Here is a 56553-nt window from a genome sequence, read left to right as displayed (position 1 = left end):
GGCCACCAGGGAAGGAACGATGCTCAAGCGCGAACTGGCGGGACTGGTGCTCTTCGGCGGGCTGATGCTCTGGCGCTGGCGCCAACGATCCGCCCGAGTTCTGCCGCGAGATCAGCACTGCGCACGGCTATGCCTTGGCTGAGCCACCCGCGACAGGCATGTCCGCTCCGGATCTTTGCCCGACCAAAGTTGCGTCGCGTTCGACGCCCGCGTGATGGTGGATGGGCGCGAGGGAGATTTCGTCCTCTACGCTCCCAACAGCTTCATTGCCTCCTCGCGCCAGGCTTGCGGCTCACTACCGCGACGCCGGCGCGCGCCGAAGCTCGCCGGTCAGCCGCTCTGCGGCAGCGGCGGCGAATCGTCGTTAGAGGGATCGAGCCAGTCCTCGGGCGTCAGCGGCTCCAGTCCGTGGGCGATGCGCCCCTTGTCGCACTGCGGGCTGTGCCGGCCGAACTCCCAGGACGGTTCCACTTCGCGGCACACCGAGGGCTTGATCGGGTGGATGCCGCAGTAGGCCGCCTCGCCGATGGTGCCCTTGAGCGCGATGCAGCGCGGCTGCTTGGACTGCGTGCCGCGCATGACGACGCGGTGCGGGTCGAGCTTCTCGGTGAGCTCGGCCGGCACCGTGCCGCTCAGGGAGGGGTCGGTCTCGGACCAATGGAAGGCGATGCGGAAAAAGGCGCAGCAGGCGCCGCAACGCAGGCAGGGATGAACCATGGGGAGGCAAGACAGGGCGCACCCCGAGGCGCGCAGCTCGCGGATTCTAGGGCGCGCCGCAGGCAGGTGGAAGATGCGCAACGGCCGCAGCCACGGAGCGCTATCAGGCGTATCGGGCAGCCACGACAATGCGACAGGCCGAACGGGCCGTCACAGCGCCCCGGCGAACGTGTCGCAACTGGACACCTGCCCGCTCTGCAACCCGGCCTTGAACCACTTAACCCGCTGCGCCGAGGTGCCGTGGGTGAACGAATCGGGCACCACGGCGCCCTGCGTCTGGCGCTGCAGCGTGTCGTCGCCGATCTGGCTGGCGGCGTTCAGCGCCTCCTCCACGTCGCCCGGCTGCAGCCAGTGCAGGCGCTGCTCGCTGCGGTTGGCCCACACGCCGGCGAAGCAGTCGGCCTGCAGTTCCTGGCGGACCGACAGGCCATCGGCGCCCTCCATCGGCGCGCCCTGCTCGCGCGCCTGCCGGACCTGGTCGAACACACTCAGTTGCTTCTGCACGTGATGGCCCACCTCGTGCGCGATCACGTAGGCACGGGCAAAGTCGCCCGCCGCGCCGAAGCGGTCCTTCAGTTCCTGGAAGAAGGAAAGGTCCAGATAGATCTTTTCGTCGCCCGGGCAATAGAACGGCCCGACTGCGGTGGACGCGAGGCCGCATGCGGTCCGCACGCCGCCGCTGAACAGGTCCAGCTTGGGGTCCGCGTACTGGCGGCCGTTGGCGGCGAAGAGATCGCCCCAGGTCTTCTCGGTGGAACCCAGGATCGCGCTGACGAAGTCGCGCTGCTGCGGGTCGACCTGGGCCACCTGCCCGGTGGGCGCGCCCTGGCCGGCCTGCCCGCCCTGCTCCAGCAGCGCGGTCGGATCCTTGAAGAACACCCAGCCCAGGATCGCCAGCACGATCAGGCCGCCCAGGCCCAGTCCGCGCCCGCCGCCGAAGCCGCCGCCGCGGCCACTGTCGATTTCCACGTTCTGGCTGCGCTCGCCCTTCTGCCAATCCATGCCATACGCCTCGCCATGCGCCGCAGCGCGACGGCCCGAGCATACCCACCGGTCGTCTCCCGCACGTGCACAGCCGCTACAGTAGGCGTCCCATCCCTTGCGATCGATGCCATGACCCAGCACCTGCCCGCCCTGGTCACCCTGCTCGCCATGCTGCTGCTGTTCGGCACCGCCTTCGCGGTGGGCCGGGCGCGCGGACGCTATGGCATAGCGGCGCCCGCGACCAGCGGCCATCCGGCATTCGAGCGCGCCTTCCGCGTACAGATGAACACCCTGGAGGCGGCGATGCTGTTCCTGCCCACGCTGTGGCTGGCCGCAAGCTACGGTTTCGCGTTCTGGGCCGGCATCGCGGGGCTGGTCTGGCTGGCCGGGCGGATCTGGTACGCACTGGCCTACCTGCAGGAGGCCGGCAAGCGCGGTGGCGGGTTCGTCCTGGGCATGGCCGGGTGGGTGGCGACGCTGGTCATGGCCGCGTTAGGCCTGGGTCGGGTGTTGCTCGCCGGCTGACTGCTTGACCGCGCCGTGCCTCGCACGGCCAGAGCGGTCACCGGCCGCACGCCCGTCCTCTCCACGCAGGTTCGCCCGGCCGATGTCCTCCCGCCACCTCCATCCCTCGCTGCACGACGCGCGCCTGCCGCACCTGGGCAGCGCCGTCGGCATGATCGTCCTGTATTTCGCGCTGCAGTTCCTGGCCAGCGGGCTGGTGGGGCTGGGGCTGGGCTTCGCCCTGGGACTTTCCGGTACCGGTCCGGTCGGCGTCGCCTCGCGCATCAAGGCGGCATTGGCGCAACCGGACACCAATGCGCTGATGGTGATCCTGACCCTGCTGCTGGCCGCGAGCGTGACCGTGGTGCTGGTGCGACGGCTGTGGCCGGCCGCCTGGGCGCATGGCGCGCCGCCGGGCCTGGGCCTGACCCAGCCCGGCCGCCCGGCGTTCTACCTGGCGGCGGTGGCGCTCGGCCTGGCCTTGCCGATCGCCGGCGGCTGGCTGACCCGCTGGCTCGCGCACGGCCACGAGGTCACCCAGGACGTCAAGCAGATCGGCGGCGCCGCCTCGCTGGCGCTGCGCCTGCCGATGGCGCTGGTGGTGGTCAGCCTGGGGCCGCTGGTAGAGGAACTGCTGTTCCGCGGCGCCCTGCTCTCGGCGCTGCTGCGGCGCATGCACACCGGCTGGGCGGTGGCGATCAGCTCGCTGCTGTTCGCCTGCGTGCACCTGCCCGACCTGGGTTTTCTCTGGTATGCCGTGCCCAACCTCGCGCTGCTCGCCGCCGCGCTCGCCTGGCTGCGCCTGCGCTCGGGTTCGCTGTGGCCCGCCGTGGTGGCCCATGGCGTGAACAACCTGCTGGCGGTGACGGCGTGGTTCGTGGCCTCGTCCTCCGGTTGAACGAACCCTCAGCTCCCGGTACGGACTCAGCCTGACTGCATTCCGAAACCGCGAAGCAGGCGCGCGGTTTCGAACAGCGGCAAGCCCATCACGCCCGAATAGCTGCCCTCCAGGTGCTCCACCAGCGCGGCGCCACGGCCCTGGATCGCATAGGCGCCCGCCTTGCCGAAGGGTTCGCCGGTGGCGACGTAGGCGGCGATGGTGGCCTCGTCCAGCCGTGCGAAACGCACCTGCGAAGTGCACAGTTCGCCATGCGCCCGCGCAGCGTCCAGGCCCCACACGGCCGAGATCACCCGATGGGTGCGCCCCGAAAGTCGCCGCAGCATGTCGGCTGCCTGCGCCGCATCGGCCGGCTTGCCGAACACCTCCCCGTCCAGCACGACCTCGGTATCCGAGCCGAGCACCACCGCGCCCACGTCCAGATGCTTCGCCTGGCCGACCGCGACCAGCCCCGCCTGCGCCTTGTCGCGGGCGACGCGGCTGACGTAGTCCTGTGGCGACTCGGCCGCGCCGCGCAACTCGGGCACGTCCACATCGAGCACGACGGGGGCGAAACCGAGCTGCTGCAGCAACTCGCGACGGCGGGGAGACTTCGAGGCGAGGTAAAGCATTGCAAGGCCAGGCCGGACGGGCGCCCAGCATAGCGGCAGGCACGCACGCCCTCGCCGTGGCCGGGCAGGCAATACCGCCTTGCGGGCGTTGTGCCGGCCGGCGCCGGTCCGCACAATCGGAGAGGCCCGGTACCCGCCGGACAACACGCGGCGTTCGGTCCGCGCACAGACGTAGGGACCCTCGCTTGAAAGTACAGAGCTGGACGCCGAAGTTCTACGCGCCGCTCCTGCTCGGCCATCTGGGCGTGCTGCTGTTCGCCGGCGAGGGTTCGGTCCTGGCCTGGAGCTACGTCTGCGTGCTGGCCATGCTCGCCTTCACCGCGCTGCTGTGCTGGCGCCGGATGCGCCTGGGCGTCAGCCACAACCGGCCGCTGTGGGGCCTGCTGCTCGGCGCACTGCTGGCCCAGGGCGCCGCCTTCGCCCTGCTGCTCGTCGACGCCTTGCAAAACCCGCACGGCACGCTGGTCGCCTTCGATCCGACCTTCTACTTCTGCGTCGGCAGCTTCGCCCTCATCGCCGCGGCGGCCTACAACCCGCTGACGCCGATGCGCCGCTGGACCACCGCCATCGACGGCGTGCTGGCCTGCGCCATCGTCGGCCTGTTCTACCTGATGCTGCGCCGGCTGCTGGTGGCCGATGCGACATCGCCCGCCACCGCGCGCTACGTGATCTGGCTGTTCGACGCGATGGGCCTGTTCGTGGCCTTGTTCGCCACCTTGCGCTTTGTAGCCGCCCGGCGCGCGGACGAGCGGCGCTTCCATTTCGTGCTGGCTGCCTTCGCCTGCCTCGACGCGGTACTGCCGGCCATCCACAACCGCTTCAGCTTGCTGAGCGACTCGTGCCTTCCCGAATGGCTGCTGGGGCTGCCTTTCGTCGCGCTCGGGGTGATGCTGAGCCGCCGCAACACCGTGTGGCTGCGCGGCTACCAGCCCTCGCGACGCACCCGCCAGGTGGCCGCCAGCCTCGCCCCGCTGATGCTGAGCCTGGCGCTGTGCCTGCTCGGCTTCGCCCAGCTCGGTCGCGACCGTCCGCTGGCGATGGGCGCGCTGATCCTGGCGGTGGCCGCCTACGGCGTGCGCACGACCGTGCTGCTGGGCTACCACCAGGCGGTGGAAGAGGAACTGCGCAATCTGCGCCGCGACCTGCACCACAAGAGCGTGCGCGACGAGCTGACCGGCCTGCTGAACCGTGCCGGCCTGCGCCAGGTGCTGCGGCGCGCCTGGCAGGTCGCCGTGCGTGCGCGCCGGCCCTTCGCCATCGCGGTGGTCGACGTGGATCATTTCAAGACCTTCAACGACACCTACGGCCACCTGGCAGGCGACGATTGCCTGTCGCTGGTGGCGCATGCCCTGCGCGCGGAGGCCGGCATACAGCCGGGCGTGGTGGTCGCGCGCTATGGCGGCGAGGAATTCGTGGTGCTGCTCAGCGGGCTGGACAGGCCCGGGGCCGAAGCGGTGATGGAACGGCTGCGCGCGCACATCGAATCGCTGCAGATCCGGCACCTCAATACCGGCCAGGGCGTGGTGACCATCAGCGCAGGGCTCGCCGTCATGGCCGCAGGTGCTTCGCTGGCGAGCGAAAAGCTGCTGCGCGCGGCGGACGACGCGCTCTACGAGGCCAAGCGCGGTGGGCGCAACCAGGTGTATTGCGCCGGCGCGATGCCCGCCGCCGCGCCGGCGGTCAAAGCGTGAGGGTGTACTCGCAGAACTGCCGGTCGCGCTGCCAGCCCAGCGATTCGTAGAGTGCCTGCGCCGGCGCGTTGTCCAGCGCGGTGGAGAGCGACAGGCTGGCCGCGCCCAATGCGCGCGCCTGCGCCGCCGCCTCGTGCAGCAAGGCGGCAGCCACGCCCTGCCGGCGCGCCGATGCGGCCACGAACAGGTCGTTCAACAGCCAGGTGCGCACCATCCGCACCGAGGAAAACAGCGGATAGAGCTGGGTGAAGCCCAAGCCCGCGCGCTGAGCATCGCAGGCCAGCAGGATCAGCGACTGCTGGTGGGCGAAGCGCGCGCCGAGGAACGCCCGCGCGCCGTCCGGATCGGACGGCTTGCCGTAGAACTGCCGGTAGCCGTCGAACAAGGGCACCAGCACGTCGAGGTCGTGCACCGTGGCCTGGCGGACCTGGAAAGGCATGGGAGCTCCGAGATAGGGCGGAAGTGCGAACGTATCGGCCTGCAGGCCGGCGCACAAGTCGGGCTCAGGCATGCATGCATCGCCGCCACGAGCAATCCCCAATGGCCCGGCCGGCGGCCACGGTTTCAGCCCAGCTCCTCGAGCACGAACGCCGCGGCACGCTCGCCGATCATGGCCGACGGAGCCTGGGTGTTGCCGCTGACCAGCGCCGGCATGACCGAGGCATCGGCCACCCGCAAGCCTTCCACGCCGCGCACGCGCAGCCGCGGATCGACCACCGCCCGCGCGTCGGCGCCCATGCGGCAGGTGCCGACCGGGTGGTAGATGGTGTCGGCGTGCGCGCGGATCAGCGCGCGCAGCCCGTCGTCGTCTTCCGTGCCGGTGCCGTACAGTTGGCGGCCCCGGTAGGCGGCAAGCGCCGGCGCGGCGAGGATGCGGTGCACGATGCGCGCACCCTCCAGCAGCAGGGCCATGTCCTGCGGCGCCGAGAGGAAATTCGGATCGATCAGCGGCGCGCTGACGATGTCGGCACCGGCGAGCCGCACCCGGCCCCGGCTGGCCGGACGCAGCACGCAGACATGCACCGCCATGCCGCTGGAAAAGTGCATGCGGCGGTTGTGGTCGTCGACCATGCCGATGCAGAAATGCAGCTGCAGGTCCGGCCGCTCCAGTTCCGCGCGACTCTTGATGAAACCACCCGCTTCGGCGGCATTGCTGGTCAGCATGCCCTCGCCGCGGGAGCGGTAGGCACCGATGCTGCGGGCGATGCGAACGATCGTCGCCGGGTTGTTGCCGATCAGCCCGCGCGCACGCACGCGCAGGTTGACCGTGTAGTCGATATGGTCCTGCAGGTGCTCGCCCACGTCCGGCGCATCGTGCAGCACGGCGATGCCCAGCTCGCGCAGGTGCGCGGCCGGGCCAATGCCGGAAAGCATCAAGACCTGTGGCGAGCCGATCGCGCCGGCACAGACGATCACCTCGCGCCGCGCCCGCCACGCGCGATCACCGATCTGCACGCCGATCGCGCGTCGCCCTTCGAACAGGATCCGCCGCGCCGGCCGGCCCGCCAGCACGCGCAGGTTGGGCCGCGGCCGATCGAGGTAGGCACGGCCGGCATCGAGGCGACGGCCGTCGCGCTGGTACACCTGGTACAGGCCCACGCCCTCCTGGCGCGGTCCGTTGAAGTCGTCGTTGCGCGGGTAGCCGCACTGCACGGCGGCTTCGACGAACGCGCGGCTGAGCGGGCTGGGCGAACGCAAGTCGTCCACCGCCAGCGGTCCACCGGCGCCATGCCACTCGTCCGCACCGCGTGCGTTGTCCTCGATGCGGCGGAACACCGGCAGTACGTCGCGCCAGGCCCAGCCGGCGCAGCCCTGCGCGGCCCAGCCGTCGTAGTCCTGCGGCTGGCCGCGCGTGCAGATCATCGCGTTGATCAGGCTGCTGCCGCCGACACCGCGCCCACGCGGGACGTAGCCGCGGCGACCATCCAGTTGCGCCTGGGGCACGGTCTGGTAGGCGTAGTTGTGGCGGCCACGGAAAGGCACCAGCGCCGCGATGCCGATCGGCACGCGGCTCAGCCACGAAGGCGTGGCCGGGCCGGTCTCGACGACTACCACCGATGGCGCGCCGGGAGAATCGGCCAATCGTGCCGCCACCGCGCAACCGGCGGGGCCGGCGCCGACGACGATGAAATCGGCGGTGAGCTGGCTGGACATGCGGATCCTTCAGTGGCCGGCCGGCTGCTTCGGCTTGGGCTTGAGCACGTTTTGCAGCAGATCGTTCAGCATCCCTTGCTTGCCGGTTTCCGCCGGTTGCCCGGCGGCAGGCTGGGGCGCCGTACCACCCAGGCCGGCCTTGAGCAGGCCCGTCGCCGCGGCCGGATCGAGCTGGAAGCTGGGCGCGCTGGCGGTGCCGCCCACACGCACGCCGACGCCTTGCGCGCTGGCGCCGCCCAGCACGCCGCCGAGCACGCGGCCGGCCTTGGAGTGCCCGAGCAGCCCGGCCAGGCCCTGGCCGCCGGCGGCACTGCCGGCAATCGCCTGGTCCAGCTTGACCAGCATGCGGAAGTCGAGCCGGCCGTCGGCGGCCATGCCGCCCTTGCCGGTCATGCTGCCCAGCTGCGCGACCTGCGCGCTGGCCGGATCGGCCTGGATGCCGGAGGGCGAGATCGTGAGCGCAGCTTCCGCGTGGCGGATCACCGTGTCCCTCGGCGCGTTGATGCCGGCCAGCGCCAGCGCGCCGCCGAGCTTGGCACCCAGGCTGTAGCCGGCCAGCCGCGTGTCGTCCAGCGACACCGGGCCGCGGATCACCAGCGCATCCAGCGGGCCGCGCACGGTGAGGTCCATGCTCGCGGTGCCGCCGCTCAGGCGCGAATCCTTCGGCAGCACCACGCCGAACACCGGCAGCAGCGGCTCCAGGTCGTCGACCGGCTGCTGCTTGCCCGCCACCTGCAGGTCCAGGTGCATGACCGCCGGGCGGTTGTCGATGCCGCCGGTGATCGCCAGTTGCGCCTTGCCGGTGGCCAGCGTCGCGGACTCGATCTGGCCGGTGCCGGCGGTCAGCCGGTAGCGCGCCTGGTAGTCGATCCGCAGCGGCTGCGGCGAGGGCGAACCGGCCTTCACCAGCTGCAGCTTGCGCGCCTCGATGCGGCCCTTGGCGGTGAGCACGCCCTCGGCCGAGGCGAGCTGGCTGTCCAGGTCGAGCACCCCGCCGACACCGCCGCCGCGCGCCATCAGGCCGGTGCCAACCAGGTCGAGGTCGTGCATCGCCAGGTGTGCGTCGATCGGCGTCAGCAGCGCATTGCTTGCGTTCCACGGCCCGAGCGTGCCCTCCAGCGCCAGCGTGCCGCCGCCGGCCAGCGCGGCGTCGAGCTTGAACGGGAACGCCGCCTGCGTGCCGACGTGGGCGGCGCTCAGGCGCAGCTGGCTGTAAGTGCGCAGGTCGCCCGCCGCGCCGCGCAGCTCGATGCGCCCGTCATCGATGCGCAGCCGGTCGACCACGAAGGCCGGCGCGGACGCCGGCGCGGAAGGTGCCGATGCGGGGGTAGCTCCGCCGCCGCCGAGCCGGGCGAAATTCCAGCGGCCGCTGCGGTCCTGCAGCAAGCGCACCTGCGGCTGCTCTAGCGTGAGCGAGGTCACGTGCAACTGCCGATGCAGGAGCAAGGGCCACAGGCGCACGCCCAGCTCCAGCGAGCGCGCGGTGACGAAGGGCTGCGTGCCGAACGCGGGGTCGTCGCCGATGCGGATATCGTCGGCGTCGAGCGAGCCGGACCACACCGACATCTGCAACTTGCCGATCGCGACTTCGCGTCCGAGCGCCTTGCCCAACGAGGCCTGCACCTGCGGCCGGAAATGGTCCGCATTCACCAGGAGCAAGGCGCCAACCACCAGCACCACCAGGACGAGCACGACGGCGAGGACACCGATCAGCAGGCGTTTCATGGTCGCTATTCCGAGGGATCGGGGCGCGCGGGCCGGATCCGCGGATACTAGCGCGGGCGACCGGCGCCGGCCGCGAAGTAGCGCAACCGCCCAGCGTCGGCCCCGCTTTCACGGGCCCTAGAGCCGCCGTTGCCGGCGCCGCGGCTAGCGTCGGGTTTCCCGCCCGCCGGAACCGCGCCATGATCCCATCCTCTGTCACGAGCTTTGCCGCCCGCATCGGGTTCTGCCTGGCCCTGGGGCTGCTCGCCTCGGCGCCGCCGGTCCGCGCCGCGGATACGCCAGCCGCGCTCGACGCCGCCGGGCAGGCCTTCGTCGCCAAGGCCACGGCCGACAATTCGATGCAGATCACGCTGGCGCAGGTGGCGCTGGATCGCTCGCAGTCGCCCAGGGTGCGTGCGCTCGCCCGGCGCATCATCGACGACCACAAGGCACTCGACCGCAAGTTCACCGCCGTTACCGTCGCCCGCAAGGCACAGGGCCAGGCGCACGGCATCCCCAACCGCGACATCATCGAGGACAAGCTGCAGCTGCAGAACCTCAAGGGCGACGCGATGGACAAGGCCTTCGCCGGGATGATCGTCAAGGAGCACCAGAAGATCATCCCGCTGTACGAGCGCGCGGCGAAGGACGAGCACAACCGGTCGTTGCAGAAGATCGCGCGCGAAGCACTGCCGCTGCTGCGCGCGCACCTGGAGGACGCGCGCGCCTTGAGCGGCGGCTGACCGGTGGCAGCGGCCTGGCAGGGCCCGCCGGATGTCGGGCCCTGGCTGAACCGGTCGGCGCGGCCCGGCTGGCCATTTGGTCCCGAGCATCGTCGAATGGCGGCTGCCTCGACCGTGAGCCACCGGGTGACCAAAGACATCCACCGCCTCCATCGACTGCTCGGCCGGCTGGAACGCCGGCTGCCCGCCCGGATCGCCCTGCCGATACGCTGGCTGCGCGCGCCCTCCTCGCGCTGGCTGCGCATCCCGGCAGGCGTACTGTTGGTCCTGGGCGGCATCTTCAGCTTCCTGCCACTGCTGGGCCTGTGGATGCTGCCGCTCGGCTTGCTGCTGCTGGCGCAGGACCTGCCGTTCCTGCGCCGTCCGACGCGCCGCACGATGATCCTGCTGGAGCGGCGCTGGCTGCGCTGGAAGCGGCAGCGGCGCAGGTGACCGGGATGCGATCTGCCCTCGCGCTCGCCTGCGTCGCGTGCCTGCTGGTTCTGCTGGGCGGCTGCGCCCGTCCCCGCGTGCAGGCGCCGCAAAGCCGGCCGGCCGAGGTGCGCGCGCAGATCGTACGCCTGCTGCCGGCGGACACGCGCGACCGCGCCGGCTGGGCGACCGACCTGTACGCCGCCTTCGCCGCGCTCGACATCCCGCCCACCGATGCCAACCTTTGCGCAGCGCTGGCGGTGGCCGGGCAGGAGTCGGGGTTCCAGGTCGATCCCTCGGTGCCCGGCCTGGGCCGCATCGCGCGCGCCGAACTCGACCGCCGCGCCGCGCAGCACCACGTGCCGGCGTTTCTCGTGCACGCCGCGCTGTCCCTGAAGTCGCCCGACGGGCGCACCTACGAGCAACGCCTGGCGACGGCGCGTACCGAGCGCGACCTCAGCCGCCTGTATGAGGATTTCATCGGCATGGTGCCGCTGGGCCGGCGCCTGTTCGACGACGACAACCCGGTGCGCACCGGCGGCCCGATGCAGGTGAGCGTGGCCTTCGCCGAAGATTTCGCCAGGGCGCATGGCTACCCCTACCCGGTCGAGGGATCGATCCGCCACGAGGTGTTCGGGCGCCGCGGCAGCCTTTATTTCGGCACGGCGCACCTGCTCGCTTATCCGGCCGACTACCCGCAGATGCTGTACCGCTTCGCCGACTACAACGCCGGCTTCTACGCTAGCCGCAACGCGGCGTTCCAGAACGCGGTGGCGATCGCCGCAGGCATTCCACTGGACCTGGACGGCGACCTGCTGAGCTACCAGGGCGGTACTGGCGCCACCGAAGCCGCGGTGCGCACGCTGGCACGCCGGCTGGACATGGATCCGGGCGACATCCACGACGCCCTCGCCCAGGGCGAAAGCCCGGACTTGGTCCGCACCGACCTGTACCGGCGCGTGTACGAGCTTGCCGAGCGAAGCGCGGGCAAGCCGCTGCCGCGGGCGATGCTGCCGCACATCCGGCTGGAAAGCCCCAAGATCACCCGCAAGCTCACCACCGCCTGGTTCGCCCACCGCGTCGATGGCCGCTACCAGCGCTGCCTGGCGCAGGCGCACGGCGGATGAGCGGTCGCGTCCCGGCGGCGTGCAATTGCTAGGCCACAGTTCACCGGTTTGCGGCGACAATTTGCACTGCCCCCCCCCTACGTTGGCCCGCGAGCAGGCATGCACAGGAAACCGATCTTCTATGACCCCACGGGCCGCCGCGCCAGCCGCGTCTCGCGCTTCGGCCTGGCGCTGGCCGTGGTCAGCACCTTGCTGGTGGTCGCCTGCGCGGTGAGCCTTTTCGTGGGGCCGAGCCTGGGCGTGCTGAGCCTGGGCCGGCACGAGCACGGGCTGCACGCCAAGGCCGCGGCGCCGCAATTGGTGCGGCCGGCCGAGAAGCTCGCCGCCGAGGTGCGCGCACGCGAGCGCCAGCTTCGCCGCCGCACGATCACCCGCACCGGCCAGGCGCACACGCCGCCACCGTCGCTGGACCGGCCCGGCGACCGCCCGCTGGCGATCGGCTTCTACGTCAACTGGGACGACAGCAGCTACCCCGCGCTCAAGCGTGCGCTGCCGACGCTGGACTGGGTGATCCCCTCCTGGCTCAGCGTGAGCGGCCCGGACATGGCGCTGCACACGGCGGTCGACGCCAAGGCGCTGAACCTGATCCGCCGCAACAAGCCCTCCATGCCGATCCTGCCATTGCTGCAGAACGCGGCGAACATGCAATGGGACGGCGCGGGCCTGGCCAAGCTGCTGGCCGATCCCGCGCGCCGCCAGGGGCGCATCAGCGAAATCGTCGGCTTCCTGGCCGCCTACCATTTCCAGGGCATCACGGTGGACTTCGAGGACGTCCCGCCGGAGGCGCAGGCGGACTTCAAGACCTTCCTCGGCGAACTGTCCGACGCCTTCGCGCCGCACGGCTGGGGCATCGTGCTGTCGGTGCCGTTCGACGACGAGAGCTGGGACTACAAGGGCTTCGCCGACATCGTCGACTTCGAGCTGCTGATGGCCTACGACCAGCACTGGGCCGGCAAGGACCCGGGCAGCATCGCCGGCCAGGAGTGGTTCGAGCAGACGCTGGACAAGCGCATGAAGGAGCTGGACCCGGACCAGACCCTGGTCGCGCTGGGCAGCTACGGCTACGACTGGGCGACCGGCCGCACCGCCGAGGCGCTGACTTTCCAGGACGCGATGGACCGCGCCAAGGATGCCCAGGCCAGCATCGACTTCGACGCCGACAGCGAGAACCCGCACTACTCCTACAGCGAGGATGACGGCACCGAGCACCAGGTGTGGTTCCTCGACGGCGCCACCGCCTTCAACCAGGTGCATGCGGCCGACGGCTACAAGCCCTGGGGCTACGCGGTGTGGCGCCTGGGCTCGGAGGACCCGTCGATCTGGTCGGTGCTCGGCCGTCCGTATGACGCGCCCGCGCCGAAGGAACTGCAATCGATCGACGCGGGCCAGGACATCGACATCGAGGGCCAGGGCGAGGTGCTGCAGATCGCCTCCTCGCCCTCGCCCGGCACGCGCACCCTCGAGCTGGACAAGGACGACGGCAGCGTCGACGACGAGCACTACACGGCGCTGCCCAGCTCCTACGTGATCCAGCGCGTGGGCACCGCGCCCAAGCAGATCGCGCTGACCTTCGACGACGGCCCGGACGCGGAGTGGACGCCGCAGATCCTGGACATCCTCAAGGCCAAGCACGTCCCGTCTACTTTCTTCATCATCGGCGAGGCAGCCGAGATGTCGCCCCGGCTGGTGCAGCGCGAGATCGATGAAGGCCACGACGTCGGCAACCACACCTTCACCCATCCCAACCTCGGCGAGATGCCGCCGGGGCTGGTGTCGCTCGAGCTAAACGCGACACAGCGGCTGTTCGAGGCGCTTACCGGCCGCTCGATGCGGCTGTTCCGCGCGCCCTACTTCGGCGACGCCGAACCGACCACCGCCGACGAATTGGTGCCGATCCAGATTGCGCAAAACATGGGCTACATCTCGGTCGGCCTGCACATCGACCCGGACGACTGGCAGCGCCTGCCGGCCGACCGGATCGTCGACAGCGTGCTGGCGCAGGTCGCCCACCAGAGCCCGGACCGGCAGAGCCGCGTGGTGCTGCTGCACGACGGCGGCGGCGAGCGCTCGCAGACGGTGGCGGCGCTGCCGCGCATCATCGACGGGCTGCGCGCGCAGGGCTATCAGTTCGTCACCGTGTCGCAGCTGGCCGGACTGACCCGCGACCAGGCCATGCCGCCGCTGCCGCCCGGCTCGCTGGCGCGCTGGGCCGACCGTTCGGTGTTCCTGACGCTGGGCTGGTTCGGCCATTTCCTGCGCTGGCTGTTCATCACCGCCGTGCTGCTGGGCGTGGCGCGGCTGCTGGTGCTCGGCGGCCTGGCGATCGCCAACTGGATCCGCGACCGGCGCCGCCATGCGCCAGCCGGCGACTTCGCGCCGCGCGTGTCGGTGCTGATCCCTGCTTTCAACGAGGAGAAGGTGATCGCCAGCTCCATCGGCCGCATCCTCAAGAGCAAGCACGTCGACCTGGAGGTGGTGGTGGTCGACGACGGCTCCACCGACGCCACCGCCGAGGTGGTCCAGCGCCAGTTCGCCGACGAGCCGCGCGTGAAGCTGATCCGCATCCCCAACGGCGGCAAGGCCAACGCGGTGAACACCGCGTTGCGCGCCTCGCGCGGCGAGGTGGTGGTGGCGCTGGACGCCGACACGCAGTTCGAACCGCACACCATCGCGCGGCTGGTGCGCTGGTTCGCCGATCCCAAGGTCGGCGCGGTGGCGGGCAACGCCAAGGTCGGCAACCGGATCAACCTGATCACGCTGTGGCAGGCGCTGGAATACATCACTGCGCAGAATCTGGAGCGCCGTGCGCTGGCGGCGCTGGGCACGATCACCGTGGTGCCAGGCGCCGTGGGCGCCTGGCGGCGCGCCGCGCTGGAGGCGCTCGGCGGCTTCCCCGGCGACACCCTGGCGGAGGACCAGGACCTCACCCTGGCCGTGCAGATGGCCGGCTATACGGCCTTGTTCGACAGCACGGCAGTGGCATGGACCGAGGCGCCGGACACCGCGCGCGGCCTCGCCCGCCAGCGCTTCCGCTGGGCCTTCGGCACACTGCAGTGCCTGTGGAAGCACCGCCGCGCCACCTTCAATCCGCGCTACGGCGCGCTGGGACTGGTCGCGCTGCCGCAGGTGTGGCTGTTCCAGATCGTCTTCTCGGTGGTCTCGCCGCTGGTCGACCTGTTGATGCTCTGGCAACTGATCGCCACCGGGCTGGACTACCTGCAGCACCGCGCGCAGTTCAACTACGACAACCTGGAGAAAATGGCGGTCTTCTACGCCGTGTTCATGGCCGTGGACCTCGCCGCCGGTGCGCTCGCCTTCGCGATGGAGAAGAAGGAGAAATGGAGCCTCTTGTGGTGGATGGTGCTGCAGCGTTTCGGCTACCGCCAGCTGATGTACTACGTGGTGGTCCGCTCGGTTTGGACGGCCATCCGTGGCCCGTCGGTGGGCTGGGGCAAGCAGGAGCGCAAGGCGACGGTACAGGCGCACGGGCACGAGTAGCGATGCGCGGCCGCCGGGCCGGTGAACCGTGGCCGGCCGCCATCGCGTGTTCGGTGGCCCTTCAGGCCGCCGGCTCTTCCAGCGAGAGTGCCAGCCCACGCTTGAGCGTCCCCAATGCAACGCGGGTCCGGAAGCGCAGCACGTTGGCGTTCTCGATCATCAGCCGCTGCATCAGGGCCTCGTATGCCTGCACGTCGCGCACGGCGACGATCAGCACGTAGTCGCCCTCGCCGGTGACGTACCACGCCTCCTGGATCGCTGGCTCCGCAGCGATCCACTGCTTGAGGCGAAGCTGCAGTTCGGGACGCTCCCGCTCGACCTCGACATCGGCGATCACGGTCAGCGGCCGTCCCGCACACGCCGGATCGACCAGCGCTACCTCGGCCCGGATCACTCCATCCTCGCGCAGCCGGGCCAGCCGCCGCTGCACGGCCGAGGCCGACAGGCCGACCTGTGCGCCGATCGACTCGGCCGAACGACGCGCGTCGGTCTGCATGATCGCGAGGATGCCGCGGTCGAATTTGTCCAGATCGATGGCCATCGGCGGCTATGCCTCGGAGGTCGGGGAGAAATCCTGTTTTGCCCGCAATGAATGCGGCCAGGCTGCGCGGGCGGACCCTAGCATGATCAGCCGTCCCCACTGCAAGGCCGGCCATGGCGCCCATCCCTCGCTTCGACCGCATCGTGCAGGCAGCCCGGTACATCGATCCGCTGTTCCTCCAGACGCCGCTGGTCCGCGACGATGCGCTCGACCGCATGCTGGGTTGCCGGTTGCTCGCGAAGATCGAGCTCGCCAATGCGATCGGGTCGTTCAAGGGCCGCGGCGCGGAGCTCTTCTGCGCCACCGAACTGGCGGCTGCCGAAGCGGTGTGTTGTGCGTCCGCCGGCAACTTCGGCCAGGGCCTCGCCCGCGCGGCGGCACGGCGCGGCCATGCCTGCACGGTGTTCGCGGCATGCGACGCCAACCCGGTGAAAGTCGAAGCGATGCGCCGCTTCGGCGCGCGGGTGGTGCTGGAGGGCGACGACTTCGACGCCGCCAAGGACGCGGCGCGTGCCCATGCGGCCGAAGACGACCTGCGCTATGTGGAAGACGGCGCCGAGGCAGCGATTGCCGAAGGCGCCGGCACCGTGGCTCTGGAGCTGCTGCGCGATGCCGACTTCGACACCTTGGTTGTACCTCTCGGCAACGGCGCCCTGCTGGCCGGCATCGCGACCGTGCTGCGCCGGCTCGCACCCACCGTGCGGATCATCGCCGCGGTGGCCGCCGGCGCGCCGGCGATGAAGCTCTCGCTCGATGCCGGGCACGTGGTCGCCACCGCGCGCGCCGACACGATCGCTGACGGCATCGCCGTGCGTGCGCCGATCGCCGCCACGCTCGACTACCTGCGTAGCTGCTGCGATGCCAGCGTCGCGGTCTCCGAGTCGCAGATCTTCGACGCCATGCGGCTGATCCACCGGCACCTGGGCCACGACGTCGAACCGGCCGCCGCCGTCGGCGTGGCCGCCGTGCTGGCGCAACCCCTGCATCACGCCGGCCGGCGCGTTGCGACCGTGCTCACCGGCGCCAATCTTTCCGGCCCGATGCGGGCGCGCCTGCTCGCCGGCTGAGCCCATCCCCTCGACGGAGTCCCCCATGAAGCTGCTTTACCAGACCCATTCACCCTACGCCCGCAAGGTGCTGGTCGCCGCCCACGAGCTGGGCATCGCCGACCGCCTCGAAGTCGTCCACCACGAGACCAGCCCCACCCGCCGCAACGCAGAGGTGTTCACCCTCAACCCGCTCGGCAAGGTGCCCGTGCTGATCGATGGCGGGCGGGTGCTGTTCGACTCGAACGTCATCTGCGAGTACCTCGATGAGCTCGACGGGCAGCACATGCTCATTCCGAGCACCCCCGCCCAGCGTTACCGTGCGCTGCGACTGCAGGCGCTGGCGCAAGGCATGGCCGACGCCGGCATCGCGGTGCGCTGGGAGGCCGAGCGCCGCCCCGAAGCTCTGCGTTGGCCGGCCATGCATGAGGGCCAGCTGCAGAAGGTCGTCGCCGCCTGCGACTATCTGGAGGCCGAGCTCGCCGAGAACCTTTCCGCAGACATCGGTACGATCGCGCTGGCCACCACATTGAGCTGGATCGAATTCCGCGCGATCTACGCTTTCCAGGCGGGCCGGCCGCGGCTGGCCGCCTGGTACGCGGACTTCTGCACGCGCGCCTCGATGCGCACCACCGCGCTGCACGGCGACACGCGGGACTGATCGTGGCCACCCACGCCGACCTTCGACCGACCATCCCGGCCACCGTGGCTTCCCTGTGGACCGGACTGTTGTTCCTGCATGGCTATCTCGGCGACTGGCGACTGGACCGGCGATTGGCCGACAGGTTGACCCCTGACAGCCCCGTCGCGGGCACTGAGTCGACGCCTCCCGACCCGCCTCGGGTCGCGCCGAACGGCGGGACGGAACGGCGCGTTCGCCAAGGCATCGGCGATGGCGACATGCGCCACCAGTGAGGCTCACGCGAAACAGCGGCCCCGAAGGCGAAGGGGCACCGGCTACGACGCCTTCTTTCGGCCACTCGCTGGCGGCACAACCGCCGGCGGCTCCCAGCCGAACACGCTGCGGCCGCCGTACTCGTGGGAGTGCTGGCGCTCCTGCACGATGTACTGCTCCACCGACGGCCCGGTGGCGTATTGCTCCAGGCGGCGGGCCTGATCGTCCAGCCGTTTCAGCGCGGCCAGTTGTTCCTCGCGCCCAAGCCTGGCGCTCTCGACCGCCGACTTGAGGACGCCAATGGTGTGGTCGTACACGCGCGTGGGCACCGGAAACGGGTGGCGGTCCTTGCCGCCATGGGCCAGCGAGAAGCGCGCCGGATCGCTGAAACGACACGGCGTGCCGTGCACTACTTCGGCGACCATCGCCAGCGCCCTCACGGTGCGCGCGCCCACGCCGGCCACCTGAAGCAACTCGGTGAAGTCGCGCGGGCCGTTTTCCGCCGCGGCTGCCAGTGCGCCATGCAGGCGGCGCGCGACCACGTTGCTTGCGCGCACGTCGTGATGATCCGGCATGGCCAGATGCGGCAGCAGACCCAGTTGCAACGGCTGGTCGTCAGAAGTTGCGGCGGCAGGCTCGCCCTCGATGCGCGCGAACTCGCGCGCGATGCGGTCGGGGCCCAGCGTCTGCAGCAAGTCGAGCTGCGCCACGCGCGAGGCGTGCGCGCGGCGGTCGGCGAGGTTCACGATGCGGCCCTGGCTCCGTCCATCGACTGCCGCGTGCGGATCGTCCACGAAGCTCGTGAGGTTTTCCGACAGCCAGTGGTAGCGCCGCGCCTGCCGGCGCTCGCCGTTCATGCCCTGCTGCACCACCACCCATCGGCCGTCGTCGCTGACGATGAAACCGTGCAGGTAGAGGTCGAAGCCGTCCTGCACCGCAGCGCTGTCCACCTTGGCCACCAGTCGGCTGGCGGTGGCCAGCGCGGTGCCGTCGAAGCCGACCCGTTCGCCGATTGCGACCAGTTCAGCCGGCGTGGCGCGCGAATGTTTGCCGCGCCCGCCGCAGACGTGGAGGCCGAGTTCCTTCGACAGTGGCGCGAGCCCGCGCTTGAGCGCGCCGATCACGCTGGTGGTGATGCCTGAGGAATGCCAGTCCATGCCCATCACGGCGCCGAAGGACTGGAACCAGAACGGATGCGCCAGGCGGCGCAGTAACTCGTCGCGGCCGTACTCGCGCACGATCGCCTCGACCATCAGCGCACCCAGCCGCGTCATGCGGTCGGCCAGCCAGCGCGGCACGCGTCCGCCGTGCAGCGGCAGGTCGGCGCTTCCGGATCGTCGGGTCATGTGGATGGGGCTCCAGGAAAAAGGTGGTGCTGCGTTTCCCTTGGCTTCCCTGGGGCCGGTTCAGCGACGGCGCGGCGCAGGCGCGCCTGCACGAGTATCGCAGATGGCGTTTCCGCCAGATGAACCGCGGGGCTTCCGGGCAGGCCTTCGCGGTGTCGCTGGCGGAATGCGCGGGTGCCGATGGACCGCATCCTCGCCGGCTCGCTAAGCTGGCGCGATCCTCCCGCCCGACGCCCCCATGACCGCCGCTTCCGACCGCGCCGCCGACCGCCTCGCCTGGGCCCGCGCCGCCCTCCACGACGACTCGCTTACCCTGGAACCCGCTTCTGCCGACGCCAGTTTCCGCAGCTACTGGCGCACGCATTGCGACGGCAGCAGCTGGATCGTTATGGACTCGCCCCCGGCGCTGGAAGATCCCGCCCCCTGGCTCGCCATCGGCGAGCGTCTGCGCGCCGCCGGCCTGCACGTGCCGGCCGTGCGGGCGCACGACCTGGCGCAGGGCTTTCTGCTGATCGAGGACCTGGGCCACCGGCTCTACCTGCCCGCCCTGGACGCGTCCAGCGCCGATGCGCTCTACGGCCAGGCGATGGAGGCGCTGCTGCGCATCCAGAGCGCGGTCGACGGCTCCTCGCTGCCGCCCTACAACCACGCCTTCCTGCAGCGGGAACTGGAGCTGATGCCCGAATGGTTCCTGCAGCGCCACCTGGGTTACACGCCCGCGTGCGAGGAATGGGACGTGATCGAGCAGGCCTTCACCGTGCTGCTGCACAACGCCGCCGAGCAGCCGCGGGTGTTCGTGCACCGCGACTTCCACAGCCGCAATCTGCTGATCGTCGAGGCGCCGGCCGATCCGGCGCTGCTGTCGAATCCCGGCATCATTGCGCCGGGACTCTTGAGCCCCGGCATTATCGACTTCCAGGGCGCGCTGTACGGCCCGCTCGCCTACGACCTGGCCTCGCTGCTGCGCGACTGCTACATCGCCTGGGACGAGGCGCGCGTGCTGGACTGGGCCGAAGCCTACCGCCGCCGCGCCGAGGAGGCCGGCCTGATCGATCCATCGGTCGACGCCACGCGCTTCCGCCGCTGGTTCGACCTGATCGGCCTGCAGCGGCACGTCAAGGTGCTCGGCATCTTCTGCCGCCTGTGGTACCGCGACGGCAAGCCCGGTTACCTCGCCGACCTGCCGCGCGTGCTCGGTTACGTGCTGGGCGTGGCGCGCCGCTACCCGGAACTGGCCGACTTCGCCGCGCTGGTCGAGCGCTGCGTCGGCAGTCGCGACATCACCGAGCCGGTAGCCGCATGAGGCACGCGCTGATCTTCGCCGCCGGGCTGGGCGAGCGCATGCGCCCGCTCACCGACCACCACCCCAAGCCGCTGCTGGAGGCCGGCGGCAAACCGCTGATCGTGTGGCACCTGGAGAAACTCGCCGCCGCCGGCGTGCATTACGTGGTCATCAACACCTCGCACCTGGCCGGCCAGTTCCCCGAGGCGCTCGGCGACGGCAGCCGCTGGGGCCTGCGCATCCGCTACGCCTATGAAGGGCCGACGCCGTTGGAGACCGGCGGCGGCATGCTCAACGCGCTGCCGTTGCTGGACGACGCACCGTTCCTGGCCGTGAACGGCGACATCCACAGCGACGTGGACTACGCCGGCCTGCCGCCGCAACCGCAGGGCCTCGCCCAACTGGTGATGGTGGACAACCCCGCGCACCACCCGCAGGGCGATTTCATGCTCGACGCCGAAGGGCGCTTGCACGCCGAGGGCGACCCGCGGCTGACCTTCAGCGGCATCGGTGTGTACCGGCCGGAACTGCTCCGGGACTGGCGCGCTGTGATCGGCGAATCGGCGTGCCTGGAGTCGACCCCGGCGCGCTTCAAGCTCGCGCCGCTGCTGCGCGCGGCCATGGCCGCAGGCCGCGCGCACGGCACGCACCACCGCGGGACCTGGACCGACGTCGGCACACCCGCACGACTGGCTGAGCTCGACGAGCGGCTGCGGCGACAGCGCGCCACATAACGCGCGCCCTGCACGGGCGCGCCCTATAGTTGCTCCAGATACCTATGATCAGGCCGCCATGGACGACCCGGAACGGATGCGATCCCCACCAGACATGCCCGCACGCGTGCGCGGCTACGACTGGGCAGCGACGGCGCTGGGTCCGCTGGAACAATGGCCGCAGGCGTTGCGCACGGCCGTCGACATCGCCCTCTCCAGCCAGCTGCCGATGGTGATGGCCTGGGGACCCGACGCCCAGCTCATCTACAACGACGCCTATGCCGGCTTCGCCGGCGGCCGCCATCCTTACCTGCTGGGCCTGAACGTGCTGGCCGCCTGGCCGGAGGTGGCCGACTTCAACCAGCACGTGCTCGACGTGACCCTGGCGGGTGGCTCGCTGTCCTTCAAGGACCAGCCGCTGGTGCTGTTCCGCAACGGCCATGCCGAGAACGTTTGGCTCGACCTGGACTACACGCCGCTGCGCGATGGCGACGGCGTGCCGCGCGGCTTCCTCGCGATCGTGGTGGAAACCACCACTCGCGTACTGGCCGAACGCGGCTACCAACGCGCCCGCGAGCAGGTGGAACTCGCGCTCGACGCCGGCGCGGTGATCGGCACCTGGCTGTGGGACGTGCAGAACGACCGGGTGACGGCCGACAGCCGTTTCGCGCGCAGCTTCTCGCTCGACCCGGCGGAGGCGGCTGCCGGACTGCCCGTTTCGGCCTTCCTTCAGAGCATCCACCCGCAGGACTTGCCCGAGGTGGAGGAGCGCGTCCGGGAGAGCCTGAACACCGGTGCGCCCTACCGCTGCCAGTACCGCATTCGCCAGCCCGACGACAGCTACCTGTGGGTCGAGGCCTCCGGTCGCTGCGAGCACGACGCCGACCGCCGGCCGACCTACTTCGCGGGCCTGATCGTCGACGTGGGGGAGCGCAAGCTGGCCGAGCAGCAGCAACGCACCATGATCAACGAACTCAACCACCGGGTGAAGAACACCCTGGCGATCGTGCAGTCGCTGGCGGCGCAATCCTTCAGCGGCGCCACCTCGGTGGAAAGCGCGGCCGAGGTATTCAATGCCCGGCTGATCTCGCTCTCGCATGCCCACGACGTGCTCACGCGCGAGCACTGGCAAAGCGCGCTGCTGAGCGAGCTGGTCAGGCAGATGGCACGCTCGCACAACTTCCGCGGCAGCGAACGCTTCGAGATCGACGGCCCGCGCGTGCGGCTGCCTCCGCAGCATGCGCTGGCCTTCGCCATGGCCCTGCACGAGCTGGCGACCAACGCGATCAAGTACGGCGCGCTGGGCGACCGGGGCGGCGGCGTGCGCATCCATTGGCGAGTCGCCGAGGGTGCGGGCGGACGCGTCCTCCATCTGGACTGGGTCGAGCACGGCGGCCCCCCGGTGTCGCCGCCCACCCGCAAGGGCTTCGGCACCCGCCTGATCGAGCGTTCACTCGATCCCGCACGCAACGGTGCGGTGAGCTTCGACTACCGTGAAGACGGACTGGTCTGCCACATCGCCATTCCGCTGCCGACCGTGCAGGAAGACTGAGCCGCGCCTCAGCGCCCGGCCGGGCGCAAGGTGGGCGGCACCGGCAAGGCGCTCGCTGCGACCGGTTCGGCGGCGGGCGACGTGCCGGCCGGCCTTTCGGGCGCGGGCGAGGCCCCGGCTGGTGCGACCGCAGGAACCAGCGCCGCCGTCGGCATGCGCGCGCCCGGCGCCGGGTTGCCATCCACCACGTCTTGCGACAGCGCCGCCGCCTCCGCTTCCTTGGTCATGACGATGATGCTGATGCGCCGATTGATCGGGTTGTCCGGGTGGGCCTTGTCCAGCGGCACCGACGCCGCCAGGCCCACCACACGCGCGGTCTTGCCCTTCTCCATGCCGCCGGCCACCAGCGCGCGGCGCGCGGCATTGGCGCGGTCGGTGGAGAGCTCCCAGTTGCTGTAGTCCTTGTCGTTGGCGTAGGGCGCATCGTCGGTGTGGCCGGTGATGCTGACACGGTTGGGCACGCGGTTGATGAAGGTACCCACCTCGCTGAGGATCAGGCGCGTGTAGTCCTTCAGCTGCGCGCTGCCGGTGTCGAACATCGGACGGTTGAGCTTGTCCACGATCTGGATGCGCAGGCCCTCGGGCGTGATGTCCAGCAATAGCTGGTCCTTGAACGGCGCCAGCGCCTGGCTCTTCTGGATGGCCGCGTTGAGTTGCTGCATGAGCTCCTGCAGGCGTGCCTTTTCCTGCGCGCGGGCGCGCTTGTCGATCTCTTCCTTGGAGGCCGCGCCGGGCGGGCCGTTGTGGCGGTCCTTGCCCGGGCCGTGCGACAGGTCCATCGCGCCGCCGAGCTGCACGGCCGCGTCGCTGGCGCCACCCGGGCCCATGCGCCCGGGCGGCGCCACGGTCGCGTTGCCCGGCGTCATGCTGGGGTTCTTGAAATACTCGGAGATCGCCGCCTTCTGCTCGCGCGTACCGGCGCCCAGGATCCACATCACCAGGAAGAACGCCATCATCGCCGTGACGAAATCGGCGTAGGCCACCTTCCAGGCACCGCCGTGGTAGCCGTGCGCCCGCTTCCTCACCCGCTTGATGATGATCGGCTGGCCGCCTCCCTCGCTCATGCACCGGCTCCGGCGCGGGCGCCCTTGAGATGGTCTTCCAGGTCCTGGAAGTTGGGGCGCGCATGCGCCGAGAGCGCCTTGCGCGCGAACTCCACCGCCACCTTGGGGTTGTAGCCGCGCAGGTTGGCCAGCAGGGCCACCTTGACGCACTCGTAGGCCTTGCCGTCCTCGCGCACGCGGCTCTCCATCGCCGCGGCCAGCGGGCCGATGAAGCCATAGCACAGCAGGATCCCCAGGAAGGTGCCGACCAGCGCGCCGGCGATGTGCTCGCCGATGCGCGAGGTATCGCCGCCCAGGTTGGACATCGTGGTGACGATGCCGAGCACGGCGGCCACGATGCCGAAGCCGGGCAGCGCGTCGGCCATCTTCGCCACCGCCTGGGAGGGCGCCTCGGCCTCGTGGTGGTGGTTCTCGACCTCGGCGTCCAGCAAGGCCTCCAGTTCGTGCGGCTCCATGCTGCCACCCACGATCAGGCGCAGGCAGTCGGTGATGAATTCCACCAGGTGGTGCTCCCCGAGCAGGCGCGGATAGGCCGAGAACACCGGGCTCGCCTGCGGGTCCTCGATGTGCGATTCCATGCCCAGCACGCCTTCCTTGCGCATCACGCCGAAGATGTCGTAGAGCAGCGCAAGCAGATCCACATAGTCCTGCTTGCGGTAGGCCGGGCCCTTCACCAGCGCCGCCGCCTCGCGCAGGGCAGCCTTGACCACCTTGCTGGGGTTGGCAGTCAGAAAGGCGCCGATCGCTCCCCCGAAAATGATCAGCAATTCGTAGGGTTGCCAGAGCGCCAGCAGTTGTCCGTGCGACATCACGTAGCCGCCCAGCACGCAGCCGATCACGATGAAGGTTCCAACCAAGACCAGCATTTCAAACTCCGGGGCGCGCGCCTTGCAGCCTCCACGGTTATCGGTCGCGCGGCGGAAAAATTGAACGCGGCAGGATGGGTATGGGAATACGCACCGGCAGGATCCCCGACTCCAGGGCGCTCCGCCCCCCTTCGGACGCAGCCCTGGGCGGAATCGATCGCCGCCGGGCAGGCGGGACGCTGGCCCCAAAAGAAAAAGCCCGGCGCGGGCCGGGCTCCTTCGAGGGCTGGGGAACCGGCTAGGGCCGGCGTGCCAGCTCCGGGTTGTCCTTGGTCTGCGGCATCAGATCCTTCTTCGATACGCCCAGCCACAGCAGGATCGGGCTGGCCACGAAGATCGAGGACAGCGTGCCCACCACGATGCCGATCAGCATGGTGATCGCGAAGCCGTGCACCGCCGTGCCACCGAAGAAGTACAGCGCCGCCATGGTGATGCCGGTGAACAGAGAGGTGATGATGGTTCGCGACAGCGTGGTGTTGATCGAGCGGTTGAGGATCTCCTCCGGCTCGGCCTTGCGCGAGAGGCGGAAGAGTTCACGGATACGGTCGAACACCACCACCTTGTCGTTGATCGAGTAGCCGATCACCGCCAGCACCGAGGCCAGCACGGTCATGTCGAACTCGCGCTGCACCAGCGCGATCACGCCCAGCGTCACCAGCGTGTCGTGCACCTCGGTGAGCAGCGCCGCCACGGCGAAACGCCGCTCGAAGCGGATCCACAGGTAGATGCCGATGCCGATGATCACGAAGATCGCCGCGATCGAGCCGTCGCTCTTGAGCTCGTCGCCGACCTGCGCGGTGACGAAGTTGCGGCTGCTCAGGGTGGCGTCCGGACGCTCCTTCTTGAGCGCCGCCATCACGTCGGCGGCGACCTTGTCGGCCCGGGCCGATTCGCTCTGGCCGGCGGTGGCCGCGGCGGCGGCCTTGTCGTCCTTCGGCTGCAGGCGGATCACCACCTGGCGCGAGCCGCCCAGGCTCTGCACCACCGGGTTCTCGATGCCGGCCTGGTCCAGCGCCTTGCGTACGTCGCCGATGTCGATGGTGCTGGCGTACTTGACCTCCACCGAGATGCCACCGGTGAAGTCCAGGCCGTAGTTGAGCCCGCGGGTGAAGATAAGCACGACCGACGCGATCACCAGCAGGATGGCGATGGCCACGCTGACCTTGCGCATGCGCAGGAAGGGCACGTTGGCGTTGTGGTTGAAGATTTCCATCGTGGGATTCTCTGTACGGAGATCCGTCTCCGGGGTAACGCGGCCGTCCGTGGCCGCACTCTTCAATGCCTAGACCGACAGGCTTAGACCGACAGCGTCTTGAGCTTGCGGTTGCCGTGGATCAGCGCGGTGATCGCGTGGGTCACGGTGACCGACGTGAACATCGAGGTCATGATGCCGATGAACAGCGTCACGCCGAAGCCCTTGATCGGGCCGGAGCCCATCGTGGTCAGCGCCAGCGCGGCGATCAGGTGGGTCACGTTGGCATCCAGGATGGTCGCCCAGGCCTTCTCGTAGCCGGCGCGGATCGAGGCGTGCGGGCTGGAGCCGTTGCGCAGCTCCTCGCGCACGCGCTCGCAGATCAGCACGTTGGCGTCGATCGCCATGCCCAGGGTCAGCACGATGCCGGCGATGCCCGGCATGGTCAGGGTCACGCCGATCATCGACATCACCGCGACCAGGATCACCAGGTTGAAGAACAGCGCGATGTCCGCCACCAGGCCGAACAGGTGGTAGTAGATTGCCGCCGCCAGCAGCACCAGCCCCAGGCCCAGCAACACGGCGCGCAGGCCCTGCTTGATGTTGTCCTGGCCCAGGCTCGGGCCGACCACGTTCTGCGAGACGATGTCCATGGGCGCGGCCAGCGAGCCACCCTTGAGCAGCAGCGCGAGCTCGGAGGCTTCCTTGGGCGTGGCCAGGCCGGTGGTCTGGAACTGCTTGCCGAACACGCCCTGGATGGTCGCGTCGCTGATGACCTCCTGCGTGGTGTGCGGCACGCGCACTTCCTTGCCGTCGACCATCTTGGTGTCGTACACGGTTTCCACGTACACCACCGCCATCGGCTTGCCGACGTTGGCGCTGGTGAAGTCGAGCATCTTCTTGGCGCCGGAGGCGCTCAGGGTGACGTCCACCTTGGGCGTGCCGCTCTGCTGGTCGACGCCGGAGGCGGCATCCACCAGCTCATCGCCAGTGGCGATGATGCGCTTGCTGACCAGCACCGGCCGGTTGGTGCCGCGCTCGTAATAGAGGTTGGCGTCCGGCGGCACGTTGCCGGTGCGCGCCGCCTCGACCGCACGCGGATCGCCCGGATAGCCGATGCCGGCACGGTATTCCAGGGTGGCGATGGCACCGATCACCTTCTTGGCCTCGGCCGGGTTCTGCACGCCGGCGAGCTCGACCACGATCTGGTCCTCGCCCTGCTGCTGGATCACCGGCTCGGAGACGCCGAGCGCGTTGACGCGGTTGCGCAGCGTGCCGGTGTTCTGGCGGATGGTGGCCAGCGCCAGTTCGCGCAGCTTCTCCGGCTTGACCGTGACGTTGAGCAGGAAACGGTCGCCGGTGCTGGGGCCGTCCTGCACGATGAGGTCCGGATACTCCGCGCCGATCGTGGCGGCGGCCGCGCTGCGGTCCGCGGCCGAACGCAGCACCACGGCCACGCCCTGCCCGCGCTGCGCGTTGCGCGCGACCGATTCGTAGCGGATGTTCTTCTCGCGCAGCAGGCTGCGGATGTCGTCGGCGTAGCGCTCTTCCTGCTTGTCGACCACCGCGTTCTGGTCCACCGCCATCAGGAAGTGCACGCCGCCCTGCAGGTCCAGGCCCAGCGGCATGGAGTTGGCGTGGATGGCGCGCAGCCAGGCCGGAACGGTGGATGCCAGGTTGAGCGCAACGGTGTAGTTGTCGCCCAGCGCGCCCTTGACCACGTCGGCGGCCTTGGCCTGCACGTCGGCGTTGGCGAAGTCGGCCACCAGGTGGTCGCCCTCGACCTTGAGGCCGCTGTAGGGCACGTTCTGCTGCTTCAGGGCCGCGGCGACCTTCTGCTCGACCGAGCTGTCGAGCACCGCGCCGTGCGTGGCGATCACCTGCACCGACGGCACCGGCGGGAAGGCGTTGGGCAGCGCGTAGACGATGCCCAGCAGCAATACCAACGCGACCAGCGCGTATTTCCAGCGTGGAAAGTCACTCATGCCTTAAGAAGCCCGTTCTCGTTACTTCGAAGGCCGCGGCCCCCTCGGCCGCGGCGGATGGCCTTTGCCGGCCTTGGGATCAGGAGGCCTTCAGCGTGCCCTTGGGCAGCACCTGCGATACGGCGCCCTTCTGCAGCTTGATCTTCACGTTCGGCGCGATCTCGACAGTGAGGAAGCTCTCGCCCACCTCCTCCACGCGGCCGGCGATGCCGCCGTTGCTGACCACCTCATCGCCCTTGGCCAGCGCGGCCACCAGGTTGCGGTGCTCCTTCTGGCGCTTCATTTGCGGGCGGATCATCAGGAAGTAGAAGATCGCGAACAGCGCGATCAGCGGCAGGAAGCTGAAGAGCGGATTGCCCGGTGCGGCGGCGGGAGCGGCCTGGGCGATCACGAGCGGCATCGGAAGACTCATCGTTTCATCCTGCAAGTTGTGGCGCGGGCTCAAGATTTCGGCCCGCGCCGGAAAAAGGTCTTGGATTATGCCATGCACCCCCGGGGCATGCACGGCGCGTTCACGGGTCATGGCGCCGCGCACGGGCGTTTGCAAGCGCCGTCGCCATGGAACGGGCGCCGCCCGGAAAGTTCCGCCGGCGCCCGCCCGTGCGGGGACTTCAGGCCGCGGCCCCCCGCCGCCGGGCGTAGAAGGCGGCGACGAAGTCCTCCAGCGTACCGGCCGCGATCGCCCCGCGCAGCCCGGCCATCAACCGCTGGTAGTGGCGCAGGTTGTGGTGGGTGGCCAGCGTACTGGCGAGGATCTCGTTGCAGCGGTCCAGGTGGCGCAGGTAGGCGCGCGAGAAGCCGTTGGCGCAGGCGTAGCAGTCGCAGCCTTCCTCGATCACGCGGGTGTCGTCGGCGTACTTGGCGTTGCGGATGCGCAGCGTCCCCTCGGGCACGAACAGGAAGCCGTTGCGCGCGTTGCGGGTGGGCATCACGCAGTCGAACATGTCGATGCCGCGGCACACGGCTTCCACGATGTCCTCCGGCCGTCCCACGCCCATCAGGTAGCGCGGCATGTCCGCAGGCAGCATGGCCACGGTGAAGTCCAGCGTGCGGTTGCGTTCGGCCTCCGGCTCGCCCACGGCCAGGCCGCCGACCGCGTAGCCGTCGAAGCCGATGCCGACCAGGCCTTCGGCCGAACGCCGGCGCAGCGGCTCGTACACGCCGCCCTGCACGATGCCGAACAGCGCGTTGGGCGGCTTTGAACAGGCACGTTGCAACTGATCGAACGCGAGGCGCGAGCGCTCGGCCCAGCGCAGCGACATGGCCATCGAGTCTTCCGCCTGCTTCTCGGTGGCCGGATAGGGCGTGCACTCGTCGAAGATCATGGCGATGTCCGAGTCCAGCACGGTCTGGATCTTCATCGACACTTCGGGCGACAGGAACACCTTGGAACCGTCCACCGGCGAGGCGAAGGTCACCCCTTCCTCGGCCAGCTTGCGCTTGTGCGCCAGCGAGAACACCTGGAAGCCGCCCGAATCGGTGAGGATCGGTTTGTCCCAGCCGATGAAGCGGTGCAGGCCGGCGAACTTCTCCACGATCTCCAGGCCTGGCCGCAGGTAGAGATGGAAGGTGTTGCCCAGGACGATCTCGGCGCCGAGCTCGGTGAGGTCGCGCGGGGTCATCGCCTTGACCGAGCCGTAGGTGCCCACGGGCATGAACGCGGGGGTTTCCACCGTACCGCGGGCGAAGGCCAGGCGGCCGCGGCGGGCGGCGCCGTCGCGGGCCAGCAGATCGAAAGTCATGGAAGTCATCGCGGCATTATCGCATCGCCGTGCCTTCCCTTCCCTGGCAGGGGCTTAGTTCGAGGCGCGGGGAAGGATCAGCATCGCGTCGCCATAGGAGAAGAACCGGTACCGCTGACGCACCGCATGTCGGTAGGCATCCAGCACGAATTCCCGCCCGGCCAGCGCCGACACCAGCATCAGCAGGGTCGATTGCGGCAGGTGGAAGTTGGTGATCAGTCCGTCGATGCTGGTGATGCGGTAGCCGGGAAAGATGAAGATCTGCGTCTCGCCCGCAAACGGCTGCAACTGGCCCTCGCGCGTGGCGCTCTCCAGCGCGCGCACCACCGTGGTGCCCACCGCGATCACCCGCCCGCCGGCGGCGCGCGCGCGGCGCACCTTCTCCACCAGGCAGGCGCCCACATTGAGCCATTCGCGGTGCATGGTGTGCTGGTGGACGTCCTCCACCCGCATCGGCTGGAAGGTGCCCGCGCCTACGTGCAGGGTGACGTAGCCGGTGTCCACGCCCAGCTCGCGCAGGCTCGTGAGCAGGGGCTCGTCGAAATGCAGGCCGGCGGTGGGCGCCGCCACGGCGCCGGGCTCGCGGGCGTAGACGGTCTGGTAGCGCTCCAGGTCGGTGGCGTCGGCGTGGCGCTCGATGTAGGGCGGCAGCGGCATTTCGCCCAACTTCAAGAGCAGCTTCTCCAGCGGCTCGGGCGACTCGAAACGCAGCTTGAAGAACGCCCCCTCGCGGCCGAGCACCGTGGCATGGCTGCCGTCGCCCAGTTCGATCCGTCCGCCCTCCTTGGGCTTCTTGCTCACGCCCAGCTGCACGGTGGCCTCGTGCGTGCCGGTGACGCGCTCGATCAGGATCTCCACCGCGCCGCCGGACTCCTTGTTCCCGTACAACCGCGCCGGCAGCACGCGGGTGTCGTTGAACACCACCAGGTCGCCCGGGCGCAGGAACGAGGGCAGTTCGCGGAAGTGGCGGTCCTCCAGCGCATGCGCGGCAGGGTCGAGCCACAGCAGCCGGCTGGCCGAACGCTCCGGCAACGGGGCCTGAGCGATCAGTTCCGGCGGCAGGTCGAAATCGAAATCGGACTTCTTCAAAGGGTGTTCTCCATGCGAAGGCCCTCGGCCCTTCGGGGCTCGTTCCGGCGAAAAGCGGGGGAATCCATCCTGTCCCTGGTCTTCCCGGTCAAAAACGGATTTCCGCTTCGCGGGATGACGGCCCGACGGATGGGGCGCTTCCGACGCAACGCTGGCTGGGCCCGGGCTCCAAAGCGTCCATGATACGCCGTGCTGCGCTGCGCATCGGCTACACACGGCTTATCTGCTAGCTTTGCGGGCTTTGCATCGACCTAGGGACAACCCTGCATGTTCGAGCGCGTACTGATCGCCAACCGCGGCGAGATCGCCTGCCGCGTGATCCGCAGCTGCCGTCGCCTCGGCATCCACACCATCGCGGTGTACTCGGAGGCCGACAGGGACGCCCAGCACGTGCGCCTGGCCGACGAGGCCTGGCCGATCGGCGGCCCGCGCCCGGCCGATTCCTACCTGCGCGGCGAGACCATCCTCGATGTCGCGAAGAAGACCGGCGCCCAGGCGATCCATCCCGGCTACGGCTTCCTGTCGGAGAACACCGGCTTCGCCCGCGCCTGCGTCGAGGCCGGTATCGTGTTCATCGGCCCCAAGCCCGAAAGCATCGACGCGATGGGCTCCAAGGCCGCCGCCAAGGCGTTGATGGAGAAGCACGCGGTACCGCTGGTGCCGGGCTACCACGGCGAGAACCAGAACCCGGCGCACCTGGCCGAGCAGGCGCGCCGGACCGGCTTCCCGCTGATGATCAAGGCCGCGGCCGGCGGCGGCGGCAAGGGCATGCGCATCGTGCACGGCGAGGGCGAGTTTGCCGACGCGCTGGCCTCGGCCCAGCGCGAGTCGGCCAACGCCTTCGGCGACACGCGGGTGATCCTGGAGCGCTACGTCGAGCACCCGCGCCACATCGAGTTCCAGGTGTTCGGCGATACGCACGGCAACGTGATCCATCTCAACGAGCGCGAATGCTCCTCGCAGCGGCGCTACCAGAAAGTGCTGGAGGAGACGCCCTCGCCTTTCCTCACGCCTGAGCGCCGCCGGGCCATGGGCGAGGCTGCGGTGGCGGCCGCCAAGGCGGTCCACTACGTGGGCGCGGGCACGGTGGAATTCATCGTCGGCGCCGACGGCGCGTTCTTCTTCATGGAGATGAACACGCGCCTGCAGGTCGAGCACCCGGTCACCGAGGAGACGCTGGGCCTGGACCTGGTCGAGTGGCAGCTGCGCGTGGCCGCCGGCCAGCCGCTACCGCTGAAGCAGGAGCAGATCCACGCTCAGGGCCATGCCATCGAGGTGCGCCTGTACGCCGAGGACCCGGAACAGAACTTCCTGCCCGGCTCGGGCCGGCTGCTCAAGCTGCGTCTGCCCGCGCCGTCCAGGCACGTGCGGATCGACGGTGGCGTGGTCGAGGGCGACACCGTCACCATCTTTTACGACCCGATGATCGCCAAGCTGATCGTGTGGGACGTGGACCGCCCGCAGGCGCTGGAGCGGCTGCGCGAGGCGCTGGCCCGCTGCGAGATCGTGGGGCCGAAGTCCAACATCGCCTTCCTCGAGCGGCTGGCGCGGCACCCGTCCGTGGTCGAGGGTCGCATCGACACCGGCTACCTCGACCGGCACCTGGACCAGTTCCTCCAGGGCGACGCGACGCCGGCCGACCGCCTGCTGTTCGCTGCGGCCACCGCGGCGCTGCTGCAGGAAGAGCGCAGCGTGGCGGCCGACCCGGCCGATCCGCACTCGCCCTGGGCCAGCGCCGACGCCTGGCGCATCGGCCACGCCGGCAAGCGCGTGGTGGCGCTGTCGCTGCACGAGCAGCGCTATGAAATCGCCGCGCACGGCCATGGCGGCGACTACCGGCTCGAACACGGTGAAGCGGCCTGTGACGTCCAAGGCGCACGCCTGGAATCCGACGCCCTGAGCGCCCGCTTCGACGGTGAGGCGCAGCGCCTGAGCGCGCTGGTCGACGATACCCGCGTGCTGCTGCACGACGCCGCCGGCCGCCGCCATCGCTTTGTCCGCGCGCCCGCCTTCGCCTGGGCCTCGACCGAAAGCGCCGGCGGCAACCAGGTCGTGGCGCCGATGCCCGGCCGCATCGTGCTGGTCAGGACGAAGGCCGGCGACAGCGTCCAGGAGGGCCAGGAGCTGTTGGTGATGGAGGCGATGAAGATGGAGCTGGCGCTGAAGGCCCCGCGTGCCGGCATCGTCGAAAGCGTCAGCGCGGCCCAGGGCGAGTTCGTCGAAGCGGACGCCGTGCTGGTGCGATTCGAAAGCTGAAGCGAGCGCGACCTGCTCCCTCTCCTCTTCCGCAGACGGTTGGGCGAGCGGCCGCCCTTGCGGGGAATCGAGTGAAGGCGAAGCCTTGCAAGCAAGCCTGCTCGCCCCTACCCCTTCCGCGAGCCCCTGCAGCTCTCACCCTGCCCTCTCCCCGGGGGGAAGCGGGTTCCGAGTGAAGACAAAAAAAGGCGGCCCTCAGGCCGCCTTTCCGTTTACTGCTTCTTCTTCGGTCCGATCATCATGACCATCTGGCGCCCTTCCAGCCTGGGAAAGGATTCCACCTGGCCGTTGTCGCCGACGTCCTCCTGGATCTTCCTGGCCAGGTTCTGGCCCAGGTCCTGGTGGGACATCTCGCGGCCGCGGAAGCGGATGGTGACCTTGACCTTGTCGCCCTCTTCCAGGAAGCGAAGCATGTTGCGCAGCTTGATCTGGTAGTCGCCCACGTCCGTGACCGGACGGAACTTCACTTCCTTGATCTCGACCTGCTTCTGCTTCTTCTTGGCGGCGGACGCCTTCTTCTGGGCTTCGAACTTGAACTTGCCGTAATCCATGATGCGGCAGACCGGCGGGTCGCCGTTGGGCTGGATCTCGACCAGGTCCATGCCGGCTTCCTGCGCCAGTGACAGCGCCTCGTCGCGGGTAAGGATGCCCAGCTGTTCCGAGTCGGCGCCGATCACGCGCACGCGCGGCACGCGGATTTCGAGGTTACGGCGATTGCCCTTGTTGTCGGTGGTAGCGATACCACTATCCTCCAGAAGAGTTAATTGAATTAGGCCACACGGAACATCAACGCCGCGTTTCGGCCTCTAGGCGTTCGATGAAGGCCGTCAGCGGCATGCTGCCCAGGTCCTCGCCCGAACGGGTACGCACGGAAACGGCCCCAGCCTCCTTTTCGCGATCTCCGACGACAAGCAGGTAGGGCACTTTCTGCAGCGTATGCTCGCGGATTTTATAGCCGACTTTTTCGTTGCGCAAATCGGCCTGTACCCGGAAGCCTTTGTCCACAAGGGCTTGCGTCACCTCCTGGACATAACCGGCCTGGGCGTCGGTGATGGAAAACACAGCCGCCTGCACCGGCGCCAGCCAGGCCGGCAGGTTGCCGGCATGGTGCTCGATCAGGATGCCGATGAAACGCTCCATCGAGCCCACGATCGCGCGGTGCAGCATGACCGGGTGGCGCTTCTGCGAGCTTTCGTCCACGTACTCGGCGCCCAGGCGCTCGGGCATCATGAAATCCACCTGCATGGTGCCGACCTGCCAGGCGCGGCCGATCGAGTCCTTCATGTGGTACTCGATCTTGGGGCCGTAGAAGGCGCCCTCGCCGGGGAGCTCCTCCCACTGCACGCCGGCGGAGGCCAGCGCCTTGCGCAGCGCGTCCTCGGCGCGGTCCCACACCTGGTCCGAACCGATGCGCTTGTCCGGGCGCAGCGCGATCTTGAGCGCGATGTCCTGGAAGCCGAAATCGGCATAGACCTGCATGGCCTGCTGGTGGAAGGCGGTCACTTCCGGCTCGATCTGCTCGGGCGTGCAGAACACGTGGCCGTCGTCCTGGGTGAAGGCGCGTACGCGCATGATGCCGTGCAGCGCACCGGAGGGCTCGTTGCGGTGGCAGCCGCCGAACTCGCCGTAGCGGATCGGCAGCTCGCGGTAGCTGTGCAGGCCGGCGTTGAAGATCTGCACGTGGCCCGGGCAGTTCATTGGCTTCAACGCGTAGGTGTGCTTCTCCGACTCGGTGAAGAACATGTTCTCCGCGTAGTTGTCCCAGTGGCCGGACTTCTTCCACAGCGACACGTCCAGCACCTGCGGACAGCGCACTTCCTGGTAGCCGCTCTTGCGGTAGACGCGGCGCATGTACTGCTCCACCTGCTGCCAGATCGCCCAGCCGTTGGGGTGCCAGAACACCATGCCCGGGCCTTCTTCCTGCTGGTGGAACAGGTCCAGCGCCTTGCCGATCTTGCGGTGGTCACGCTTTTCCGCCTCCTCCAACTGGTGCAGGTAGGCCTTGAGGTCCTTGTCGTTGAGCCAGGCGGTGCCGTAGATGCGGGTGAGCATCGCGTTGCTGGAATCGCCACGCCAATAGGCGCCGGCCACTTTCATCAGCTTGAACGCGCGCAGCTTGCCCGTGTTGGGCACGTGCGGGCCGCGGCAAAGGTCGGTGAATTCGCCCTGGGTATAGAGCGAAAGCTCCTCGTTGGCCGGAATCGATTCGATGATCTCGGCCTTGTAGTTCTCGCCCATGCCACGGAAGAACTCGACCGCCTCGTCGCGCGACTTCACCGAGCGCGAAACCGGCAACGCCTCCTTGACGATCTTTTCCATCTCCGCCTCGATCTTCAGCAGATCGTCGGGCGTGAAGGGCCGTTCGTAGGCGAAGTCGTAATAGAAGCCGTTGTCGATCACCGGGCCGATCGTGACTTGGGCGCCGGGATACAGGCGCTGCACGGCCTGCGCCAGCAGGTGCGCGGTGGAATGGCGCAGGACCTCCAGCGCCTCGGGACTCTTCTCGGTGACGATCTCCACGCGCGCGTCGTGGCCGATCGGAAAGCTGGCGTCGACCAGCTTGCCGTCGACCTTGCCGGCGAGCGTCGCCTTGGCCAGGCCCGCACCGATGGAAGCGGCCACGTCCTGCACGGTGACGGGATGGTCGAACGGCTTCTTGCTGCCGTCCGGGAGCGTAACTTCGATCATGGATTTCGAATCCCGGAAATCAAAAAAGGGCATGACGCCCTTTCGTGTACGGAACAAAGGCGTCGGGAAGTCAGCGAAGGATGCGGGTAGTTGCCATGTCGCACGCTCGACCTGCGCTCACGCGCCGGCCACCTAGTGTTCGGGTCAGGCCGCTAGTCTAGCCGAAGAACACCGCGCGCGAACGCCGTAGGCCCGGTCCTCACGGTTCCGCCCGCTAGAATGGTCCGTCCCCACCAGGAACCGTAACGGATGCGCATCCTCGTCACAGGCACCGCCGGCTTCATCGGCGCCGCGCTCGCCCAGCGCCTGCTCGCCCGCGGCGACGAAGTCCTTGGCATCGACAACCACAACGACTACTACGACCCGTCGTTGAAGGAAGCCCGCCTGGCGCAGTTCGCCAACCACCCCGCCTACACCCACCTGCGCGCGGATCTGGCCGATGCCGACGCCATCGACCGCGCCTTCGCCGACTTCCAACCGCAGCGCGTAGCGAACCTGGCCGCCCAGGCCGGCGTGCGCTATTCGCTGAAGAACCCGCGCGCCTACGTGCGCAGCAACCTTGACGGCTTCCTCAATGTCCTCGAAGGCTGCCGCCACGGCAGGGTCGAGCACCTGGTCTACGCCTCCTCCAGCTCGGTCTACGGCGCCAACCGCAAGATGCCCTTCGCCGTGGAGGACGCCGTCGACCACCCGGTCAGCCTGTATGCCGCCAGCAAGAAAGCCAATGAGCTGATGGCGCACAGCTACAGCCATCTGTACGGCCTGCCCACCACCGGCCTGCGCTTCTTCACGGTCTATGGCCCGTGGGGCCGGCCGGACATGTCGCCGATGCTGTTCGCCGACCGCATCAGCCGCGGCGAAGCGATCGACGTGTTCAACCACGGCAACCACAGCCGCGACTTCACTTACATCGACGACATCGTCGAGGGCGTGATCCGCACGCTCGACCACCCGGCCCAGCCGGACCCGTCCTACGACGCCGAACGGCCCAATCCGGGCACCTCCAGCGCGCCCTACCGCGTCTACAACATCGGCAACGACCAGCCGGTACAGCTGCTGCGCTTTATCGAGCTGCTGGAGCAGAACCTCGGCCGCACGGTGGAAAAGAACCTCCTTCCCATGCAGCCGGGCGATGTGCCGGACACCTGGGCCGACGTCTCCGCCCTGCGCCGCGACGTCGGCTACGCGCCCGACACCTCGATCGAAGATGGCGTCGCCCGCTTCGTGAAGTGGTATCGCGAATACCACCGCGGCTGAGCGTTCGCGGCGGCCGGCGAGGCCTGCGCGCTTGCGCTTGCGCTTGCGCAGGCGCAGGCGCAGGCGCAGGCGCAACGTTTCAGAACGGCTTGGCCACCACCAGGAAGATTACGCCCAGCAACAGCAGCACCGGCAGCTCGTTGAGCCAGCGCAAAGCCACCGCCGCAGGCAGCGCTCCGCCCTTCTCGGCCCGCTTGAGCATGCGTCCGACCACCACGAAGTAGGCCAGCAGTAGCGCCACCAGGCCCAGCTTGAGGTCGATCCAGTGCATGCCGGCCACCACGTTCGGAACCGTGGATGGAAACAGCCGCCAGCCCTGCCACAACACCAGTCCGAACAGGAAGGCTAGGCCGAACATGTTGTGCCCGAACTTGTACAGCCGTCGTCCCATCAACAGCAGCCGCGTGCGCACGCTCGCGTCGTCACCGGCCTCGGCGATATTGACCAGGATGCGCGGCAGGTAGAACACCGTCGCCATCCATGCGATGACGAAGAGCAGGTGGAAGGACTTGATCCAGAGGTAGGTCATGGCTAAAACCCGATGGGGATGCCGGACCATTGTTGCGGAAGTGGCCATCGGCCTCCACCGTTCCCGCTGGTCGGGCACAATCCCCGGCTCAAACACTCTTTACGACGATGAGCCCGCAAAAAATTCCCGATCCGGCCAAGCTCGACCGTGTGGTCGCCGAGGCGCGCCGCGCCGCCGAACAACGCGAGCTCGGCTACCGCGAGCGGGCGCTGAAGATGTACCCGTGGGTCTGCGGCCGCTGCGGGCGCGAGTTCACGCGCAGCAACCTGCGTGAGCTGACGGTGCACCACCGCAACCACGACCACGACTTCAACCCGCCCGATGGCAGCAACTGGGAGCTGTTGTGCGTGTACTGCCACGACAACGAGCACTCTCGCTATATCGACCACGTGCGCGGCGCCGGCTACGAAGCGGCCGCGGCGGCGCCGGCCACCGGCAACCCTTTCGCGGATCTGCGGGCCATGCTGGAGAGCAAGAACAAGCGCTGAAACGGCCGCGGCTGCCCGTTCTCCGCGCACGCGACCTGAACGTGCGCATCGGCATAGTCTGGCCATGCCGGCCCGCCTCACCCGTTCGTGCGTCGCTTTCGCGCCAGCACTGGCGCTGGTACTGCTGCTTGCCTTGCGGGTGCTCTGGCTCGGCGCCTATTCGCTGGATTCGGACGAGCCACAGCACGCCCATGTCGCCTGGAGCATCGCCCAGGGCGCGGTGCCCTATCGCGACGTGTTCGACAACCATGGCCCGCTGTTCGCGCTGATCTACGCACCGCTGATGCATGGCCTGGGTGAGCGCGCCGACATCCTGTGGTGGCTGCGCCTGGCGGTGGTGCCCTGGTATGCCCTCGCCATCGTCGCGACGTGGCGCATCGCGCGCAGCCTTTACCGGCCCGGCGTGGCCGACGCCGCGGTGCTGCTCGCCGCGCTGATGCAGGTGTTCTTTCTCAGGACCGGTCAGTTCCGCACCGATGACGCCTGGACTGCGCTGTGGCTGGTGGCGCTGGCCCTGGTGCTCCCCTCCGGCCGATCCGCGGCGCGCTGGTTGCTCGCAGGCGTGGGCGTGGGGGCCGCCTTGTCGATTTCGCAGAAGACCCTGCCGCTGGTCGGCACTGCGTTGCTGTCGGCTGGCTGCGTGTGGATGGCATCGAGGCGCAAGCTGGCCCGCCCGGTCGTCGAGCGCGCGGTGGCATGCCTGGCCGGCTGCGTGGCGGTTCCCGCCGGCCTCGTGCTGTGGCTGGGCTCCATGCACGATCTGCTGCCCGCTTGGCGCGATCTGGTCCTGTATGGCCTGGCCTCCACGGGCGGGACCAGCCATGCCTGGCGACAGGCCGTCTACGTTGGATTGCTGCTGCCCGTCCTGGCCTTGGCGACGTACCGGCTGCGCAACATCGACGAGGGCCCGGCGCGCTGGCGCACGTTCCTCGCACTGCACGGCGCGCTGTACGCGGCGCTGATCTGGCTGGCCTGGCCCTTGTCCACGCCGCAGGATTTCCTGCCGGTGATACCCACGGTCATGCTGGTAACGACCGGCGCGCTCGCCTCGCGGATTGCGGCCGATCCGTCGAGTCCGCACAGGGGCGGCATCGTGGTGGCGGCGCTGGTGCTCCTGGAACTGGGCATCCTGGTGCGGCATGCGCCGCCCTGGCGGGACGCGCTGGCCGGCGAGCGGGCCGAGCTGGCCACGGTGCTGCGCAGCACCGACCCGGGCGACACCGTGATGGATGCCAAGAGCGGAGCAGTCTTCCGCCCGCGCCCCTACTACCCCGTGATGGAAAGCCTGGCGCTGCGGCGCCTGCGGCACGGCAAGATGCCGGACACGATCGCCCAGGCCCTCGTCGCGCACCGGACCATGGTGGTCGTTCCCGACCGCCTGCCGCCCGCCGATCTCGCTTTCGTCAAGCGCAACTACCTGCCCGGCCCCGCGGACGTCTACGTGGCCGGAAAGAGCCTGCCCGCGGGAGCGCAGCCGTTCGCCATCGCGGTGCCCGGGCGGTACACGCTGAGCGACGGCAGGCACCCCATCGCGATGGGGATCGACGGCAGCCGCCCCGCGGACCAATGGAACCTGGCTGCCGGCACCCACAAGCTCTCAGGCACGGCCAGCCAGGCGCTGGTGCTGAGCTGGAGCAAGGCGTGGGACCGGGGCTGGCGGCCCCGTCTCCACTGAACTTCGCGCGCGGACGCAGGGCACCGCATGGACCGGTTGCGTTCCGACCGGCCAGCGGCGTGCGCAGCGCTACTTGCGCGCGGCGATGATCTCGCTCAGGTAATCGGGCGTGCCCTGGACGCGCACCAGGTGCGGGTACTGCAGGCCGCCGTGGTAGTCCACCGACACCGTCCGATAGCCACCCTGGAACTTCAGCAGCAACTGGATCGGCGCGGTGCCGCCCTTGGCGGCGGTGATCGCCTGCTTGAGCACGTCCCTGGAATAATCGTCGCCGTTCACCGCGACCAGCGTCGCGCCGGTGCTGACGCCGGCCTTGAACGCCGGGCCGTCCCAGCGCACATCGTTGACCTGGCCGTGGTCGTCCAGGGTCAGGCCGATCGACCAGGCGAAGTTGAACAGGTGCCGCGGCGATTGCGGGCGGCTGTCGTACTGCCGCTCGTAGTCGCTCGGCTGGTCGGTGTAGACCAGCTTCCAGCCGGTGCCTTGCACGCCGTCGAGCAACGGCGGATCGAGCGCATCGACGCGTGCGCGCAGGAAGTCCGCCCAGTCGTATTTGGCCACGCCATCGAGCGCCGCCACCACGTCGTCGAAGGTGTAGGTCTTGGTGACGAAGCTGCCGTCGTCGACGCCGAAGAAGGCCCGCGCGAAGTCGTCCAGCGACTTGCCGTCGTGGGTCAGGGCGCGCAGCTTGGCGTCCACCGCCAGCCACAGCATCTGGCCCCCGCTGTAGTACTCCTCGCTCATCTGCCAGCTGCGGTAAGGCAGGCTTTCGCGGTGCGCGGCGGTCGGGTCGTTGGTGGTGTCCTCCAGCGTGCGCCACTGGAGTCCCTCGCGGTTGCGCTGGTAGTTGGCCGCGACCATGGCCAGCGCGTCGCGGAACTGCGCAGGCGTCCACAGGCCGGCGCGGGCGGTCAGCACGAAGCCCCAGTACTGCGTCTGGCCCTCGTACACCCACAGCAGCGAGTCGCCCATCGGCACGTTGAAGTTGGGCGTCCACAGGTCGGCCGGGCGGCGGAACTTGCCGTCCCAGGAGTGGGTGTACTCGTGCGCCAGCAGGTCGCGTCCGGGCGCCGAGTCCTTCCACGCGGTGAAGTAGTCGGCCCCCAGGCCGTTCTCGCTGGACTGGTGGTGTTCCAGCCCGTTGCCGCCCAGTTGCTCCGACAGCGAGAACAGGAAGTCGTAGTGGTCGTAGTGGTGCGAGCCGAACGCCTTCACCGCCTGCGCCGCCAGGTTGCGATGGGCTTGCACCTGCTCCGGCGTCATTTCGAGGTACTTGGGCTCGTCGGCGACCACGTCCAGGTGCACCGGCGCGCCACCGGAAGGCGTGAGGTCGACACGCTTGAAGTACTGTCCCGCGTAGATCGGCGAATCGACCAGCGTGTTGAACGGCACCGGCTTGAAGCGGGTGGTGTCGCCCGATCGCGAGGCCTGCGTCTGGCCGGCAGGTTCCAGCGCGCTGCCGAACTGCCAGCCGTGCGGCAGCGTCACGCTGGGCGCGAAGATGATGCGGCGAGAGAAGTGGCCGGCCGGATACAGCGCCACCTTGTTCCATTCCAGGTCGAGCATGCGGTCGGTCATCTCGTAGCCGCCGCTGCGGTCGGACAGGTACTGGAAATCCGCATCGATCGAGGACACGCCCTCAGGCACGTCGACGTGGAACGCATACACGTCGTACTCGTCGCGCGTCCATTTCAGCGGTTTGCCGCCGGCGCTCACTTTCAGGCCCGCCAGCATGGCCACGGGGCCGCTCGGCGAGTGGTCGCCCGGGATCCACTTCGGATACAGCAGCGTCAGGACGCCGGCCTGCACCGGCAGCGTTTCGTGCACGCGGAAGATGCCCTGCCGCGTGTCGCTGGCATCGACGTGGACCGCCACCGTGCCCGGATAGGGCGTGTCCTGCGGCGGCGGCACACGGGCCCCGGCCGCCGGTTGCGCCCCGGCCGAGCCGGCGGCGAGCGCCAGCGAGAGCGCCAGCACGAGGCGCGGCAGACGGCGCGGCGCGGCCGACGGGACAGCAGGAAGAGCACGGGACATGGAGGGCTCCGGCAGGCGGTGGGCCGCTGAACTTAGCAGCAAAGTCGCCTGACGCTCATCTGCCGACCGGCACGGTGCCGCGGCGAATCCGGCGGCGCGGAACCGTCCGGGCGTCCGTGGTACCCGCCCGTGCGGTCTCGACCTGCCCGCGTGTGGCTCGATGCCATCGTCGGCTCCCCTGGGGTATCGGCCATGGATACCGCGAAGGAGCTGGCCAGGCTCCCCTGGCACCAGGCGGCTTCACCCTGAGCGTGATTGACGCTGCATCGCGCGAGCCTTAGCGTCGCGCCGTCCGAATCCTCCGGAGCTCCCATGGAACGCTGGATCCGCCGCATCACGGGTGCCCTCGCGCTAGTGGCTTGCGCGACCGTCCAGGCACAGAGCGCGCTGCCCGTCTGGCCCGGCGCGGTGCCCGGTCCACCGCACGCGGCCTATCCGGAACGCACTGTTGTCGATACGCCGCTGGGCACGGTGGTTTTCGATGTGACGACGCCGACCCTCACCACCTACCTGCCCGATCCCGCGCACGCTACGGGCACCGGCGTCATCGTCGCGCCGGGCGGCGCCTGCCTCGCGCTGACCATGGACCTGGAAGGCACGAGTGTCGCGCGCTGGCTGCAGCGGCAAGGTATCGCCGCCTTCGTGCTCAAGTACCGCATTCAGCGCAAGCAACAGCAAGGCATTCCGGCCGACCTGGACCTGCGCCAGGCGTGCCGGGAAGGCATGGCCGACGGCATCCAGGCGGTCCGGCGCGTGCGGCAGAATGCGGCGGCGTGGGGCGTTTCTCCGCATCGGATCGGCTTTCTCGGCTTCTCCGCCGGCGCGATGATCGCGAGCGGTGCGCTGCTGCAGGCCGATGCCGCAGCGCGGCCGGACTTCGCCGCGCTGATCTACGGCGCGCCGTTCGGCACCCTGCCTTCCATACCCCGAACCTTGCCGCCCGTGTTCATGGCCTGGGCCCAGGACGACGACCAGGCACGCGCGGCCGCATCCCGCTTCTACGACGCGCTGCTGGCCGCCGGCCAGCGGCCGGAAGCGCACATCTACGCCAACGGCGGCCACGGCTTCGGCCTGCGCCGGCAAGGCGCCAGCAGCGATCACTGGATCGACGCGTTCGCGGGATGGATGCAGGCACAAGGCTTCATGCGCCGTGCCGCTCCATCGCCGCCGCCGGACCGCTGAGGGGACGCCGCCGACTCAGGGCGAGACCGGCCTGCCCCCGTCGTCCACCGCGTGCTTGACCGCCGCGACGAACTCGCGGCGCGCCTGGACCAGCGCCTTGCCGGTGGCCTGCGGCCAGGCCGCCACCTGGGCGATCACCAGTTTGCGCGCGGGGTCGACGTAGACCATCTGGCCGAAGATGCCGATCGCCGCATAGCTGCCGTCGGTGTCGGTCCACCACAGATACCCGTAGCCGCGGTCCGGCTCGTCCACGCCGGTCTGACGGCGCACCGCACCCTGCAGCCACGCGCCGGCGATCACCGGCCTGCCGCCGATGCGGCCGCCATCGAGCATGAACTGACCCAGCCGCGCGTAATCGCCCAGCGTGGCCGACAGGCCGCTGCCGCCGGTGTCGCTGCCGTCGCACTCGTCCTTGATCCAGTACGCATCGGAGGCCATGCCGTAGGGCTGCCAGAGCGTCTGCGAGAGGTAGGCGGCCAGCGACCGGTGCGTGGCGCGCTGCACCAGGATGCCAAGCAGGTCGGTCTCAGCGGTGTTGTAGTTCCAGTGCGTGCCGGCCGGCCATTGCCGTGGCATCTTCATGAGGTAGGACAGTACGTGCGCGCGGCCGCCGACGCAGGCGCCCAGGTACATCTGCGCCACGTCCGACCTGGCGTCGGCATAGTCCTCGTTCCAGCGCACGCCGGAAGTCATCGTCAGCAGCTGCTGCACGGTCACGTCCGCGTAGGCGCTGTTGCGCAGCTCCGGAATGTAGGTGCCCAGCGTGTCGTCCATGCTGTGGATGTAGCCCTGCTGCAGGGCGATTCCGAGCAGGGCGGAGGTGACCGACTTGGCCACCGAGAACGAAGTCCAGCGCTGCTCCGGCCCGAAACCCTTCGCATACCGCTGCAGGCGGACGCGGCCGTTCTGCAGCACCATCACGCCGGCGACGTGGTAGCGGTCCATGTAGCCGGCGAGCCAGGCCGAGGCATCCTTCCCCGCTACGGCCAGTGGCCGTCCCTGCGGCAGGGCGTGCACGTGCGTACCGTGCGCGGCCCGGTCGCTGGGAAACAGCTCGTACATCCGCGGAAAGCGCGCCTCGCGCTGCGCCTGGGTCCAGAACAGCACCCCTTCCCGCTGCTGGCCGATGGTCTGGGCACGCTGCTCGGCTGCCGCCGAAGGCATCGCCACGGCCAGGCAAACGGTGGCGACGAGGAAGCCGGCGAGGAAGTTGAGGCGCATGAGTGGGACCGCAATGGCACGAGGCCGCCCATGTTACCGAGCACGCCCGTGTGACGTCCGCCGTGGTAGCTGTGGGGACGGAAAGCGAGCCCTGTCTCGTTCATCTGGCTCCGCTGCAACCAACAAGTGATTCAGGAGGTTCGGGCTAGTCTGTCCTGTCGTCGAATTCCGGCTCAGGACGCTTGGGCAGGTTTCGCGCGCGTCTCGAGGCCACGCGCGGCACCGGTTGCGGACCGTCCCGCCATCCCGCGGGACCCGCCCACCTCCCCGTGCGTCCGGCAGCAAAGAGTGGCTGCCCCATCCCCCAAGAGGAACGAGCACCGTGCCCCTGTCGCTGGAAGTGATGTCGCCTGAAAAAAGCTTCCTTGCCGGCGGAGGCAAGGTGGGCGAGATGATGCGCGCCCACGACTGGTCCCGCTCGCCGCTCGGCGACCCGACCCACTGGCCGCAGTCGCTGCGCTCGGTCGTCAGCCTGCTGCTCAATTCGAAGTTCCCGATGTTCGTCGCCTGGGGACCGGAGCTGGGCTTCCTCTACAACGATTCCTACGCCGAGATCCTGGGCGCCAAGCACCCGGCGGCGCTGGGCAGCCGCTTCGAGGACATCTGGCGCGAAATCTGGGCCGATATCGAGCCGTTGATCGACGCGGCGATGTCGGGCGAGGCGGTGTACCGCGAAAACCTGCCGCTGTTGATGAACCGCAAGGGTTTCGAGGAGCAGACCTGGTTCACGTTCTCCTATTCGCCGGTGTGGGACGAAAGCGGCCAGATCGGTGGCATGTTCTGCGCCGTGGCCGAGACCACCGACCAGGTGCTGGCGGTCCGCCACCAGCGCTTCCGCATCGAGCTGGAAGATGCGCTGCGCGACGTCGCCGAACCGCACGTCCTGGCCGACCGGGCCGTCGCCGCACTGGGCCGGCACCTGGGCGCCCAGCGCGTCGGCTACGCCAAGGTGCTTCCCCGCGAGGAAACCATCGCCTACGAGGCCTGCTACACCGACGGACTCGATCCCCTGATCGGCTGCGCGCCGCTGGCCCCGTTCGGCGCCGGGCTCGTCGCCCGCCAGCGCAACGGCCAGACCGAAATCTGCGCCGACGTCGAAGCCGACCCGCAGCACGACCTGGACGCCTGGCGGGCGATCGACACGCGGGCGTTCGTCTCGGTGCCGTTGGTCCGCGACGGCCGTTTCTTCGCCTGCTTCTTCGTCAATTTCCGCGCGCCGCATCACTGGACCACCCATGAGGTCGCCCTGATCGAGGACGTGGGCACGCGTACCTGGGCGGCGATCGAGCAGGCCACGGCCGAGATCGCGCTGCGCTCGAGCGAGGCGCGCTTCCGCGCATTGCTCACCACCGGCGCGTACTCGGTGTTCCGGATGAGCCCCGACTGGCGCGAGCTGCGCGAACTGGAAGGCCAGGGCTTCCTGGCCGATACCTCCGAGCCGAACGAAGGGTGGCTGGAGGCGTATGTCCTTCCCGAGGACCGGCCTCGCGTGGCCGCAGCCGTTCGCGAGGCCCTGGAGAACAAGAGCATGTTCGAGTCCGAGCACCGCATCCGGCAGGCCGACGGCAGCCTGGGCTGGACCCATGCCCGCGCGGTGCCGATGCTGGACAGTGCCGGCCGGATCGTGGAGTGGTTCGGCGCGGCCAGCGACACCACCGCGCGCAAGCGCGGCGAAGAGGCGCTGCGCCAGCTCACCAGCGAGCTGGAGCAGCGCATCGCCATCGCGGTGGAGGAACGGCAGGCCGCGCTCGCCCAGGTTCACGAGATGCAGAAGATGGAGACCATCGGGCAACTCATCGGCGGCGTCGCGCACGACTTCAATAACCTGCTGACGCCGATCCTGGGCGCGCTCGACACGCTTGCGCGCAGGCTCGACGGCGACGAGCGCGCCCGCCGGATGACCGCCGGCGGCCTGCAAGCGGCGGAGCGCGCACGGACGCTGATCCAGCGCCTGCTCGCCTTCTCCCGTCGCCAGCATCTGGCCCCGCGCCCGGTGGACGTCGGCCGGCTGTTGTCCGGGTTCGCCGACATGGTGTCGCGGTCGATCGGCCCCGGTATCCGGCTCGTGGTGTCCTGCCCGCCGAGCCTGCCGCCCGCGCTGGTCGATCCGAACCAGTTGGAGCTGGCGCTGCTCAACCTGGTGGTCAACGCCCGCGACGCGATGCCCGAGGGCGGCGAACTGGTGGTCGTCGTCGCCGAGGAACACGAACGTCGCAATCCCCGGCTCGGCAAGGGAAGGTTCATCCGCTTCTCGGTCTCCGACACCGGCGTGGGAATGGACCGCGAAACCGTCAAGCGCGCCATCGAGCCGTTCTTTACGACCAAGGGCGTCGGGCGCGGCACCGGCCTCGGCCTGTCGTCGGTGCATGGCCTGGCCGCCCAGTCCGGCGGCGATTTCGCGCTCGACAGCCAGCCCGGCCGCGGCACCACCGCGACGCTGTGGCTGCCGGTGTCGGACCAGGTGCTGGCCGAGATGGGCGTCGCGGCCAACGATGCGCCGATCCCCCGCGTACCCGGCGCGACCGTCCTGCTGGTCGACGACGAGGATCTGGTTCGCAGCGGCACCGCCGAGATGCTGGCAGACGCGGGCTACACCGTGGTGTCGGTCGACTCCGGCTTCGAGGCGCTGCACAAGGTCAACAGCGGCCTCGCCTTCGATATCCTGGTCACCGACTACGCGATGCCCGGCATGACCGGCGCCGAACTGGCGCGCGAAGTACGCCGCCTGCGGCCGCAGACCCCCGCCCTGATGATCACCGGCTTCGCCACCCTCACCGATCGCGAGGCCGGTGGCCTGCGCCGCCTGGCGAAACCTTTCCGCCAGGCCGAACTGGCCGGCGCGCTGGCCGACCTCTTGGATACGGGCAAGGAAAGCGCACAGTCGGCGTAGGGACATCGCAACCGGAGACGCCTGGGTAGCAACCCAGGGCACCTCAACGCCCGGTTGCGTCCGTCAGCACGTGTCCTCCGGGGTCCGCCTTGGGTGCTACGGTGATGCCTTCCGCAGCGCCCGCGCGATCGCCTGTTCGGCGAGCGGCGCCATGATCCGGTAGGCCGCAGGCGTCGGATGCACGCCGTCGCTGGCGAGCTGCGGATCCATGCCGCCCCTTGCGTTGGCCAGCGCGCTGTAGAAGTCGAGATAGGTCGCGCCGCTGGACGCCGCGTAGGACCTCAGCCAGGCGTTGAGCGCGCGCACCTTGCCGGCCGGCTGCAAGCCCGGCAGCCAGGGGTAGTCGCTGACGGGCAGCACGGACGCAAGGATGACGCGGATCCGATGGGCCTGCGCCAGTTCCGTCATCGAGCGGAAGTTGTCCTCGATCGTCGGCAACGTGACCGCTCCGCCATTGCCTGCAATGTCGTTGGTGCCGGCAAGTATGACCACGGCGGCGGGGTGGAGCGCGATCACGTCCTGCCGGAAGCGCAGCAGCATCTGCGCCGTGGTCTGCGCCGAAACGCCGCGGTTGATATAGGGCTTGCCTGGAAAGAAGCGGCTGCCTGCGGAGAGCCCCCACGCCTCGGTGATGGAGTCGCCCAGAAACACCACGCGTGCCTCGCCTGCCGACGGCGGCGGCAGCCGCGCGTTCTCGCCCCGATAACGTCCCAGTTGCGGCCAATCGGACAACTGCCGCTGCATCGCGCCGACCTGCTCGGCCGTGAGCGACGCCGGCGGCGCGGTATAGAGCGGGTTGATGGCGACCGGCACACCCGCGCTGGAGGCCGAGGCCGGCGGCGATCCGGTGGCGGCCCGCACCGGTCCGGCCATAGTCGCCAGCACGGCGATCGTGAAGAAAGGAATCGACAGGAACGTCATGACTGAAAACCCCTCGCATGAACCACAAGAGCATCTCGAATGCGCCGCCAGCGCGGGCGACCGCGGGCCGGCACCGTTCCTCACCACCGCTGCGCCGCCCTGGCGAGCGCAAAGCCGGAATATTCCGGCCGATCGGTGACCTCCTCGATGGCGAAGGGCGGCGGCGCACAGGCGGCAGCGTCGTCCGCCGACGCGAACTCTCTTTCGAAGATCGCCAGCGACAGCGGTGCCGCATAGATATCCAGCGCGCCGCCGTCCAGGCCGTAACGCCGCTTGCCTACCGGGTAACCGGGCAAGTTCAGGAAAGTGGTGTATTCCGCTTGCGTCAGGTAGATGGTGGTCAGAGGCTCGGCCCCGCCCGGTTCCTTGCCGTACTTCTTGCCGAGCTTGAACACCACGCCCTCATGCGAGCGCACCTTGCGCAGGCGCAGCCGGGTGTCGCAAAGGTAGACATCGTCGATCTCGCGAAACGGCAGCGCCAGCGGACCGACCGCCTGCAGGTCGACGCGCCACCGGCGCTCGCGCTCAGCGAGGGCGTATTTGGGGAAGGCTTCCACCTGGAACTCCACTGAGAGAGGGGGACGGCACAGACGATGGTCGAAACCGGGCGTCGGTCGAAAGTGCAGAAAGACCTTACTCACCCAGCCGGTTGATGGCATCGTTCTCGACCACCGCCGGCGGCGATGGATCGCGCGCCAGCGCGAGCAGGGCCCGCCCCACCCGCGCCGTCGTGGTCATCTGGCCGGGCAGCAGGTGCTCCGCCAGGGCGAGCGCGGGCGCACCAAGGCGGTAAAGCAGGTCCAGCGGTCGGTGCGGCGAGCGGATGCCCTCGACCGGGCGGATGCCGCCCGGGCGCAGCATCACCGTGGTGATCGGCAGCGCGCGCAGTGCGCGCTCGGCCTCGCCCTTGGCCCGCAGCAGCGACACTCGACTGGCGGCATCCGCGTGGGCACCGGAGATGTAGAGGAACCGCCCGCCGGGATTGCGCTGCGCAAAGACCTCGGCCACGTGCACGGTCAGGTCCACCGTGACATGCCGGTAGGCCGCCGTGGACATGCCCACCAACGGAGCGCCGGCGCAGTAGAAACACGCATCGAACGGCGCCATGTGCTCACGAATCGAGCCGAGGTCGGCGAAGTCAGGGCAAACCAGCTCCTCCAGCCGTGAGGCCTGCATACCCGAGGCCCGGCGCCCCAGTACGGCCACGTGCTCCACGTCCGGCGCCCTCAGGCACTCTCGCAACACGCCCTGGCCAACCAGACCGGTCGCCCCGGTGATGAGGATGCGCATCGTCAGACTCCGGCAATCCATGAAACATACGTGGGAACGGAGCCGCCGGATGCGATCGGCATGGGCGGGAACCTTCGCCGCAAGCCGAGCACTGCGGTCCGGTCGGTCTCCACGACCGTGGTCTGCGGCTGACCCGCCACGCGCCGTTTCGCCGCGCACGAGGCGCCCCGGTTATCGACTGGCGCCAGCGTGACGAGCGAATGGCCGTCCGAACCCCGGGGCTGGGCGACCTTACCGCCGGGTCCGTCTACGTCGCGTAGGCGCCGCCGCTTTGGCATGGGCCGCCCCTTTCGTGGCTGCGGCCGGGGCTGGCTCGACCGGCTTCCCTTCAATCCGCAGCCAACATTTCGAACGCCCAATACACGCCAATCGCCATCTGCACGGCGAACGCAGCGAAACGGATCGTCACCGCTCTTGGGCCGACCGAGGCGAGGTGCACGAGCGACTGGAAAAGCCTCGCGGCAAGCAGCGCATAAGCGAGCGGGTCGGTGACGGCCGTACGGTCCGTAGCAATGGCGAGCATCAGCAGGCCACCGAAGACCGGCAGGCTTTCGATGCAGTTGGCGTGCGCCCTGGCCAGCCTTTGCATGAAGGGCGACAAGCCTGCGTTGTCGGGGGTAAAGCCGTTGGGGGGCACTTTGCCGCGCAGCACGAGCTGCGCGCGAATGGCTTCCATGAGCACCAGCAGCAATAGTGTCCACGTGATGAAGCCGGTCAGGGCGATCGTGCTGTGCGACATCATCGCTACACTCTCCTGGAAGCCTGGCAAGGTTGGCCGCGTGGCCGCGCCGCAGGATCGGTCCTGGAAGGAAACCGTTTTCCCCGGATCCGGTCGTCGCGGGCGAGCTTAGCTCCATCCTCGTCCCATCGAAGAGGCTTGCCCGCGGCAATGCCTATCCCGGCTCCGCGCATGCGAGGGCAGCTGCGATATGCGCGAGTCCCGCCGTACCATGGGTCGCCCTGGCGAGTCTTAACCGTTGTTTGACCCAAGGGAAAAGCCCGTGCCCATCCGACTGGATCACCTCATCGTTCCCTCGCGCGACCGCAAGGCCGCGGCCGCGCTGCTGGCCAGCATCCTGGATGTACCGTGGTCCGAAGACACGGCGGCCGGTCCTTTCAGCCCGGTCTACGTCAACGACGAATTGACGCTTGACCTGGGCCAGGTCATGGGCGAGTTCTCGCCCCAGCACTATTGCTTCCAGGTGAGCGAAGCGGAGTTCGATCTCATCCTCGGCCGCCTGGTCGACAAGGGCATCCCTTACCGGAGCACGCCCATGGGCCCGGTGGACATGCAGGTCAGGCATCAGCACGGCGGCCGCATCGTCTACTGGAGCGAACCGGACGGGCACGCCTGGGAAATCCTGACCTCCAGCTACGCCCGAGTGGCGGGGTAGGCGCAGCACGGGCGACTGCCTGCCCGGCGCACGCGGATGCCCGACCGCGGGGGCGCCGGGTCAGGGCGCGGCCCTCACCGGATCGGTCGATGGCAGGTCGAGGTGGAAGAACTGGTTGAAGTCGCCGGCCACGTATTCGCCGAACGGATCGCCCTTGACGAACCCGAACCCGGCATACAGCGCGATGGCACTTTCGAAGGGTTCGCCGGAACCCGTTTCCAGGCTGACGCGCCGGTAGCCGCGCTGCCGCGCCACGCCGATCATGTGCCGCAGCAGCGACGCCGCCACGCCCTTGCGCACGTGCCGCGGCGAGGTGCGCATGGACTTGATCTCGCCGTGGGCATCCGACAACCGGCGCAGGGCGCCGCAACCGAGCAGTTCCTCATCCTCCCAGGCGGTGAAGAAGCTCACGTCCGGCTGCTTCAAGGCAGAAAGGTCCAAGGCATGCACGGTGCCCGGCGGCGAATGGGCATGCATGGCCGCCAGGTGCAGGCGCAGGAGTCCGACGACCCTGGGGTCATCGAGCCGGCCGGACGAAATGATCATGGAGGCATCCCTCGGGTTCGGTCACGACCAACGATATCCGCTCCCGTCGCGCCGTCAGCTCTTTCAGCGCATCGAGAATCCGGGGCTCCACCGAGCTTTCCTTTCGGCGACCAGGGCGCTTGCCCCAAACCGTTCGCTGTCACACGATGAGGGGCTCCCCCATCAGGCCCCCCGATGCCCGCGTCCATCACGCCCGAAGCCATTGCCGCCAGCTTGCCCGCCCTGTGGTCGCCGCGCGTCATCGGCGAGGTGGACGATGCCTACGTCAAGGTAGCCCGGATCAAGGGCACACTCGCCTGGCACAGCCACGACGCCGAGGACGAATTGTTCTTCGTGCTCCGCGGATCGCTGCGTATCGAACTGGAAGACGACGTGGTCGAACTGCAGGCCGGACAGATGTGGGTCGTGCCCAAGGGCGTGCGCCATAACCCGGTCGCCGACGAGGAATGCCTCGTCCTCCTCATCGAACGGAAGACCACCCTGCATACCGGCAACGTCGTGACGGAGAAAACCCGCTCGATCGCCGAGCAGCTCATGGACGCGCCAGAAGCAGGCTGAGTGCGAAGCGCACCCTGACGCGTTTTGCGGTTTTCGCGTTCTCGCGACCACCTTGTGGCGTACAGACGTGGGGAGCTGATTGGCCACGCCCATGTATTCCCCCGCTCAGGCGGATGGCTGGACCGCGTACCTCAGGTATTCGGTCGGAGTGACCCCAAGCACGCGGCGGAACATGCCTATGAAAGCGCTGCAGCTTGCGTAGCCGGCGTCGCGCGCGACGGTCTTGACGGGCCGCCCCAGGCTCATCTGGCTGAGCGCCTGGGCCAGCCGGACATGTTGCCGCCAGCGCACGAAGGACATGTGCAGCTCGCTCTCGAACAGTCGGGCCAGGGTGCGGCTGCTGGCACCTGCCCGTGCGGCCAGTTGCTCGAGCGTCTCCTCGTGCGAGGTCCCGGCGAGCAGCCGCAGGCAGACTTTCCTCAGGCGCGGGTCGGACGGCACCGGTATGTGCAAGGCCACCTGGTCCGCTGCCTGCAACTCGTGCAGCAACAGCGGTGCCAGCATCGCCATGCGTTCGGCCTGCTTTTCCAAGTGCGCACGGACGGCGGCCAGGATCAGTTCGCGCAGCAGGGGGGCAACCGACAGCACCCGGCAGTGCGATCCGAACGGCGCGCTCGTCGGCGGATCGAGATAGAGCATGCGCACTTCCACCTGCCCTTCCATGTGGATCTCGTGCTGCATCCCCACGGGAATCCACAACGCACGCTGCGGTGGAACGATCCAGATACCCTCGCGCGTGGTCACCCGCATCACGCCCGACCTGGCGTAGATCAGCTGCCCACGGCGGTGACGGTGCGGCGTGACATGCCATCCGCCCGAATAGACCTTGGCCAGCGCCGTGATCGGCCAGGATGACCGGCGGCGCGGGTAGTGTCCGATTTGCGACATAAGTTGGCTCCCTTTCGGAAGACGGACGAGGCTAGCCTAAATCTCCCCCGCACCGCGGGCAACGTATCCCTTGCTGGAGCTCCCCATGACTCCGTCTGCGATCACCCGCCGCACCCTGCTCAAGGCGGGCGCGGCCTTGGCCGGCACATTGGCGTTGGGCGGCCGCGACCTCTTCGCGAAAGGGCGTCCCGCCGGCGAACGGCCCACGCTGGTCGTGTTCTGGTTGAATGGCGGGCCCGCCGGCCTGTTCAACAGCGCGGATGCCTTTCTCGCCAACGGCGCGTTCGGGGTGACCCCGGACAACGTGCGCGCGCTTGGCAACGGACTCCACGTGGATGCCGGCTCGCTGGGCGCCCTGCCGGCGGCGGCCCTCGCCCACATGGCTTCGGTGCATTTCCGGCATGGGCTCTACACGCACAACGACGCACGCGCCGCCGTGCTGCAGGCGGGCCCGCGCAGCCAACTGCTGCGCATGGCCGCGGCCATGCCGGCCAGCCCGGTCGCCTGCGCCATCGTCAACAACCTCGGCTTGCCGGTCGGCGTCGATGCCCGCCCCGCCGGCGAACGCGGGCTCGGCTTCGAGCACATCGCGCAATGGGACCAGGCGCGCCGTACCCTTCCCCCGGCGCAGTTCGATGCCATCCGAGCGGCCTACGGTGCGGGCAGCGGCGCGGCGATCGAGGACCAGCGCTCGACGTTCGCGGCCGTGGAAACACTGGTCCGCGAGGGTGCCAACGTCGTCTTCGCACAGCCGGCCTACACGGGGCGGCACGACCGGCAGTTCGACACCCATCACGACGACACCGGGAAAACGGCGCGCGAGATCATGGCGCCGATCACGCCGTCGCTCGCCACCTTCCTGCGCCGCACGATGATGCTGCCGGAGCGCAACGTGGTCACGATGCTGGTCGGCGAGTTCAGTCGCACGCTGCCCGGCGCCGATCACGCAAAGGGCGGCACGGCCACGATCATCGGCAAGTACGTCAGAACCGGCGCGGCCGGGCGCCAGCGTCCCGACGGCTCGCCGCCGGAAGGCGCGCCGCCGCCCGAAGCTCTGTGGGCCTACGTGACCGCGGCGCTGCGCCTCGGTACGGCACCGTTCGGCCTCAATCCACATCCGGGCTTGCTGGTGTAGGCACTCGCCCGCGTCCTGAACCCGTCGCGGCGCGGGTTCAATCAGCTCCGTCGCCTTTTCCGCTTCCTGCCCAGCCGCGTGCCGAAGTCTCTTCCGACCGCCGTTGCAGAAAACGCCGTACCGCCGGGTCGCGTTCCAGCCCGATCGCGCGCTGATACGCGGCGAACGCTTCGGCCCGTCGTGCGGACCGCGCCAGCAGCTCCGCACGCGCGGCCCAGTAGGGCTGGTACCCGGCCAGCCGGTCATCGCCCAGCAGCGCGTCGATCTCGGCCAGCGCCGCATCGACGCCCTGCGTCTGGGCGAGCGCGACCGCATGGTTCACCGCGACCACCGGCGAGGCCGTGAGCGCCACGAGCGCCGCATACAACTGCTCGATCGCATGCCAGTCGACCGCCTGGCCGCGCCGCCGCACGCTGTGCGCCGATTGCACCGCCGCCTCGAGCTGGAAGCGTCCCGGTCGACCGGCCCGGCCCGCCTGTTGCAGCAGCGCCTCGGCCTCGTCGATCTGCGCGGCATCCCAGCACTGCGGGTCCTGCTCGGCCAGCGGTACGTAGTCCTGCCCGGCCTCGCGGCGACGGGCGAGCCGCCGCGCATCGGTATAGAGCATCAGTGCGAGCAGCCCCAGCGCCTCGGGCTCGCCGGGCAGCAGCGCGGCGACCAGGCGGCCGAGCCAGAGGGCCTCCTCGGCCAGGTTGCGGCGGCGCTCGTCAGTGCCGTCCGCATTCAGCCAGCCCTCGGCATAGGCCGCGTAGATCGCATCGAGCACCGCGTCGAGCCGGCCTTGCAGTTCGTCGATCGCCGGCACGTCCATGGCGATGCCCGCTTCGCGGATGCGCCGCTTCGCGCGCACCAGACGCTGCCCCATCGTGGCGGGAGCGACCAGGAAAGCGGACGCGATGGTGGCCGCGTCGAAGCCGAGCACGGCCTGCAGCATCAGCGGCGCACGCACCGCGGCATCGATCGCCGGATGCGCGCACGCGAACAACAAGCCCAGGCGCACGTCGGGCAGCTCGTACCGCGCGGGGTTCACCGCCTCGTCCGAGAGCAACAGCAGCTGGGCTGTGGTGCGTTCTTCCTGCACGCGCCGCCGCGTCACGTCGATCAACCGGCGGCGCGCCACCGTCAGCAGCCAGGCCTCCGGATTGCTCGGCACGCCGCCGCGCGGCCAATCGGCCAGCGCGGTGGCGAACGCCTCGGCCAGCGCATCCTCGGCGCCGGCGATGTCGCGCGTACGCGAGGCCAGCAAGGCCACCAGCTTGCCGTAGCTGCGCCGTGCGGCCGATTCGGCCGCACGCGCCGCAGCCCGATGCTCAGGACTCACAGGCAGACCATACGGGTCGCACCTCCACCGCCCCGTGGCTCGCCCCCGGGCAGCGCGCCGCCCAGGCCAGCGCCGCATCCAGGTCGGAAACGTCGATCAGGTAATAGCCGCCGAGCTGCTCGCGCGTCTCGGCATACGGGCCATCGAGCAGCTCGGTCTTGCCATCGCGCACCCGCACCGTGGTCGCCATATCGGCCGTGCGCAACCGGTTGCCCCCGCGCAGCACGCCGGCCTGCTGCAAGGCTTCGGTGTATGCCGTGTAGGCCGAGAGCGCGGTGGACCGCTCGGCATCGCGCAGACGCTGCAGCCCGGCCGGGTCGGCGTGGATCATCAGCAGGTATTCCATGGGGGATCCTCGAGGTTCGCGACGGCAGAGGTGCCGCCATGACGATGTCGGCCGGAGTGCGTGCGTTTCGACATCGGCCCGAGGAAGAGCGTAACGGCGCTTGGACAGGCGCGGGCGCCGAGCGGCCATCTTCTACTGACGCGACTGACCAGTCCGGTCGCACGGCCAGGTCCAGGCCCGAGCCATGACCAGGAGCGAGAGGGGTGAGCCCGGCAAGCGCGCGGAGCGACTTAGGCGCCGACGGCTAATGCCGCCGCAGCACCAGAAAAACGAGAGCGGCCTAACTACCGCCCAATCGCTCAGCCAACTGCGCGGCAAAGCGTTCGGCTGCATCTGGCCGCACGCCCAGATGCAGGTAGGGCTCGATCATTTCCAGCTCCATCAGCCGGAAGCCGCCTTCGACCACCACACCGTCCACACGGGCGTAGGCGACGTCGCCATGGCCGAGCGCGGCGGTGGCATCAAGCGCGCGCTGAGCGCTGGCGAGCACATGCGCCGGCGGGTCGGCCAGCTGCGAGGTGCCGCCAAACTCGCCCTGTACGCGGAAGTCGCCCGCGGCCGGGCGCTTGATCACGGCATGGCTGTAGCTGCCGCCGAAGAACAGCAGCGACCACTCGCCCTCCTCCAGCACCTGCGCAAGGAAGGGCTGGACCAGGTAGTGGAACTCCCGCGGCAGCGCGGCCAGCGCCGCTTCGAACGCCGGCTCGCCGGCGCGGCCGCGCACGGTGTGCCACGCGGTGCCGCTGACGGTCGGCTTGACGATGAGCTCCCGCCCGGCCGTCGCCCGGGTGCATGCCGGCAGGTCGGCAGCCGTGGTCAGCCGGGTGGGGATGATGTCCACGCCCTGCCCGGCGAGGTCCAGCAGGTAGCGCTTGTCGCTGTTCCAGCGCACCAGAACGCGGTCGTTGATGAGCGGCACCGGCAGGCGGTCAAGCCACTGCAGGAAGGCCGCGTAGTACTGGAAGTAGTCCCAGGTCGAACGCATCAGCACGGCGTCGAAGCCGGTCCAAGCCACGGCCGGGTCGTTCCACACGCAGGCGGTGGGCTCGATGCCGCGCTCGCGTAGGCAGTCCGCAAGGTGGGCATCGTCCGGATGGATGCCGGGCACCAGCACGGACGTGGCGAACGCTAGACGGAATCGGGGTGATGCGGGCATGGCACGGCCTCCTTCGTTGGAGGGCACCCTTGGGGAAGACCAGTATCCAGGGCCACGGACCCGTATCCGCCGCAACAGCCCTCGATGCCGTTTGCGCGGGATGGAAATGCGCACGGTTTTCGCTGGCTCGCAGGCGCCGCCTCGGGCGAAAACCGGTAGCCCTCATGCAAACAGGCCGGCATCGCTGCCGGCCTGTTCGAAATCTTGGTGGGCGGTACAAGGATCGAACTTGTGACCCCTACCATGTCAAGGTAGTGCTCTACCGCTGAGCTAACCGCCCAAGAGCCGCGAAGTTTAGCAAGGGTGGGGGGCGGTGCCAAGCCTTTCGGGTGTTGATCAAGAGCGAGGAGGGGAAGGCCTCCCCCTCTCCCCAACCCTCTCCCCAACCCTCTCCCCAACCCTCTCCCCAACCCTCTCCCCAAC

51 protein-coding genes and 1 tRNA gene are annotated in these 56553 nt (G+C 69.3%); 22 read left to right on the top strand and 30 right to left on the bottom strand.

Annotation, left to right across the window (positions count from 1 at the left end; all coding sequences use genetic code 11):
- Positions 1-330: 330 nt before the first annotated feature.
- On the bottom strand, positions 331-717 hold the full coding sequence (locus VGU65_RS07730; RefSeq protein WP_327474360.1) for a YkgJ family cysteine cluster protein: 387 nt from the start codon (positions 715-717) through the stop codon (positions 331-333).
- 150 nt (positions 718-867) lie between these two features.
- A complete protein-coding gene (ypfJ, locus tag VGU65_RS07725) occupies positions 868-1719 on the bottom strand; it encodes a KPN_02809 family neutral zinc metallopeptidase (protein WP_327474358.1) in 852 nt (283 codons plus the stop codon).
- Positions 1720-1830: 111 nt separating this feature from the next.
- Here ypfJ and VGU65_RS07720 point away from each other — a divergent pair, with 111 nt between their 5' ends.
- Together VGU65_RS07720 and VGU65_RS07715 are read left to right on the top strand one after the other, a co-directional pair.
- On the top strand, positions 1831-2226 hold the full coding sequence (locus VGU65_RS07720) for an MAPEG family protein (protein ID WP_327474356.1): 396 nt from the start codon (positions 1831-1833) through the stop codon (positions 2224-2226).
- An 82-nt stretch (positions 2227-2308) separates the two neighbouring features.
- Positions 2309-3103, top strand: coding sequence for a CPBP family intramembrane glutamic endopeptidase (locus VGU65_RS07715; RefSeq protein ID WP_327474354.1), 795 nt, complete (start codon positions 2309-2311; stop codon positions 3101-3103).
- Between the two features lie 26 nt (positions 3104-3129).
- On the opposite strand, the gene VGU65_RS07710 is transcribed toward VGU65_RS07715, so the two are convergent.
- A complete protein-coding gene (locus VGU65_RS07710; RefSeq protein ID WP_327474352.1) occupies positions 3130-3714 on the bottom strand; it encodes a Maf family protein in 585 nt (194 codons plus the stop codon).
- A gap of 185 nt (positions 3715-3899) precedes the next feature.
- Between VGU65_RS07710 and VGU65_RS07705 the strand changes: the two genes are divergently transcribed.
- Positions 3900-5405, top strand: coding sequence for a GGDEF domain-containing protein (locus VGU65_RS07705; protein ID WP_327474350.1), 1506 nt, complete (start codon positions 3900-3902; stop codon positions 5403-5405).
- On the opposite strand, the gene VGU65_RS07700 is transcribed toward VGU65_RS07705, so the two are convergent.
- From VGU65_RS07700 to VGU65_RS07690, 3 genes are all read right to left on the bottom strand, one after another.
- On the bottom strand, positions 5395-5844 hold the full coding sequence (locus VGU65_RS07700) for a GNAT family N-acetyltransferase (RefSeq protein WP_327474348.1): 450 nt from the start codon (positions 5842-5844) through the stop codon (positions 5395-5397). The two genes, VGU65_RS07705 and VGU65_RS07700, sit on opposite strands and share 11 nt — an antisense overlap.
- A gap of 125 nt (positions 5845-5969) precedes the next feature.
- Positions 5970-7559, bottom strand: coding sequence for a GMC family oxidoreductase (locus tag VGU65_RS07695; protein ID WP_327474346.1), 1590 nt, complete (start codon positions 7557-7559; stop codon positions 5970-5972).
- Positions 7560-7568: 9 nt separating this feature from the next.
- On the bottom strand, positions 7569-9284 hold the full coding sequence (locus VGU65_RS07690) for an AsmA family protein (protein WP_327474344.1): 1716 nt from the start codon (positions 9282-9284) through the stop codon (positions 7569-7571).
- A 179-nt stretch (positions 9285-9463) separates the two neighbouring features.
- On the opposite strand from VGU65_RS07690, the gene VGU65_RS07685 reads away from it, so the two are divergent.
- From VGU65_RS07685 to VGU65_RS07670, 4 genes are all read left to right on the top strand, one after another.
- Positions 9464-10006: a DUF4142 domain-containing protein gene (locus tag VGU65_RS07685; RefSeq protein WP_327474342.1), complete on the top strand. Its 543-nt coding sequence runs from the start codon at positions 9464-9466 to the stop codon at positions 10004-10006.
- A 96-nt stretch (positions 10007-10102) separates the two neighbouring features.
- Entirely contained in the window at positions 10103-10438 is a 336-nt protein-coding gene (locus tag VGU65_RS07680) for a hypothetical protein (protein WP_327474340.1), read from the top strand.
- Between the two features lie 5 nt (positions 10439-10443).
- Positions 10444-11544, top strand: a complete 1101-nt coding sequence (locus tag VGU65_RS07675; protein WP_327474338.1) for a DUF1615 domain-containing protein — start codon at positions 10444-10446, stop codon at positions 11542-11544.
- 99 nt (positions 11545-11643) lie between these two features.
- Positions 11644-15042 carry a trifunctional glycoside hydrolase family 18/polysaccharide deacetylase/glycosyltransferase family 2 protein gene (locus VGU65_RS07670; protein ID WP_327474336.1) on the top strand — a complete coding sequence of 1133 codons (3399 nt, stop codon included), beginning with the start codon at positions 11644-11646 and terminating at the stop codon, positions 15040-15042.
- 61 nt (positions 15043-15103) lie between these two features.
- Here the strand turns inward: VGU65_RS07670 and VGU65_RS07665 are convergent, their stop codons facing one another.
- Complete coding sequence (locus VGU65_RS07665; protein WP_327474334.1) at positions 15104-15583, bottom strand: Lrp/AsnC family transcriptional regulator; 480 nt, start codon at positions 15581-15583, stop codon at positions 15104-15106.
- A 113-nt stretch (positions 15584-15696) separates the two neighbouring features.
- Between VGU65_RS07665 and VGU65_RS07660 the strand changes: the two genes are divergently transcribed.
- The 3 genes from VGU65_RS07660 to VGU65_RS07650 are packed head-to-tail and all read left to right on the top strand — an operon-like array spanning position 15697 to position 17544.
- Positions 15697-16650 carry a threonine ammonia-lyase gene (locus VGU65_RS07660; protein ID WP_327474331.1) on the top strand — a complete coding sequence of 318 codons (954 nt, stop codon included), beginning with the start codon at positions 15697-15699 and terminating at the stop codon, positions 16648-16650.
- Positions 16651-16675: 25 nt separating this feature from the next.
- Positions 16676-17290: a glutathione S-transferase family protein gene (locus tag VGU65_RS07655; protein WP_327474330.1), complete on the top strand. Its 615-nt coding sequence runs from the start codon at positions 16676-16678 to the stop codon at positions 17288-17290.
- 2 nt (positions 17291-17292) lie between these two features.
- Positions 17293-17544, top strand: a complete 252-nt coding sequence (locus tag VGU65_RS07650; protein ID WP_327474328.1) for a hypothetical protein — start codon at positions 17293-17295, stop codon at positions 17542-17544.
- Positions 17545-17586: 42 nt separating this feature from the next.
- Here VGU65_RS07650 and VGU65_RS07645 read toward each other — a convergent pair whose 3' ends face one another.
- Positions 17587-18870, bottom strand: coding sequence for a DUF763 domain-containing protein (locus VGU65_RS07645; RefSeq protein WP_327474326.1), 1284 nt, complete (start codon positions 18868-18870; stop codon positions 17587-17589).
- A gap of 238 nt (positions 18871-19108) precedes the next feature.
- On the opposite strand from VGU65_RS07645, the gene VGU65_RS07640 reads away from it, so the two are divergent.
- From VGU65_RS07640 to VGU65_RS07630, 3 genes are all read left to right on the top strand, one after another.
- The gene (locus VGU65_RS07640; RefSeq protein ID WP_327474324.1) at positions 19109-20173 is read left to right on the top strand and encodes an aminoglycoside phosphotransferase family protein; all 1065 of its coding nucleotides are present in this window, start codon (positions 19109-19111) and stop codon (positions 20171-20173) included.
- The gene (gene murU / locus VGU65_RS07635) at positions 20170-20886 is read left to right on the top strand and encodes an N-acetylmuramate alpha-1-phosphate uridylyltransferase MurU (protein WP_327474322.1); all 717 of its coding nucleotides are present in this window, start codon (positions 20170-20172) and stop codon (positions 20884-20886) included. Before VGU65_RS07640 ends, murU begins: the two co-directional genes overlap by 4 nt.
- A 76-nt stretch (positions 20887-20962) precedes the next feature.
- Complete coding sequence (locus VGU65_RS07630; RefSeq protein ID WP_327474320.1) at positions 20963-22417, top strand: sensor histidine kinase; 1455 nt, start codon at positions 20963-20965, stop codon at positions 22415-22417.
- Between the two features lie 8 nt (positions 22418-22425).
- Here the strand turns inward: VGU65_RS07630 and motB are convergent, their stop codons facing one another.
- The 7 genes from motB to queA all read right to left on the bottom strand — a co-directional run bounded on the left by motB (position 22426) and on the right by queA (position 30355).
- On the bottom strand, positions 22426-23481 hold the full coding sequence (gene motB, locus VGU65_RS07625; protein WP_327474318.1) for a flagellar motor protein MotB: 1056 nt from the start codon (positions 23479-23481) through the stop codon (positions 22426-22428).
- Positions 23478-24347 carry a flagellar motor stator protein MotA gene (gene motA / locus VGU65_RS07620; RefSeq protein WP_327474316.1) on the bottom strand — a complete coding sequence of 290 codons (870 nt, stop codon included), beginning with the start codon at positions 24345-24347 and terminating at the stop codon, positions 23478-23480. Before motA ends, motB begins: the two co-directional genes overlap by 4 nt.
- Before the next feature lie 238 nt (positions 24348-24585).
- The gene (gene secF, locus VGU65_RS07615; protein ID WP_327474314.1) at positions 24586-25560 is read right to left on the bottom strand and encodes a protein translocase subunit SecF; all 975 of its coding nucleotides are present in this window, start codon (positions 25558-25560) and stop codon (positions 24586-24588) included.
- An 83-nt stretch (positions 25561-25643) separates the two neighbouring features.
- The gene (gene secD / locus VGU65_RS07610) at positions 25644-27524 is read right to left on the bottom strand and encodes a protein translocase subunit SecD (protein WP_327474312.1); all 1881 of its coding nucleotides are present in this window, start codon (positions 27522-27524) and stop codon (positions 25644-25646) included.
- A 79-nt stretch (positions 27525-27603) separates the two neighbouring features.
- The gene (yajC, locus tag VGU65_RS07605) at positions 27604-27936 is read right to left on the bottom strand and encodes a preprotein translocase subunit YajC (protein ID WP_327474310.1); all 333 of its coding nucleotides are present in this window, start codon (positions 27934-27936) and stop codon (positions 27604-27606) included.
- Positions 27937-28135: 199 nt separating this feature from the next.
- Positions 28136-29275 (bottom strand): tRNA guanosine(34) transglycosylase Tgt, encoded by a 1140-nt coding sequence (gene tgt, locus VGU65_RS07600; protein WP_327474308.1) that lies wholly within the window; start codon positions 29273-29275, stop codon positions 28136-28138.
- Between the two features lie 45 nt (positions 29276-29320).
- Positions 29321-30355 (bottom strand): tRNA preQ1(34) S-adenosylmethionine ribosyltransferase-isomerase QueA, encoded by a 1035-nt coding sequence (gene queA / locus VGU65_RS07595; RefSeq protein WP_327474306.1) that lies wholly within the window; start codon positions 30353-30355, stop codon positions 29321-29323.
- A gap of 267 nt (positions 30356-30622) precedes the next feature.
- On the opposite strand from queA, the gene VGU65_RS07590 reads away from it, so the two are divergent.
- Positions 30623-32611: an ATP-binding protein gene (locus tag VGU65_RS07590; RefSeq protein WP_327474304.1), complete on the top strand. Its 1989-nt coding sequence runs from the start codon at positions 30623-30625 to the stop codon at positions 32609-32611.
- A gap of 212 nt (positions 32612-32823) precedes the next feature.
- On the opposite strand, the gene infC is transcribed toward VGU65_RS07590, so the two are convergent.
- Complete coding sequence (gene infC / locus VGU65_RS07585) at positions 32824-33351, bottom strand: translation initiation factor IF-3 (protein ID WP_414655805.1); 528 nt, start codon at positions 33349-33351, stop codon at positions 32824-32826.
- Positions 33352-33397: 46 nt separating this feature from the next.
- Positions 33398-35299, bottom strand: coding sequence for a threonine--tRNA ligase (gene thrS, locus VGU65_RS07580; RefSeq protein WP_327474302.1), 1902 nt, complete (start codon positions 35297-35299; stop codon positions 33398-33400).
- A gap of 249 nt (positions 35300-35548) precedes the next feature.
- On the opposite strand from thrS, the gene VGU65_RS07575 reads away from it, so the two are divergent.
- Positions 35549-36556, top strand: coding sequence for an NAD-dependent epimerase (locus VGU65_RS07575; RefSeq protein ID WP_327474300.1), 1008 nt, complete (start codon positions 35549-35551; stop codon positions 36554-36556).
- Positions 36557-36635: 79 nt separating this feature from the next.
- Here the strand turns inward: VGU65_RS07575 and VGU65_RS07570 are convergent, their stop codons facing one another.
- On the bottom strand, positions 36636-37085 hold the full coding sequence (locus tag VGU65_RS07570) for a CopD family protein (RefSeq protein WP_327474298.1): 450 nt from the start codon (positions 37083-37085) through the stop codon (positions 36636-36638).
- Between the two features lie 107 nt (positions 37086-37192).
- Between VGU65_RS07570 and VGU65_RS07565 the strand changes: the two genes are divergently transcribed.
- The gene (locus tag VGU65_RS07565) at positions 37193-37573 is read left to right on the top strand and encodes a YajD family HNH nuclease (protein ID WP_327474296.1); all 381 of its coding nucleotides are present in this window, start codon (positions 37193-37195) and stop codon (positions 37571-37573) included.
- A gap of 64 nt (positions 37574-37637) precedes the next feature.
- Positions 37638-39248: a glycosyltransferase family 39 protein gene (locus VGU65_RS07560; protein WP_327474294.1), complete on the top strand. Its 1611-nt coding sequence runs from the start codon at positions 37638-37640 to the stop codon at positions 39246-39248.
- Between the two features lie 69 nt (positions 39249-39317).
- Here VGU65_RS07560 and VGU65_RS07555 read toward each other — a convergent pair whose 3' ends face one another.
- Positions 39318-41282 (bottom strand): M61 family metallopeptidase, encoded by a 1965-nt coding sequence (locus VGU65_RS07555; protein ID WP_327474292.1) that lies wholly within the window; start codon positions 41280-41282, stop codon positions 39318-39320.
- A gap of 312 nt (positions 41283-41594) precedes the next feature.
- Here VGU65_RS07555 and VGU65_RS07550 point away from each other — a divergent pair, with 312 nt between their 5' ends.
- Complete coding sequence (locus VGU65_RS07550; RefSeq protein WP_327474290.1) at positions 41595-42464, top strand: alpha/beta hydrolase; 870 nt, start codon at positions 41595-41597, stop codon at positions 42462-42464.
- A gap of 15 nt (positions 42465-42479) precedes the next feature.
- Here the strand turns inward: VGU65_RS07550 and VGU65_RS07545 are convergent, their stop codons facing one another.
- Positions 42480-43685, bottom strand: coding sequence for a serine hydrolase domain-containing protein (locus VGU65_RS07545; RefSeq protein WP_327474288.1), 1206 nt, complete (start codon positions 43683-43685; stop codon positions 42480-42482).
- 322 nt (positions 43686-44007) lie between these two features.
- On the opposite strand from VGU65_RS07545, the gene VGU65_RS07540 reads away from it, so the two are divergent.
- Positions 44008-46575, top strand: a complete 2568-nt coding sequence (locus VGU65_RS07540; RefSeq protein WP_327474286.1) for a GAF domain-containing hybrid sensor histidine kinase/response regulator — start codon at positions 44008-44010, stop codon at positions 46573-46575.
- Positions 46576-46671: 96 nt separating this feature from the next.
- On the opposite strand, the gene VGU65_RS07535 is transcribed toward VGU65_RS07540, so the two are convergent.
- From VGU65_RS07535 to VGU65_RS07520, 4 genes are all read right to left on the bottom strand, one after another.
- On the bottom strand, positions 46672-47496 hold the full coding sequence (locus VGU65_RS07535; RefSeq protein ID WP_327474284.1) for an SGNH/GDSL hydrolase family protein: 825 nt from the start codon (positions 47494-47496) through the stop codon (positions 46672-46674).
- An 80-nt stretch (positions 47497-47576) separates the two neighbouring features.
- Positions 47577-48053 (bottom strand): hypothetical protein, encoded by a 477-nt coding sequence (locus VGU65_RS07530; RefSeq protein WP_327474281.1) that lies wholly within the window; start codon positions 48051-48053, stop codon positions 47577-47579.
- 76 nt (positions 48054-48129) lie between these two features.
- Entirely contained in the window at positions 48130-48786 is a 657-nt protein-coding gene (locus tag VGU65_RS07525; RefSeq protein ID WP_327474279.1) for an NAD-dependent epimerase/dehydratase family protein, read from the bottom strand.
- Positions 48787-49114: 328 nt separating this feature from the next.
- Positions 49115-49528, bottom strand: a complete 414-nt coding sequence (locus tag VGU65_RS07520) for an MAPEG family protein (protein ID WP_327474277.1) — start codon at positions 49526-49528, stop codon at positions 49115-49117.
- 259 nt (positions 49529-49787) lie between these two features.
- Between VGU65_RS07520 and VGU65_RS07515 the strand changes: the two genes are divergently transcribed.
- Positions 49788-50180 (top strand): VOC family protein, encoded by a 393-nt coding sequence (locus VGU65_RS07515; protein ID WP_327474275.1) that lies wholly within the window; start codon positions 49788-49790, stop codon positions 50178-50180.
- Positions 50181-50240: 60 nt separating this feature from the next.
- Here VGU65_RS07515 and VGU65_RS07510 read toward each other — a convergent pair whose 3' ends face one another.
- Positions 50241-50726: a GNAT family N-acetyltransferase gene (locus VGU65_RS07510; protein WP_327474273.1), complete on the bottom strand. Its 486-nt coding sequence runs from the start codon at positions 50724-50726 to the stop codon at positions 50241-50243.
- Between the two features lie 174 nt (positions 50727-50900).
- On the opposite strand from VGU65_RS07510, the gene VGU65_RS07505 reads away from it, so the two are divergent.
- Positions 50901-51284 (top strand): cupin domain-containing protein, encoded by a 384-nt coding sequence (locus VGU65_RS07505; RefSeq protein ID WP_327474271.1) that lies wholly within the window; start codon positions 50901-50903, stop codon positions 51282-51284.
- A 105-nt stretch (positions 51285-51389) separates the two neighbouring features.
- On the opposite strand, the gene VGU65_RS07500 is transcribed toward VGU65_RS07505, so the two are convergent.
- A complete protein-coding gene (locus tag VGU65_RS07500) occupies positions 51390-52172 on the bottom strand; it encodes an AraC family transcriptional regulator (protein WP_327474269.1) in 783 nt (260 codons plus the stop codon).
- An 85-nt stretch (positions 52173-52257) separates the two neighbouring features.
- On the opposite strand from VGU65_RS07500, the gene VGU65_RS07495 reads away from it, so the two are divergent.
- On the top strand, positions 52258-53307 hold the full coding sequence (locus VGU65_RS07495; protein ID WP_327474267.1) for a hypothetical protein: 1050 nt from the start codon (positions 52258-52260) through the stop codon (positions 53305-53307).
- A 37-nt stretch (positions 53308-53344) separates the two neighbouring features.
- Here VGU65_RS07495 and VGU65_RS07490 read toward each other — a convergent pair whose 3' ends face one another.
- From VGU65_RS07490 to VGU65_RS07475, 4 genes are all read right to left on the bottom strand, one after another.
- Positions 53345-54628 (bottom strand): RNA polymerase sigma factor, encoded by a 1284-nt coding sequence (locus tag VGU65_RS07490; protein ID WP_327474265.1) that lies wholly within the window; start codon positions 54626-54628, stop codon positions 53345-53347.
- Complete coding sequence (locus tag VGU65_RS07485) at positions 54618-54974, bottom strand: YciI family protein (RefSeq protein WP_327474263.1); 357 nt, start codon at positions 54972-54974, stop codon at positions 54618-54620. Before VGU65_RS07485 ends, VGU65_RS07490 begins: the two co-directional genes overlap by 11 nt.
- Before the next feature lie 280 nt (positions 54975-55254).
- Positions 55255-56130, bottom strand: coding sequence for an ATP-grasp domain-containing protein (locus VGU65_RS07480; protein ID WP_327474261.1), 876 nt, complete (start codon positions 56128-56130; stop codon positions 55255-55257).
- 205 nt (positions 56131-56335) lie between these two features.
- Positions 56336-56410: transfer RNA gene (locus tag VGU65_RS07475), tRNA-Val, on the bottom strand.
- Positions 56411-56553: the final 143 nt, after the last annotated feature.

Origin of the sequence: Frateuria sp. (assembly GCF_035943815.1) — a bacterium.
Lineage (GTDB): Bacteria > Pseudomonadota > Gammaproteobacteria > Xanthomonadales > Rhodanobacteraceae > Frateuria_A.
The sequence above is the reverse complement of the archived record's forward strand: the minus strand, read 5'-3'. Positions and strand labels throughout refer to the sequence as shown.

Excerpts from the sequence above, each read along its gene's own strand:
- VGU65_RS07730 (WP_327474360.1), bottom strand. The coding sequence starts at position 717 with ATGGTTCATCCCTGCCTGCGTTGCGGCGCCTGCTGCGCCTTTTTCCGC.
- ypfJ (WP_327474358.1), bottom strand. The coding sequence starts at position 1,719 with ATGGATTGGCAGAAGGGCGAGCGCAGCCAGAACGTGGAAATCGACAGT.
- VGU65_RS07720 (WP_327474356.1), top strand. The coding sequence starts at position 1,831 with ATGACCCAGCACCTGCCCGCCCTGGTCACCCTGCTCGCCATGCTGCTG.
- VGU65_RS07715 (WP_327474354.1), top strand. The coding sequence starts at position 2,309 with ATGTCCTCCCGCCACCTCCATCCCTCGCTGCACGACGCGCGCCTGCCG.
- VGU65_RS07710 (WP_327474352.1), bottom strand. The coding sequence starts at position 3,714 with ATGCTTTACCTCGCCTCGAAGTCTCCCCGCCGTCGCGAGTTGCTGCAG.
- VGU65_RS07700 (WP_327474348.1), bottom strand. The coding sequence starts at position 5,844 with ATGCCTTTCCAGGTCCGCCAGGCCACGGTGCACGACCTCGACGTGCTG.
- VGU65_RS07695 (WP_327474346.1), bottom strand. The coding sequence starts at position 7,559 with ATGTCCAGCCAGCTCACCGCCGATTTCATCGTCGTCGGCGCCGGCCCC.
- VGU65_RS07690 (WP_327474344.1), bottom strand. The coding sequence starts at position 9,284 with ATGAAACGCCTGCTGATCGGTGTCCTCGCCGTCGTGCTCGTCCTGGTG.
- VGU65_RS07685 (WP_327474342.1), top strand. The coding sequence starts at position 9,464 with ATGATCCCATCCTCTGTCACGAGCTTTGCCGCCCGCATCGGGTTCTGC.
- VGU65_RS07680 (WP_327474340.1), top strand. The coding sequence starts at position 10,103 with ATGGCGGCTGCCTCGACCGTGAGCCACCGGGTGACCAAAGACATCCAC.
- VGU65_RS07675 (WP_327474338.1), top strand. The coding sequence starts at position 10,444 with ATGCGATCTGCCCTCGCGCTCGCCTGCGTCGCGTGCCTGCTGGTTCTG.
- VGU65_RS07670 (WP_327474336.1), top strand. The coding sequence starts at position 11,644 with ATGCACAGGAAACCGATCTTCTATGACCCCACGGGCCGCCGCGCCAGC.
- VGU65_RS07665 (WP_327474334.1), bottom strand. The coding sequence starts at position 15,583 with ATGGCCATCGATCTGGACAAATTCGACCGCGGCATCCTCGCGATCATG.
- VGU65_RS07660 (WP_327474331.1), top strand. The coding sequence starts at position 15,697 with ATGGCGCCCATCCCTCGCTTCGACCGCATCGTGCAGGCAGCCCGGTAC.
- VGU65_RS07655 (WP_327474330.1), top strand. The coding sequence starts at position 16,676 with ATGAAGCTGCTTTACCAGACCCATTCACCCTACGCCCGCAAGGTGCTG.
- VGU65_RS07645 (WP_327474326.1), bottom strand. The coding sequence starts at position 18,870 with ATGACCCGACGATCCGGAAGCGCCGACCTGCCGCTGCACGGCGGACGC.
- VGU65_RS07640 (WP_327474324.1), top strand. The coding sequence starts at position 19,109 with ATGACCGCCGCTTCCGACCGCGCCGCCGACCGCCTCGCCTGGGCCCGC.
- murU (WP_327474322.1), top strand. The coding sequence starts at position 20,170 with ATGAGGCACGCGCTGATCTTCGCCGCCGGGCTGGGCGAGCGCATGCGC.
- VGU65_RS07630 (WP_327474320.1), top strand. The coding sequence starts at position 20,963 with ATGCGATCCCCACCAGACATGCCCGCACGCGTGCGCGGCTACGACTGG.
- motB (WP_327474318.1), bottom strand. The coding sequence starts at position 23,481 with ATGAGCGAGGGAGGCGGCCAGCCGATCATCATCAAGCGGGTGAGGAAG.
- motA (WP_327474316.1), bottom strand. The coding sequence starts at position 24,347 with ATGCTGGTCTTGGTTGGAACCTTCATCGTGATCGGCTGCGTGCTGGGC.
- secF (WP_327474314.1), bottom strand. The coding sequence starts at position 25,560 with ATGGAAATCTTCAACCACAACGCCAACGTGCCCTTCCTGCGCATGCGC.
- secD (WP_327474312.1), bottom strand. The coding sequence starts at position 27,524 with ATGAGTGACTTTCCACGCTGGAAATACGCGCTGGTCGCGTTGGTATTG.
- yajC (WP_327474310.1), bottom strand. The coding sequence starts at position 27,936 with ATGAGTCTTCCGATGCCGCTCGTGATCGCCCAGGCCGCTCCCGCCGCC.
- tgt (WP_327474308.1), bottom strand. The coding sequence starts at position 29,275 with ATGACTTCCATGACTTTCGATCTGCTGGCCCGCGACGGCGCCGCCCGC.
- VGU65_RS07590 (WP_327474304.1), top strand. The coding sequence starts at position 30,623 with ATGTTCGAGCGCGTACTGATCGCCAACCGCGGCGAGATCGCCTGCCGC.
- thrS (WP_327474302.1), bottom strand. The coding sequence starts at position 35,299 with ATGATCGAAGTTACGCTCCCGGACGGCAGCAAGAAGCCGTTCGACCAT.
- VGU65_RS07575 (WP_327474300.1), top strand. The coding sequence starts at position 35,549 with ATGCGCATCCTCGTCACAGGCACCGCCGGCTTCATCGGCGCCGCGCTC.
- VGU65_RS07570 (WP_327474298.1), bottom strand. The coding sequence starts at position 37,085 with ATGACCTACCTCTGGATCAAGTCCTTCCACCTGCTCTTCGTCATCGCA.
- VGU65_RS07565 (WP_327474296.1), top strand. The coding sequence starts at position 37,193 with ATGAGCCCGCAAAAAATTCCCGATCCGGCCAAGCTCGACCGTGTGGTC.
- VGU65_RS07560 (WP_327474294.1), top strand. The coding sequence starts at position 37,638 with ATGCCGGCCCGCCTCACCCGTTCGTGCGTCGCTTTCGCGCCAGCACTG.
- VGU65_RS07555 (WP_327474292.1), bottom strand. The coding sequence starts at position 41,282 with ATGTCCCGTGCTCTTCCTGCTGTCCCGTCGGCCGCGCCGCGCCGTCTG.
- VGU65_RS07550 (WP_327474290.1), top strand. The coding sequence starts at position 41,595 with ATGGAACGCTGGATCCGCCGCATCACGGGTGCCCTCGCGCTAGTGGCT.
- VGU65_RS07545 (WP_327474288.1), bottom strand. The coding sequence starts at position 43,685 with ATGCGCCTCAACTTCCTCGCCGGCTTCCTCGTCGCCACCGTTTGCCTG.
- VGU65_RS07535 (WP_327474284.1), bottom strand. The coding sequence starts at position 47,496 with ATGACGTTCCTGTCGATTCCTTTCTTCACGATCGCCGTGCTGGCGACT.
- VGU65_RS07525 (WP_327474279.1), bottom strand. The coding sequence starts at position 48,786 with ATGCGCATCCTCATCACCGGGGCGACCGGTCTGGTTGGCCAGGGCGTG.
- VGU65_RS07520 (WP_327474277.1), bottom strand. The coding sequence starts at position 49,528 with ATGATGTCGCACAGCACGATCGCCCTGACCGGCTTCATCACGTGGACA.
- VGU65_RS07510 (WP_327474273.1), bottom strand. The coding sequence starts at position 50,726 with ATGATCATTTCGTCCGGCCGGCTCGATGACCCCAGGGTCGTCGGACTC.
- VGU65_RS07505 (WP_327474271.1), top strand. The coding sequence starts at position 50,901 with ATGCCCGCGTCCATCACGCCCGAAGCCATTGCCGCCAGCTTGCCCGCC.
- VGU65_RS07500 (WP_327474269.1), bottom strand. The coding sequence starts at position 52,172 with ATGTCGCAAATCGGACACTACCCGCGCCGCCGGTCATCCTGGCCGATC.
- VGU65_RS07495 (WP_327474267.1), top strand. The coding sequence starts at position 52,258 with ATGACTCCGTCTGCGATCACCCGCCGCACCCTGCTCAAGGCGGGCGCG.
- VGU65_RS07485 (WP_327474263.1), bottom strand. The coding sequence starts at position 54,974 with ATGGAATACCTGCTGATGATCCACGCCGACCCGGCCGGGCTGCAGCGT.
- VGU65_RS07480 (WP_327474261.1), bottom strand. The coding sequence starts at position 56,130 with ATGCCCGCATCACCCCGATTCCGTCTAGCGTTCGCCACGTCCGTGCTG.